Source organism: Acetobacterium sp. KB-1 (assembly GCF_003260995.1).
In the GTDB taxonomy this organism is placed as follows: Bacteria; Bacillota; Clostridia; order Eubacteriales; family Eubacteriaceae; genus Acetobacterium; species Acetobacterium carbinolicum.
This window is the reverse complement of the sequence record NZ_CP030040.1, coordinates 519043-576713: the sequence shown is the minus strand read 5'-3', so window position 1 is coordinate 576713 and position 57671 is coordinate 519043. Positions and strand designations below refer to the sequence as shown.

Here is a 57671-nt window from a genome sequence, read left to right as displayed (position 1 = left end):
AATTGCAATCCGAATGTGATTAGTAAAAGGATTAGCCGCCTTGACGCGTTCCAACTCGGCATTGACATAATCAGAGACAAGTTTGATATGCTCTTCGTTTCCCTTTGCCTTTAAATTAAATTCAGTATCTAATATGCGTAATTCCATTATTGTTTGTTCAGGCATTTTTTCCTCCTGCGAAATAAATTTCTAAGTGGTAAATTGTGTTCCACTCTATTATATGTAATAAACTTAAAAAACACAAATGATTTATCAATTAATAATTTTCGATCACTTGCATCAGTTTTGTGTTTTCGATGATCTGAAAGTTGATGTGCTTCTGAGTGATGTATTCAAATCCATCTCTTGATTGATCATAAACAACCGGGATGGAGTAAATCGGCTTCTTGTATTTGTTAGCGTAACTCAGCGTATGGATGGTTCCGCTACCCGGCGAAAAGTTAGAGACAATCACAAACTGACTGGTGCCACTTTGCAGGCGATCTCGTTCGACAAATTTATAAGGCTGAACCGTTTCATGGTGATTGTATTCTGAGATCAGGCAACCGCCATGATCACAAATCCTTTCTGCCAATTCTTTATTCGAACCCGGATAAAGCCGAACCAAACCTGAAGGCAAAAATGCCACTGTCTTTCCCCCGGCGGCCAGACAACCACGATGTCCATAACAATCTGATCCGGCGGCCAGGCCACTAATCACGACAAAATTATTTTCGGCAAGAATCTTACCGGCCTGAAAAGCAAAATCCGCTCCCAGTTGAGACGGCGTGCGACTACCGATAACCGCGGCCCGTTTGGGTTGATTTAAGATTTCAAGATCTCCGATATAATACAGTAAGATCGGATGATCATTAAAATCAAGACACACTGGAAAACCATCATCTAAATAGGATTTGCATTGAATCCCCAGCTCTTCGCATTCATCGACGAGCCGTTTGGCATCCGCAATGGCTTGCTCAATCTCAACTCGTCCGATTTGACTTGTAATAATATGAAAAGTTTGACCGATTTCCACCACCTCTCGGAATGAAAGAACCTGGGGCGAGGTAATAATTTCTAGCAGCAGCTTAATTTTCTGGCGTCCGACCCCTTTTAATTGTAAAAGGCCAATAATAATCTCATATATATGATTCATACCCGTAATTGCATTAATTATTCGCGAAGCTGAGCGTCAAATGATCGTTTGAGTTCGCAAATGATTTGATCGATCACCGGATTGATATCATTGTCGTTTAGCGTCCGTTCGCGATGTCTGAAGTTTAACGCATAGGCCAAACTCTTATAACCATCTGGTATTTGAGCCCCCGTATAGACATCAAATAATTCGATACTTTCGAAAATATCACCACTATTTTTGCGGATAATTGTTTCAACTGCAGTAGCCGGAATATCTGATTTCAATAAAATAGCCAAGTCCCTGTTTGATGCCGGAAATTTTGGTAAATCGATAAATTTATTAACCAGCGAAGAACAATTGTAAAGTGCCTCAAAAGACAACTGGCATACATAACACCGCTTTGGCAGTTCATAATTCTTGACGACAACAGGATGAATCTCACCGATTTCTCCTAATTTTACGCCATCTACGAAAACTTCAGCTTTTCGTCCGGGATGGAAGAAATCTGATCCGCCGGCAATAAATTCCGGATATTTGATTCCGCACTGCTTAAGTAATAGCTCGACAACTCCTTTTAAGTCAAAATAATCCTCATTACCATAGCTACTCATTACTAGTTTCTGTTCTTCTATGGGCAACTCCCCGGGATTAAAATTTTTGCGATAGGTATTTGCCAATTCAAAAAAACGACCAAACGGATTTTTTCGATTATAGTTTAGTGAAATCACTTCCAATTGATGTCCGATGAGGGTATGGCGCATAATACTGTTTTCTTCTCCCAATGGATTAATCAGCGGGATGAGGTTGTCTTCGAGCTGTGAATTCAGCCCTTGAAGGCGTTTTTCACTGGTGAAAGAGGATGTTAGTGTTTCATAATACCCCTGACCGACCAGGATGTTTTTAAGGGCGTCTTCAAATTTTTGAACTGGTGTTTTACCCCCTACCATGGTTTCGCCTCCCATAATGGTACCGGGGATCATATCGTAGCCAAAAATCCGGACCACTTCTTCAGCCAGATCTTCTTTAAGTTCAATATCCATCCGATAACTAGGAACCTCAACTGCCAGAATATGATCGTCGATTGATTCGACCTTAAAGAATAAACGGGCCAGTATTTTTGAAATTTCATCCTTTGAGAGCGAAATACCGACAAAGGCATTGAACCAATTAACATCCAGGATGACTTTTTTTAAGGATACAACACTCGGATAAACATCAATCAGCCCTTCAATGACTTCACAAGCGCCGATTTCTAAGAGTAAATGAGTTGCTCGCAGGGCGGCAATACCTGCTAATTCAGGATCAACGCCTTTTTCAAAACGTGACGATGCCTCGGTTCTAAGACCCAGTTGCTTGGCTGTTAAACGCACACTGCTTTTGTTAAAGTTGGCAGACTCCAGAACAATAAGGCTGGTTTTTTCAGTTATTTCTGAATTTTCTCCGCCCATTACACCGGCAATCGCCACCGGTTCCTTACCGTTTGTGATCATCAACATGGTTTTATCAATGGCCCGCTCTTGATCATCAAGAGTAATCATTTTTTTATCAGTCGTAGTTTTAATCACAATTTCCTTGGACTGGAGACTATGATAATCAAAGGCATGAAGTGGTTGGCCCAGTTCGAGCATTACGTAATTGGTGACGTCAACAATATTGTTAATTGGACGAACTCCGCTGTTTAGAAGCTTAATCTGCATCCACAGCGGTGATGCTTCAATTTTTTTTACCTTTAGCATCTTGGCTACATAACGAGGACAAGCCAGATCTTCAATCTTTACCGACAAATAATTAGCAATTTGATTTGAGCTTTCGATAGCAGAGTAAGTAGTAAAACCGGCCATCGGCAGATCCAGGGTTGCTGACGCCTCCCGGGCGATGCCGATGATGGACTGGCAGTCCGAGCGGTTAGCCGTCAATTCGACATCAATGATCACATCATCCAGCCACAGCAGTTCCCTGGCGTCCATTCCCAGGGGGGTATTTTCTGGGAGAATTAGAATCCCTTCCATGATTTCTTTGGAAAATAAATCGGTGTTCATACCGAGTTCTTCAATGGAGCAAAACATCCCGTGTGAAAGCAGTCCTCGAAAATCATTGGTACCGATTTTGGTGCCATTGGCAATCACAGCGCCATCAACAGCAATCGGAACGATCGCGCCTTCAAAGACGTTTTTAGCGGCCGTAATAATCACCCGTTCGTCAGTTCCCATATCCACCGTACAGACAATTAGCTTATCGGCATTGGGATGAGGTTCAATTTTGGTGATTTTTCCAGTAAAAATATTAATTACATTTTCAGCAACAACCGTTAATGTTTCGACTTTTGTACCCGACATGGTCAGAGCCTCGCCAAAATCATAAGGGGGTATTTTTATATCAACAAATTCTTTTAACCAATTCAGTGAAACGAGCATGTTATAGTTCCTCCTATTTAAATTGCGCTAAAAAACGCAAGTCATTTTCAAATAATAAACGCAGATCGTTAATGCCATATTTGATCATCGTTATTCGATCCAGTCCCATCCCAAAGGCAAAGCCACTGTACTGCTCGGGATCAATGCCACAGAACCGCAAAACGTTGGGGTGAACCATGCCGCAGCCAAGAATCTCAATCCAACCGGTGTTGCTACAAACCTTGCAGCCGACACCACCGCATTTAAAGCAGGTGACATCCATCTCCGCGCTTGGTTCGGTGAAATAAAACTGGTGGGGCCGGAATTTTGTCTTGGTCTGTTCGCCAAAGAGTTTTTTAGCAAATAAATCCAGGGTTCCTTTGAGATCGCTCATGGTAATCCCTTTGTCGATGACCAAACCTTCCATTTGATGGAAAACTGGCGAATGGGTGGCATCTATTTCGTCGCTACGATAAACTCGGCCTGGTGAGATAACCCGCAACGGTGGCTTCTGCTGCTGCATAACCCGTACCTGTACTGGTGAGGTCTGGGTTCGCAGGACAATCTCGTCCTCATAATAAAAAGTATCCTGCAAGTCTCTAGCGGAGTGATCCTGAGGAACATTGAGGTAGTCAAAATTATATTTAGCCCATTCAATTTCCGGACCTTCGGCAATGGAAAATCCCATCCCCAGAAAGATTTCCTTGAGTTCATTAACGGTTGTGGTAAGCGGGTGAAGATTTCCGACTTGATGCTTTTTTCCCGGCAGGGACACATCGATGCTTTCTTCTTTGATCTGAGCTTCGATTTCCTTTTGTTCAAGCGACTGCTTCTGGGCTGAAATATTATTCTCAATTTCTTCCCGTATTTCATTGGCCAATTTTCCAATTATTGGACGCTCTTCGTTGGAAAGCTTACCCATTCCCTTAAGGGCGATGGTCAGTGCCCCTTTTTTGCCCAAGTACTTTATTCTCACATTATCCAACGTTTTTAATTCTTCAACAGCATTAAGATCAGCCAAACAGCGATCTCTTAGTTGTTTGAGTTCTAACTCCATTTTATTCTCCCTTTTTTATCTTATTAAGTGTTCTTTTTTAATCATTTAACTAAAAAAATCGTCCTTCTAAAAAGGACGAAATTATTCCGCGGTACCACCTTAAATTAATACTCTATGTATTCACTCAAAATTTTAACGCAATTAACGTTAGAAGCTAAAGGTCATCAAAAGATGACGTTCACGTCTAAAACTCCAGAGGGAACTTCAATAAATTTAAACACAAAATCTCTCAGCCTGGGATTTATTCTCTGTAAAATTCAATATTTATTTACTCGCTCTATCATTGTTGATAATTTATTTAGTTTTTGTTTAATGCTGTTCTGAAAATAATCTATTTAAAATCTCTGATCAGGTCATACATGATGATCCCTGCTGCGGTTGCAACATTAAGCGACTCGGCCTGTCCCCAAATAGGAATTTTAAGTAAAACGTCACAGCACTCACTCATCTTATCCGACATCCCCCTGGACTCATTTCCCATAATAATAGCAAACGATTCGGTAAGGGGTTCGCGCTCCCATATGGAACTACCAGTTAAAGAGGTACCAATGATGGTGACTAGCTGCTCTTTTAAGTGTTTTACATAAACTGGCAACGATTCAACTTGATAAATCGGCAGGTGAAAGATTGAACCCATGGAACCCCGAAGTACTTTCTCGTTATAAATATCTGCTGTTTTATTCGATGTTACAACACAGTCAAAGCCAGCCGCATCAGCAGTTCTGATAATGCTACCAACATTGTAGGGATCCTGAACATCTTCTAATAAAATAGATCGTTTAAAGATGCCTGGCTGGACACTCATTTTTGGTAACGTACAGATTATCCCTTCCGGTTTTTGCAAGTTGGAAACGGATGTTAGAATTGAAGCCGCAACAATTGCGATGGGCACACCATTATCGACCAGCTCTATCATACTTTCGTTGAACAAGGCATCATTTGTTTTTAGCCATTCACTTGTCATAAATACTTGTTTAAATTGCAATCTTTTTTTGACGGCTTCTTGAAACAATTTGGTTCCCTCAATTACAAAGGCCCCTTCCGCATCTCTAAAAGATTTACTGCTGAGTTTCCGTAAATATTTAATTTGCTCATTATTTTTTGAAGTGATTTCTAAAAACATTGCTAATGATCTTTTCGGGATAGTTTATTGATCTCATTAATGGATCGATTTTCACCCATAACAATCAGTTTGTCGCCAGGATGAATAAGATCACTTGCCAAGGGCGAAGCATTTAATACATCGAGAGTACGAATGGCAATCACATTTAATCCGTGTTTTTCTCTCAAGTTCAGTTGCTCCAATGTTTTTCCTTCCCAGACATGGAGCGACTCCACTTCAACAATGGAATGATTAGTATCCAGCTCTAAAATGTCGATAAAATCGCCAGAAAAAAGATTGTGCGCAACCCGTTCACCCATATCACGTTCAGGGGAAAATACTTTTTTAACCCCTAATTTAAGCAGTACTTTTTCATGCTGAGCATTATTTGCTTTCCCATAAATCTCGCTGATCCCCAACTCCTGAGCATTGACAATGCCCATGATGCTGCTGTTAATATCAGAAGTGATGGATACAACAACAGCATCTACATTTTTCAAACCAATCGACTTCAGCGCATTGATATCGGTCACGTCGGCCTGTACCGCATAGGTTACCAAATTCGCGATGTTTTGAATCTTTTCTTCGTCTTTATCAACAACAACAACATTACAGCCCAACTCACTAAGAGTGATGGCAAGTGCTTCACCAAAACGCCCTAAACCAAGGACTGCAAACTGCTTTTCTTTCAATTAATACTCCTCCTCTAGCCAATCATAATATTGCCTTCAGGCAATTTAAAATTACCCACGTTTTCCCGGGCTCGTTTTTCACTTCGTGATATAGCATAGGCTACCGTCAGAGGACCTAGCCGACCAACAAACATGGTAATACTGATGGCTATTTTCCCAGCAATAGATAAATGTGGGGTCAATCCCGTCGTTAACCCAACCATACCAAATGCAGAAAGCACTTCAAAAACGATTGTTTCAAAAGAAGCTTCGGGTTCAGTACATAATAACACAAAAATCATCAGGATGACAATAGCGAAAGCAATGACAATTACTGAAATTGCCCGGCGAATAGCTGGACCTAAAATGCTTCGTTTAAAAATAGAAACATCTTTTTTACCATGCAGCACTGAGGCAACAGTCATAATAATAATGGCAAATGTGGATGTTTTAACGCCCCCACCAGTAGATCCTGGTGATGCACCGATAAACATAAAGAGCATGGTTAAAAAAAGTGAGGGCGGCGTCAACGCTGCTGTATTGATAGTATTATATCCAGCAGTTCGCGGTGTTATGGACTGAAAAAAAGCAGCCAAAAATTTTTCTGGAAGGGATAAGCTTCCCATGGTTTGAGGGTTATTATATTCAAATATAAAAAAGAAGACAAACCCAACAATCAGTAAAACACCTGTAACGGTTAATACCAGTTTAGCATGCATACTCATCTTTTCAAACTTGCGCACATTAATCAAATCACTGGTAACAGCAAAACCTAATCCACCTAAGATAACAAGACCACCAATAACAAAATTAATAATAAAATTCCCCGCATATTTTGTTAAACTCGAATAGTTCCCAAACAGATCGAAACCGGCATTGCAAAAAGCTGAAATGGCATGAAAAAAACTATATGCAGTCCCCTGTAAAAATCCGTATTCAGGAATAAAAACAAGTGCCAGCAATAAAGCCCCGATTCCTTCAATCAGAAGCGATGAAAAGAATATATATTTGGTAAATTTAACGATTCCAGAGATCGAATCCATATTCACCGAAGACTGAATCAAGAGTCGATCTTTGATGGTAATGCGTTTCCCGGCCAGAACAAAAAACATGGTGGTCAGTGACATGAAACCTAAACCACCAATCTGGATCAGAAAAATAATAACGAATTTTCCGAAGACTGACCAAAAGGTTCCCGTATCCACAACCACAAGGCCTGTCACACAGACAGCTGAGGTGGCGGTAAACAACGCGTCGATTAAACCAGCGCTCTCTCCTGATACACTGGCGATGGGCAGAGTAAGAAGAATTGTACCTAAAAAGATAACCAGAGCAAATCCATAAATCAACATTTCCGCAGGGGAGCGCTGTCCAACAAACTTATTAAAATTCCAACGTATCTTTTCTGCCATGATCTTGTCTCCACCTAAAATATTTGATAACCATACTTATTTTAACACTCTGTTTTGAAAAAGCAACAATAATATATAATAAAAAAACTTCCCAAGCATGGATAATCCGTTGAGAAGTTTTTCGTACGATTAGTTCATGTTTTTCTTTGATACGTCAACTAAATCATTGAATGCACTAATATCATTCATTGCCAAATCTGCTAAGATTTTACGGTCAATTTCAACACCAGCCTGTTTTAAACCAAACATAAATTTACTATAGCTTAAACCATGCATTCTTGCCCCAGCATTGATTCGAGTGATCCACAATCTTCTGAAATTTCGTTTCTTTTCTTTTCGGCCAACATATGAAGATCTGAGTGCTCGCATAACGGCTTCATTTGCTGATCTATATAACTTACTTTTAGCACCATAATAGCCTTTAGCAAGTTTAAGTACTTTTTTATGTTTCTTTTTGGCATTAACGCCTTTTTTAATTCGCATTATCTATTTCCTCCTATCTTCAAATATTATCTTTTTACCATTTTGATCATTTTCATTACTACTTTAGCATCTCCAGGAGCCAAACCAGTCGCTTTTCTGAGGTTTCTTTTTCGCTTACTGCTTTTTTTGTTAAGAATATGGCGTTTTCCTGCTTTTGTCCGTTTAATAAAACCTGATTTTTTTATTTTAAAACGCTTTGCAGCACCACGGTGTGTTTTCATTTTTGGCATAACTATTTCCTCCTCCCTGTACAAGGTGTCTTTTATAAAAAACTAGATCTGAGGAACTTAATCAAAAATAGATCGGTTCCAGTAGCAGATAGTCAATTAACGTGTTGATTTATTTATCTTTTTTCGGTGCTAAATACATGACCATATTTCTTCCTTCAATTTTCGGGTTTTTTTCTACCACGGCGAGATCAGAAACACGTTCTGCAAAATCAAGAAGTACCGTTTTTCCCTGTTCAGTATAAGCCATTTCGCGGCCTCTGAAACGAATAGCCACTTTGACTCGGCTACCTTGTTCCAAGAATTTGATGCAATTTTTAATTTTAACATTAATATCATGCTCTTCAACTCGAACCGACATACGTATTTCTTTAATAACCACAGCTTTTTGATTTTTCTTAGCTTCTTTTAATCGCTGAATTTCTTCATATCGATACTTTCCGTAGTCAAGAATCTTACAAACCGGCGGTTTAGCGTTTGGTGAAACTTTCACTAGATCTAAGTTTTTTTCATCGGCTAGTTTCTGAGCGTCTTTAGTCATCATGACTCCCAACATTTCACCTGCTTCGTCAATTACACGGATTTCGCGATCTCGGATCTCGTTATTAATTTCGTGTTGAACATCTTTACTAATAGTAATATACCTCCATATATAAAAATTGCAGGTAGAGTTACTCCACCTGCAAAAAAATACTAACGAAACTTAAACTAAGTTCATTCATATTTACCTATTCCCCTGAGAAATGAGGTGAGAAGTGGAATCCTCTACTTTGTTACTTTGATATTATATGCTTATTCACTCTTAATGTCAACTGTTTTTTTATGAAAGCAAAGTCCGATCATTGGCAAATTCTTCGCCGCTAACTTGACCAAAACGTTTGAGCAAATCTTCAACCGTCAACTTCTGTTTCTCTTCACCTTTGATGTCTAAAATCACCCGGCCTTCATGCATCATAATCAGTCGATTACCATGCTCAATGGCATGGCGCATGTTATGCGTGACCATCAGCGTAGTCAGATTTCCTTCTTTAACAAAGCGATCACTTAGCTGCAAAACCTTATCCGCAGTTTTGGGATCCAAAGCTGCTGTGTGTTCATCCAGTAAAAGTAATTTCGGTTTTTTTAGTGTGGCCATCAATAGGGTTAAAGCCTGCCTCTGCCCGCCAGAAAGCAGACCAACCTTGGCATGAAGTCGATTTTCCAGCCCCAAGTCCAGATGGCTGAGATACTCTTTATAAATCTCTCGTTCCTTATTGCTGATTCCCCAGCTCAATGACCGGGTTTTACCACGACGATAAGCCAGAGCGAGGTTTTCTTCGATCCCCATATTACCGGCTGTGCCCATCATCGGATCTTGAAATACCCGACCAATTACACTAGACCGTCTATGTTCCGGAAGCTTGGTGACATCTAATCCGTCGATAAGAATGGAACCCTTATCAACACCAAAGACGCCCGCCACACAATTTAGGAATGTCGATTTACCAGCGCCGTTACCGCCAATTACAGTAACAAAGTCTCCTTCTGTCAGCGATAAACTAAAATTGCTTAATGCGATCTTTTCATTGACTGTTCCGGCATTAAATTTTTTCTCAATATCCTTGATTACTAGCATTTTATAAATCGCCTCCATTCATCGATTTTTTAAGGGGACGAAGATAGGATTTAAAGACTGGCAGTGACAAGGCAATCGCCACTGTAATCGCTGTGAATAATTTCAAATCGTTGGCTGGCATACCCATTTTCAATACTAGGGCAATGATAATACGATAGGTAATAGCCCCTAGCGCCAACGAAATCAAACAATTGAAAAAATTTCGGGTACCAAAAATTACTTCACCAATAATAACGGAGGCTAAACCAATGACAATTGAACCAATTCCCATTTGGATATCAGCAAAACTTTGACTCTGAGCAATTAATGACCCGGAAAGCGCAACCAAACCATTGCTGATGACCAAGCCTAGAATAATCATATTATTAGTATTGATACCTTGAGCTCTAGCCATTTGAGGGTTGTCACCAGTGGCCCGGATGGCACAACCGATTTCGGTTCCAAAAAACCAGTATAAGAGACCAACTATCGCCATCACACTGATAAAACCAAAGAGCATGACCACATTTGTTGGGCTTAATCCCAGGTTCTCAAGTGGTGTAAAAACCGTATCAATCCGTAAAAGTGATAAGTTAGCCTTTCCCATGATTCGCAGGTTTACTGAATAAAGTGCAATCATGGTTAAAATACCTGCCAGCAACGCAGGAATTTTTAGTTTTGTATGAAGAATTCCAGTTACCAGTCCTGCCAGCATACCGCCTACGAAAGCTAAACACGTGGCGATAAAGGGATTCATCCCATTAAAAATTGAGAAAGCTGCGATGGCAGCTCCCATTGCAATACTTCCTTCTACTGTTAAATCTGCGATATCGAGTATTCGGTAGGTGATATAAACGCCGATTGTCATGATGGCCCATAAAAGACCAAGCGATATTGCACCTAATATAATCTCAAACATTATTTTGCCTCACTTCTTATCTATTGATTATGTGCATTAATAACTTTAGCAAGCAGTCATGATTTCCATGACTGCTTGCTAAATTGTTTCTTTTGTTTTTTATTTTGCTGTAATGACGTATTGAGAAAGATCCGAAGGAATGGTTAAACCAATTTCCTCAGCAACTGCGCCATTAATTGCATACTCAAATTTAGTCGCTGCTTCGATGGGCATAGTAGCCGGTTCTGCTTCACCTTTAAGAATTTTTACCGCCATTAAGCCTGTCTGATAACCCAGATCAGAATAGCTGATTCCCAAGGTAGCCAATCCACCCGATTCAACCATGCCGGATTCACCACAGATTACCGGTGTTTTTGACTGGGAGGTGATGCTTTGAACCTGAGGCATCGCTGATGCAAATACATTATCAGTAGGAATGTAGATGGCATCACACTGGCTGACAATAGACTGGGTTGCCTGCTGGACGTCATTAGAATTGGTGACTGTTACTTCTACATAGTTTAAACCCAGTTTTTCAATGGCTTCTTTTGCCATTTTCGCCTGGATGATAGAATTGTCTTCACCTGAAGTATAAAGAACGCCTACCGTTTTTGCTGTTGGTACTAATTTAACCAAAAGGTCGATTTGTTCTTTAATTGGATTCATATCTGTTGTACCACTGACATTTCCACCAGGTTCTTCATTTGTTTTAACGAGACGAGCAGCTTCATAATCAGTAATAGCGGTTCCCAAAATTGGAATTTCAGTTGTTTTGCCAGCAATGGCCTGTGCAGCCGGGGTCGCAATCGCCAGTACCAGGTCTACCTTGTTGCTGACAAAACGGTCGCTGATGGTCGATAAATTACTTTGATCCCCCTGGGAGTTTTGGATATCAAGCGTAATATTATCGCCATCCGTATAGCCATTGTCCGCAAGAGCAGTGACAAAGCCTTCCCGGGCAGCATCTAAGGCAACATGATCAACATACTGTACGATCCCGATTGTAGCGTTCTTACTCTCTTCCTTTGTTCCAGATGTCCCAGAACTTGAGCAGCCAGCGCCTAAAACAATCACCGCAGCAATCAGAACCGCAGTCATTAATTTTTTTCCGTGTTTTTTCATTTCTTTTCCTCCATTTTTCATTCTTTATTCAATCAAACCTTTTCAGGCTGAATTGTTCGTATTCGTTTGTGTATTTACGCAAAAAAATTCGTCTCTGTATAACAGGGACGAACTAAAATTCGCGGTACCACCTTGCCTTTGATGCTTACACATCACGCTCTGCAAGCAACCTTAGTCACTTAACCAGGATAACGGTCGGTATCCGGCCCAGCCTACCGGGCAAACCCATTCGGTGAGCAGCTCACAGGATGTATTCATAATGGTGTCCCGCTTCCTTGCACCAACCGAAAGCTCTCTGAAAAGATCATCCTATTATTACTGTTTCCTGATCATCACTTTATTGTTTTTTATTATATTGATACGAGTCAAATTTGTCAACCATTATCGCAAATTTGACTCGTATTTATTCCTGATTCAGTCTAAGGTCAACGATTTTGTTTTAATTTTTTGAATTAGCTTTACCTTGAAATCTTCCATACTGATGAGTCCAGCATCACCAGTATCCCGAATTCTAAGTGCCAAATCGCCGCCTTCGGTTTCTTTATCTCCCACTACCAGCATATAGGGAACTTTTTGCATTTGTGCTTCCCGGATCCGGTAGCCCAATTTTTCATCCCGGGTATCCACCGATGCGCGAACACCAATGGCGGTGAGTTCTTCAGCAATACCTTTGGCAAAATTATGATGGGCATCAGCAACGGGGATAATCATGACCTGAACCGGCGCCAACCAAACCGGGAATTTTCCGGCAAAGTGCTCAATCAGGATCCCCAAAAATCGTTCGATACTCCCTAAAATCGTACGATGAATAATAACCGGACGATGTTTTTCGCCATCCGAACCAATATAGTTCAGATCAAAACGTTCCGGCATTTGGAAATCTAATTGAATCGTTCCACATTGCCATGTTCGTCCTAGGCTATCTTCCAGGTGGAAATCAATTTTAGGTCCATAAAATGCTCCATCGCCAGGATTGAGACGATAATTGATTTCTTTTTTCTCAAGGGCTTTTCTTAATGCTTCGGTTGCTATTTCCCAAACTTCATCAGATCCAATCGAATTTTCTGGTTGTGTCGATAATTCAACTTTATAACTAAAACCGAATATCTTATAAACATCATCAGCCAGATCGATTACCTTGATGACTTCTTCTTGAATTTGCTCGGGAGTCATGAAAATATGCGCATCATCCTGAGTAAAAGCACGGACACGCATCAGTCCATGAAGCGCACCATGCAGTTCATGGCGGTGAACTAGACCCAGTTCTCCCATTTTTAACGGTAAATCACGATAGGAGTGACCCTTTGTTTTATAAACCAGCATGCCGCCGGGGCAGTTCATTGGTTTAATGGCATATTCACTCTCATCAATCTCAGTAAAATACATATTTTCTTTATATTTATCCCAATGTCCCGAACGTTTCCATAGATCGTTATTAAGTATAATGGGTGTTTTAATTTCATGGTAGCCTCGACGTTGGTGTTCTTCGCGCCAAAAGTTTTCCAGCTCGTTTCGAATGATCATGCCCTTCGGATGGAAGAAAGGAAATCCGGGACCTTCTTCATGCAATGAAAAAAGATCAAGTTCTTTTCCTAATTTACGATGATCCCGTTTTTTGGCTTCTTCGAGTCGAGTCAGGTACTCATCCAACTGACTTTTTTTAGGGAAGGTAATGCCGTAGATCCGCTGTAGCATTTTATTTTTCTCATCACCCCGCCAGTAGGCACCGGCCAGACTTAAAAGCTTAATGGCTTTAATTCCGCTGAGGTTTTGAATATGGGGACCGGCACAAAGATCCGAGAACTCACCCTGGGAATAAAAGCTGATGATGGCGTCTTCCGGCAGATTTTCGATCAGTTCAGCCTTATAAATCTCGCCTTCAGCATTAACCTTTGCCAAAGCGTCGTTGCGGTTCAGTTCGTAACGACTAATCACCAGCCCTTCCTTAACAATTTTAGCCATTTCTTTTTCAATTTTTTCCATGATTTCCGGGGTGATAATCACATCGACATCAATATCATAGTAAAAACCATTATCAATGGCCGGGCCAATGGCCAGTTTTGCCTGTGGATACAATCGTTTGACCGCCTGAGCCAGCAGATGGGAACCGGTATGCCAGAAAGCATGCTTGCCGCCTTCATCTTCAAATTTTAACAGATTGAGGGTGGCATCTTCGTTAATCGGTTGACGAACATCGACAACCTTGCCACCCAGTTCCCCTGCCATTGTATTTTTAGCTAAACCGGGACTGATATCATTGGCAACTTCAAGGACAGTGATTCCGGGTTCATAAGTCTTTATGGATCCGTCTTTTAACGTAATAGTAATCATGGTTTTCTCCTTTATTTCTGAATTTAATTGTAACCCAGCATTATTTTCCAGCGACTCGCTTATAAAAACAAAAAAAGTCCCTTTGTCAAACAAAGGGACGTATTAACGCGGTTCCACCCAATTTGATTCACATGCGTGAATCCACTTAAGTTCTGAATAACGGTCAGCTCCGAAAAACCCTACTATTAAAAAATGAAAGATGCTACACTGCACAACTATCGATCCGATTTCAGGTTTTGACTCCAAGGTGGTTTTCAATTATCACTAGTATAGGCAATTACAGCCAGGTTGCCTATTCTCTGAATCTAATGGGTAACTTACTCGTCCTTATCAGCGCCTTTTTTATTTTTATTGAGTATTAGTATAACCTTTATCTAAAAAAGAATCAATACTTTTAAAAAAAATTAATTTAGTAAATTAAACATCAAAAATTAGCAAATAATGCTAAATCCCGTTTCAAAGAATACTAATAATCCTTGTTCATTATTGATTGTTGTTGATTCGGAAAAATGATCAATCAACGTTCTCGAAAAATACTGAAACTTGACCTGGTTATAGATTTTTTTTGGTGTAAAATTAGCAAAGACATTCAGGAAAGTCGCGATATTCTGAGGATCTTTTAAAAATTCGAAGATCCATTCCTTATCAGGACAAGTATCAAGCATATCGCCTGGCAGTCTGAGATTCCCCTGGGAGAGAAAGTCAAACTTAATCCATTCACTAACTTGATCATTCTTTTTTTGTTCTTTGAAAAACTCCTTTAAAATACTAAAGAGTTGTTCTTTTGATTTTCCTACTTCATAATATCCCTGTTCGTCCCAATAGCAAGAAAAGGCTTCAAAAAAGTCAAAAGGGGTGTCGTAAATCTTGGCTTGAAAAATAAATGCCAAACTATGTTTGAATGCGCCGCTATTGAAATAACGATCCACTAACACTTCAATTTGACGCAATTGATACAGTTCCTCAGCACTAAGATACTTATTAGAAATAATTTCATATGGCGGAAAGCTGGCATACTGGTAATCATGGATCTCAGACTCTTTGCGAATGCGGGTACCTTTCAGACACTTCAGAAAGCCTAATTGCAGCATACCGGGATTAAGGGCAATGACCTGATTAAAGGATGACTTAAACACCTCATAGGTTTCATGGGGTAGGCCAGCAATCAGATCCAGATGAATATGAATATTATCTTGTTCCAAGAGTTTTTTTACATGATTTTCTGTTCGTTCGACACTGATTTTTCGGCCAATAGCCGAAAGCGTAGCGGGTGCTGTGCTTTGAACACCGATTTCGAATTGAATCAGTCCCGGCGGTGCCATCGCTAGCAGAGCAATCATTCCATCATCGATGAGATCTCCGGTCATTTCAAAGTGAAAATTAGTGTCGCCGCCTTGTTTAATAAGATAGGAAAATATTTCTTTAGCTCGGCTCAAATCGCAGTTAAATGTCCGGTCTACCAGTTTAACCTGTTTGACACCAGCCTGAATAAAGAAATCCAACTCCTTAAAAACCCTATCCAAACTCAAGATGTTTAGTTTCTGTGTAGTTGAAGAAAGGCAATATGAACAGGAAAACGGGCAGCCTCGCATGGTTTCATAATAAATAATCTTATGATTGAGACTGTTTAGATTCTCATTTAAATAAGGAAAAGTCAATTGGTTTAATGGAACCGCTTTCGAATCGGGACTATCAACAATTTCTCCCGATCGTTTTCGATAGCAGAGCCCGGGAATTTTACTAAAGCGTTCCTGGTCGCGATCTTTGAGCAACGCGTTTAGTATACCTTCCCCTTCCCCCTTTACAATAATGTCGCAGAAAGGATAGTTCTTCATCAGCGTCATGGCATCAAAACTAACCTCCGGACCGCCTAGAATAATTTGCACCTGGGGCCTGGCTTTTTTAACTATTTCGGCTAACTTTAGAACAATTTCTATATTCCAGATATAACAAGAAAAACCAATACGTTTAGCATCGTGATCGAGCAGTAGCTTGATAATACGATGAATTGGATCATTAATTGACATCTCCAGAATTTCAACATTAAAATCCGGCAGTTGCGCCTTTAATGAACGAACGGCCAGATTAGTGTGGATATATTTCGCATTGACAGCGACTAAAACAAGATCTTTCACAGTAACCTCCAGGTTATCGGGTGGTTTATATCTAAATGCTAACTGCTAGGATAAATAATCTAGACATTAAATCGAAAAAAGGTAACATCGCCATCTTTCATGACATAGTCTTTTCCTTCAACCCGGGTGACGCCGCTTTCCTTGGCTTTTACTTCCGTACCGGCTTCAATTAATTGTTCAAAACTCGTTATCTCAGCCCGAATAAACCCACGTTCAATATCAGTGTGGATCTTACCGGCGGCCTGAGGCGCTTTGGTACCTTCGGTGACAGTCCAGGCTCTTATCTCCTGGGGTCCGGCGGTCAAAAAAGTAATCAGCCCTAATAACTTATAGCCTGAACGAATAACCTGGTCAAGTCCCGATTCTTCCAAACCCATATCAGATAAAAATTCTGCTTTTTCAGCATCATCAAACTGAGCGATTTCTTCTTCAATTTTTGCCGAAATTTTAATAATATCCTTGTGACTACCGGAGTGATTTTCCCGAACAGTCACTTTTAAACGGGTTACCATCTCATTATCTTCATGAAGATCATTCTCTGAAACATTGGCGATATAAAGTACCGGTTTAATCGAAATCAATTGAATCGTTTGAATGAATTCCCATTCATCGACTGTAAAATCATCGTCATGCGGCATTTTTCCACCTTCAAGAATTTCCCGCAATCGCATCGCTACTTCGATGTTAGCTTTTTCCTGAGGATTTGTTTTAGCCAGCTTTTTATTTTTTTCGATCCGTCGATCCAGCATTTCGATATCTGCAAAAATAAGTTCCAGATTGATGGTCTCCAGATCGTCGATGGGATCGATTTTTCCTTCCACATGAACCACATTTTCATCTTCAAAACAACGGACAACATGGACAATGGCATCAACCTCACGGATATGCGAAAGAAACTTGTTTCCAAGACCTTCGCCTTTGCTGGCACCGCGCACCAGACCGGCAATGTCGACAAATTCGATGGTAGTAGGGATTACCTTTTTTGAATTGTACATTTTTTCTAAAACAGCTAAACGTGGATCTGGCACTGTCACAACCCCGATATTAGGATCAATGGTGCAAAATGGATAATTGGCAGACTCTGCCCCGGCCTTAGTTAACGCATTGAATATGGTGCTTTTCCCGACGTTGGGTAAGCCAACGATTCCTATTTTCATAGTTACCTCTTTCTAATTTTCTTAGTACTGAAATTAATTGTTTTATTATGAAATTCACTCTGCTATCCATGATAGAATTAATCCCGACATTTAAAAAGGTGGATTTTCCAGCCCCGAAGGATCAAGAAGTGCCACCATTTCGATTGGTTCAGTAATTCGGTTGATACCCAAAGTTTATATCAATTGTTGACTTTTTATCTCCAGTAAAATTCACTTAGATAAAAAGTATCAATCAAGTTGATTGCATGAGACGCAGATTATCGATTAACAGGGCTGCTTTTCCAAAGTTTTTCCAAGTTATAAAACTCTCGTTCTTCGGCATGAAAAATATGGATGATCACATCATAATAATCCAGTAAAATCCAGCGACCTTCCCGTTGGCCCTCGATGTTTTTGGGGAATATTTCCAATTGTTTAGCTTCATACTCTATATTATCAGCAATAGCTTTGACCTGACGTTCAGAACTCCCGCTGGCAATAACAAAATAATTGGCAATGGATGTCATTTCGGTTACATTAATGACCTCAATATCCACCCCGTTTTTGTCCTCAATCCAGCTTTTTATTTTTTGTGCAAATTCTTCTGGAATAATAAAAATCACTCACTTTCTTTTTTAATTTTCTTTAAGTTTATGGTTTTGATAATTAAATCGTTTCGCGCATCGATGGTTCGCTTATGGAGTAGTGCACCTGTTCGCGCCACATGACAGATACAATTAGTTAGTGCCATAATAGTGGCCCCGTCCAAATCAGTATCTGCCATTTGTCGAATGGTCTCAACGCCTGGAAAAGTACGGTCTTTTTCAATATAATCGGCCAGATAAATAATCTTATCCAGTGTGCTCATATTCTTGCAACCAGTAGTGTGACAATCTATGGCATTTTGAATTGCGGTATCGTTGATACCGTAACGCTCTTTAGCAAGGACCGCACCCACTGGGCCATGAAGTAGCTGGGGATCATTTCGACTCACACGATCGATTTTAATCTGATGCCGTTTGGCGCAGTCAAGCTGCTGTTCATCTGTCAGATTCTTAGCACAGTCATGCAGCAACGCTGCCAACCTGGCCTGGTCTTGATCACAGCCAAAGTTATGAGCCAGTTTCTCAGCCGCCTCAACCACGTTTTGTGTGTGTGTGAAGCGTTTAGGAGTTAGAATTCTTTTTAAATCTTCTTCGATATCAGTCCAATTCATTGCTATCCTCAATAGACACATTCGGCAAGTAAAGGTGATACTCATGAATATAGGCTTCCACCGCGTCAGGAAGTAAATAACGAATGGAGTATCCATTTTTAATTCGTGCCCGGATATCAGAAGAGGCAATGTCCATTTCGGTGGCATACAGCTTGAAAATAGACGCCCCGTAAATCTCCTGTAGCTCTTTGATCCGCATATCCAGCCGATCGTGACTATAACCCGGACGGAATGTCGTGATAAACTTCACCGACTTTAATAATTCCGGGGCACCCTTCCATAAGGTGATTTCAAACATTAAATCGGCACCGGCAATAAAATAAAAATCACAGTCCGGATAAATTTCTTTAATGGTATTGATGGTATCAATCGTATAGGTGATACCACTCTGATCAATTTCATGGGTCAAAATTTCAAAACTGTCATTGCCTGCGATTGCCAGTTCGACCATTTTAAGTCGGTGCTTTCTGGCAATTTCGTCTTGAGATAACTTAAATGGGTTATTCCCGGTAGGAATAAACAACACCTTATCCAATTCATATTGATCTCGAGCCGACTCTGCCAGTAGTAGATGCCCCGTATGGATGGGATTAAAACTTCCTCCCAGAAGACCGATTTTTTTCTTCATCTCAAACCTTTGCTTACTATGAATTAGTGAATTTTCGCGACGGACTAAGTGCCTTTTTCTTGACACGTTTAATGGGTTTCTGATTTTTTGTAGGCACCTCGATTTTTGTTTTTAATAAATTCTTCTTATAAAGGATAAATTTACTACCGATGGTGCACACAATATCGGATTTTGTGGCTGCAGCTAATTCCCGGGCCACATTATTGACATCTTCCAGAGAATTATTTTGAACCTTTCCCTTGATCAGTTCCCGGGCAATAATGGCGTCCCTGGTCTGCACGATGACTTGTGGTGTGATGCCATCTTTACCGATGAAAATGATATCGGGAATATCCATCGCAAGTTTTCTTAAATAACTTCTTTGTTTACTTGTTAACATTTTTTCTCTACTTTCTACGACGCTATTATAACATATAATAATGCGGGAAATCTATTTAAAATACTCAAATTCGATCTCTTCGAGTTGAACCACATCTTCATCCTGAATGCCCATTCTTTCCAATTCTTCAAAGACGCCTTTATCTTTTAGAACCCGCTGGAAGAAACCTATGGAATCCAAATCTTCAAAGTTAACCGACGTAATCAGTCGCTCCACGAATGCACCTTTAACTACAAATAAATGATCGAATTTTTCAACGGTGAATTGTTTTTCTTTAAAGTCCGGGGTGAAAATGATTTCAGTTTCCGGTTCAAAGTCAAAAATCGGCTCTACTTCGCCAATTTCATCGAGCAACTTTATGGTTCGGCTTAACAGTTCATTGAGTCCCTGACCAGTTACTGCGGAAATGACAAAGACTTCATAGCCCATTTGTTCCAATTCAGCCTTTAAATTATCCGTTTCTTCAGGTTCTAAAAGAAGATCAACCTTGTTCAAGGCCACGATCTGAACGCGTTTTGCCAATTTTTCGTTGTATTTTTCCAATTCAAAGTTGATCTTTTTAAAATCATCCAAAGGCTCCCGGCCTTCACTGCCAGAGGCGTCCAGAAGATGAATCAGCAGTTTGGTTCGTTCCACGTGTCTAAGGAACTGATCCCCCAGTCCGGTACCCTCATGAGCACCTTCGATCAAACCGGGAATGTCAGCGATCACAAAAGGATCAAAATTTCGCCATTCAACCACTCCAAGATTGGGAACGATGGTGGTAAAATGGTAATTGGCTATCTTGGGCTTAGCTTTAGTGATCACCGATAAAAGGGTTGATTTACCGACATTTGGAAAACCAATCAGACCTACATCAGCAAGCAGCTTGAGTTCAAGAATAACGGTGCGTTCCTGACCCTTGACACCACCCTGGGCAAAACGAGGTGCCTGTCTGGTGGCGGTGGCAAAGTTCATGTTTCCCCGACCACCCCGGCCGCCTTCGGCGACCCGGTATTTTTGTCCATGTTCTGAAAGATCGCAGATGATTCGTCCGGTATCTTTATCTTTAATAATGGTTCCCACTGGTACTTTGATAATCAGATCTTCTCCGGTTTTACCGGTAGACCGACAACCGGTTCCGTTTTCGCCATTTTCTGCTTTGTGTTTTCTTTTATATTTAAATTCCATCAGGGTCCGAAAACCATTATCAGCCATAAATAAAATATTGCCGCCATGCCCTCCGTTACCACCGTCTGGACCACCATTGGGAACATATTTTTCGCGGCGAAAACTCATGCCGCCATGTCCGCCGTTGCCGGCCTTTAGAATAATCTCTGCTTTATCTACAAACATTGCTACCTCGCTTTTTTTATGGTATCTACCCAAACAACAAAAAATAAAACCTCTTATCTTGTAAAAACGAGCATAAGAGGTTTTATGGATGTATTATTTTGTCACTGGAAAACTAGATGGCTTCCCGAGGATAAATACTTACTTGTTTTTTATCTCTGCCTTTTCTTTCAAAACGTACGATGCCATCTTCTAATGCGAATAATGTATCATCTCCGCCTTTTCCAACGTTAGTACCAGGGTGAATTTTTGTTCCTCTTTGACGAACAAGAATATTCCCTGCTAGCACGAATTGACCGTCTCCTCTTTTGACTCCAAGACGTTTGGCTTCACTGTCACGACCATTTCTTGAACTACCAACCCCTTTTTTATGGGCGAATAGTTGAAGGTTCATTTTTAACATGTTGTTCACCTCCTATTTATTGTTCTTCAAACTGGATATAATCTCCATAAGCTTCCTTAATCCCCCGGATTCCCAGGAGATAGGTCGAAATGAGTGTATCTGTTTTCATCTTCATTGATTCATCTGTGATTTCGGGAATGATAAAGCGGACATAGCCTTCTTCTACCACTTCGCCGAGATCTTTCCGACCAAGAATTTCGGTAAGTCCGTTTAAGATGCTGATGGTTAATACCGATACAGCAGCACAAACGAGATCTTCGCCATGATCAGCAAAACCGGCATGACCAGATACGATTATTTCTTGTGCTATTTTTTTCTTACCTTGAATCTTTACTGAAATCATAAACGCCTACGCTTGGATGCCAGTAATTTTAACTTTCATGAATGGTTGTCGATGACCTTGTTTTTTACGATAATCTTTTTTAGATTTATACTTGTAAATAATAACCTTAGGTCCTTTTGCAACTTCTAAAATTTCAGCTTTAACAACAGCATTTTCAATCATTGGGGTACCAATGATCATTTCACCATCTTTGTTGACTGCTAAAACTTCAGTAAAAGTAATTTCTTTTACATCTTCTTCAGTTAATTTGATTTTCTCAATATGAATAACATCATTTTCTTGAACGCGGTATTGTTTACCACCTGTTTTAATAATTGCATACATGATTCTACACCTCCTCATACCAGACTCGCCACAAAAGGTGCTTTCGACTTAAAACCTTGTGTGTGCGGCTACATAACTTTATAAATAATAACATGGCAAGCTCCAAAAGTCAAACAAAATAATTAGAATACAAGCTGTTTTGCATAATTGATCAATCCACTCAACTATTTTTATTTATTTGGAGGTTTTTCAGTAAAATTGGGTATAATTGATACAAAACAACTAGAGGAGGAAAATAAAATTGCAAAAAAGCATGTCTAAAATAAAGATTGTTGCTGTTTTTTTATTAATCGCATTGGCGATCGGATTCACTATTTATAATTTTTATCCAAAGATCAATCAGACCGTGCAAAAGGATAAAATCATTGCTGTTGCTAAAGAAAATCACACTGAAATCGCCGACCGGATTGATTTTAACGCCTTACTTGCACTCAATCCTGATACGATCGGTTGGGTTCAAATCGAAGGAACCCCTTTGGAGTACCCGGTCGTTCAGACCGATAACAATGATTACTATCTATCCCATAATTACTTGCAGGAAGAGTCCTTTGAAGGTGCAGTTTTCCGGGATTACCTGTGTAATACTACCACTACCCGGAATCACGTTCTCTATGGTCATTATATGTCTGATGAATCGATGTTTGGCAGTTTGTGGAACTATCAGGATCAAGCCTACTTAAAGCTCCATCCGGTGATACAGTTTGATCAACCTGGTCATCCCGGTGATTGGGAAATCTTCTCGATTTATATTACTAAAGCTGACTACGACTATCGACAGCCAGAATTTATAACCGATGGTGAGTTCATAGACTACATGAATCGACTAAAGGCGAGATCCCTGTATGATACCGGAGTGACTCTTGATCCCGATGATGAAGTATTAACTCTTTCCACCTGCATTTATACCTTCGATGATGCCCGATTTGCAGTTCATGCCCGTAAGGTAAAATAATAAAAGTGTCCGCTAATTACAACATCGATTGTAATGTTTTGACAGCGGACACTTTATAATAATCAACTATTTAAAACCTACGGTAGCTTATTTTCCAGCTTTTCTTAATTCACGCTCTGGCTTGATTATTTTTTCTTCATAATCAAAACACTCTTTGGCGATGACGCTACTTAAAACAAGCAGTGAGATTAGATTCGGAATAGCCATCAAGCCATTCATCGTATCTGAAAAGTCCCAAACTATTTGCAATGCTGTGGTTGCGCCTACAAAAGCTACTAAACTAAATAATAAGCGATAAGCTTTTACCGCTATCGGAGCCTTTATTAAATACTCCAGTGATTTTTCGCCATAATATTCCCAACCTAAAATTGTTGAAAAAGCAAACAGCATTATACCAATGGTGACAATATATCCTCCGATAGGTCCTAGAGCAGATTCAAATGAAGCAATGGTCAATGCCGCTCCACTGAGTAGTTCGCCTGCTTCAGTCATGGTTCCCAGTGCCCCTGAAGAGGCGATGACCAATCCAGTAACCGTACAAACTACCAGGGTATCAAAGAATGTCCCGGTCATATTGATATAACCTTGCCGAGACGGATGATCCGTTTTTGCTGCGGCGGCTGCAATTGGAGCAGAACCTAATCCGGCTTCATTTGAGAATACGCCTCGGGCGACTCCCCAACGCATCGCGCTGAGCATGCTGGCGATTACGGTTCCGCCTACACCACCAGCCATAGCCATAGGTGAAAAGGCCATGGTAAAGATCTGAGCAATACCTGCAGGAATATTTCCAAAATTAATAATAATAACTAGTATACCTGCAACAAAATAGAAAACCGCCATAAATGGTACGATTACGCCACAAACCCGACCAATACTTTTAATCCCACCTAATAGAACAATAATTGCCAGAATGGTGATCACTGCACCTGTAATCCAGGTTGGAATGCCAAAGGTTCCCAAAACTGCACTTGAAATGGAGTTTGCCTGGGTCATGTTACCGATACCAAAAGAAGCAATTACTGCGAAAACTGAGAACAACACCGCCAGAATCGATCCGATCGTCTTATTCTTAAAGCCGTTTTTCATCGCATACATTGGTCCGCCAGCCATTTCACCTTCACTATTCGTTTCGCGGTACTTAACCGCCAATACACTTTCACCATATTTAGTTGAAAGACCAAATAATGCACTGATCCACATCCAAACCAAGGCGCCGGGTCCACCAAGGACCATTGCAGTTGCTACACCAACAATATTACCTGTTCCAATGGTTGCCGCCAAAGCTGTCATTAAAGACTGGAAGGGTGAAATATCACCACTCGATTCTTTTTTTGTCGGGTCCTGCTTGGCAAAAACCGATTTTAGCGCATAACCGAGATTCCGCCATGGCAAAAACTTTAACCGAATTGTTAAAAATATCCCGGTTCCCATGAGTAATGCCAGCATTACAGGTCCCCAAACAAAATTGTTGACTGCTGCAATAATTTCCGAAAAATTCATCTTAACCCCCTTAAAAATATAATGGGATTATTTTATCACTATTTTTTTTACTTCACAAGACTAAATTAACATAAACGAGTTAATGACAAGTATTTACTATCAACTGATCGGATCTGGTACAATAGGTAAATTTTCTCATTTTTCGTAAATATTTTAACCAAACCGTGAATTGTCAGATCATGCTTCAACAGCTTTATTAAGTCTTCTTATATTTTTGAGCTGATCATAGGCGCAAATATTTCATAGGTTTTAGGCCCAAACCAAAGTTTCATTTCAATTAACAAGGATTCCATTGAGTCGCTACAGTGAATTAGGTTGTAGCAGCACCGACCTTCCCGATCGGCGTTTTCAAAGGAATCAGTTCCCAGATCGCCGCGGATCGTTCCTGGTACAGCTTTGGTCGGATCAGTAGCACCGGTTAATTCCCGAGAATTGGCAATCGCATTTTCGCCGTCCTGACTGAGAATAATCGGAACCATTGGTTTACCCACAAACGCTGCGATGGCCATTTTTTTAAAGGATTCGCCAAGTTTTTCAACGACATGGGCATAATGTGTTAAGATTGATTTTTCATCAGCGCTCTTAAATCCGATCATCTCAATCAGGAATCCCTTCTCAATAAATCGTTGAATAATCGGTTCCACTAATTCTGCTTCCAACGCGTCTGGTTTCATAATAATCAAAGCGTATGTTTTCATCAGTAATCCTCACTTTCCATATTTACTATTTATTATACTGATCTTTTACAGGTATTGGGTAAGCTAAACAATTGTTCTGACATAAAAAAGTCAAACAAATACAAAAAACGCTGAAGCCGATCCCGCATCACGATGCAGAACCGGCTTCAGCTTTCAATTTCTGATGTCATTCCTTTTGGACTCACCCCTTTCTATTTAGCAAAAACCTTCTCTTTCACTTTTCAAAGTAACAAACACTTAACTTGAAAACTTCTTCCATTTACCTTGGAAACCAGAAAATTAGAATTATTTGGAGATTGTTAATCTAACCTTTTTTAAGGTTGCTTTCCAGTTTTTTCTTATTTTTTTACGCTGATTGTGATCTCCTATTTTGAGGATTACTTATCTTTGATCTATTATTTGTATTTATGGCCACATCAATTTCGTACCATCATTAAAACTTGATATAAATACGTGATGCTTTTTTCCATAATGTAAATACCGATCTCCAATCAATCACACAATAATTGTCTGCAATCTACTCAGATAAAATTCGAGAACTGTTGCAGATGCGGAGGTAACAATCGATAAAATTTAACTAAGCGATCGGTATCGTGTTAGAATTTTTTTCTAACAGATTGCCGGCTTCCTTTAATCTTATCTGCAGTTAAGGTTTATTTACTTTTCAATGACCGTCTCAGTCAATCTGGAAAAGGATTGAGTTGATCTTTGATTTAGCTAAATTATAGCACGTTTTTTTTAAATGTAAAGTCTTTTTTTGTAAACGTTTTATTCCTTTTGTAAACCTTAAGCATCAGCTTTAATTATGAGTTCTTCACGATGAACCTCGATCGTGGGATCAATTAGAAAGACCGTGCTATTTTGATTATTTACACTCTCTAGAACATGTTCTGGCTTAACACTTTGTTGCTCGATATAAATCAAGGTCATCTTGACATTCACCTTGTCTTTTTCAGAATCAGCAAAAACTGCGATCGATTCGATAAATGGTCGTATATCTTTATCAACAAACTTCCCTTTTTTATTTCTTTTTTGCATAAAAATCTGAGACCGTTCAAGATAAGAACGGATGGATTCAGACAATTCTCTTAAATCAGTTTCAGGCACGACTTTGATGCGAATCCGATAGATGCTTTTACAAAGCGATGCCGACAGGGATCTGACCCCTTCGTCGCAGATTTTTGCAGTGATGATTTCCAGGCCATTGGGCAAAACCTGGTTCATGCGGCTGATAAATGTTTCTACATCAATGTTCTTTGATACCATCACTTCACCAAACTCACCATCACTTGTCAAGCCCACGGACATAGCCAGTGCGAATGACATTTTAGGATGAGGATTGAATCCCTGGGAGTATTCAACAGGAATATTGGCCCGACGAAAAGCCCGTTGAAACAGGCGCTGCTGATCTAAATGGGATAAAAAACGCAGGGGTGTAGTTCGCTTAAATTGATATTGAATTTTAACCATTGCATTTCCATCCTTTCTTGAACTCCATAATTCCACAATTCGAGCAGCTTTCGGGGCAGAAGGGCGTCGTTAACGCAGCTTCCGCTTTTTGTGCCTCGGCTTTTAAAAATTTCTTAGTGACCCCTGTATCAATAAAATCCCATGGTAGGATTTCGTCAAAGTCTCGATTTCGCAAGGCATAGAAATTCGGATCAATTCCTGCTTCAGCAAAGGCTTCGGTCCACTTTTCCAGATCAAAGTATTCTCCCCAGCCATCAAACCGGCAGCCTTTTTGATGGGCTTTTTCCAGCACCAGACCCAATCGACGGTCACCCCGGGCAAAAACAGCTTCCAGAAAGCTAACCCCACTATCGTGCCAGCTGTAGGAAATCTTTCGTTCTTTAATGCTGGCTTTTAAATGACGCTGCTTGTTCATAAATTCTTCCGGGGTATTCTGTCCCATCCACTGGAAAGGCGTGAATGGTTTCGGTACAAAAGAAGAAGCGCTGAGAACAACCTTCACACTTTTATTCCGGGACTCACGATCAATTTTATAGTACTCATTCACGACTTTTTGTCCCAGATCGGCAATGCCTTTGATATCGGCAAGGGTTTCTCCCGGCAAACCAATCATAAAGTAGAGTTTGACATGTCCCCACCCCTTCTCAAAGGCAGTTCTAACCGTATCCATCAGGTTTTCTTCGGTCACGCCCTTATTGATAACGTCGCGCATCCGCTGCGTACCAGCTTCCGGTGCCAGAGTCAATCCGGCTTTCCTGACTTTTTGAATCTCTTCCAGCATCTCAATGCTTAAGGAATCAATGCGTAGAGATGGCAGGGTAATACTAACCTTACCAACTTCAGCATCACAGACCAGGTTTTTAATCAAGGTTTCAATTTCACTGTAATCACCCGTGCTAAGAGATGACAACGAAGCTTCATCGTAGCCAGTAGATGCGATTAGAGCTTTAATTTTTGATTGGATCGTTGGTACGGTTTTCTCACGGGTGGGACGATAGATCATCCCAGCCTGGCAAAAGCGGCAACCCCGTCCACAACCTCTGAAAATTTCGTAACTGATGCGATCATGAACGGTTTCCGTATAGGAAACCACAATTTTATCCGGGAAGTAAGCTTGATCCAGGTCTTCGATAAATTGTTTGCGGATCGTCGCTGGCACTTCTTCTGCAATGGGGGTGAAGGCAGTAATCACCCCAGACATTTCATCATAGCTGACCGCATAAAAAGCCGGGACATAAACCCCTTCAATCGCCGCTGCCATTTTTAAAAAGTCCTGACGGTTGCCGCCGACTTTTTTCCACTCACGGTGAGCAGCCATAATTCTTAAGATCACCTCTTCTCCCTCACCGATGACAAAAATGTCAATAAAGTCTGACAGCGGTTCGGGATTATAGGCACAGGGACCTCCCGCGATCACAAAGGGTTCATCTTCTTTTCGCTGGGTGCTTCTCATGGTGATCTTCCCCAATTCAAGCATATTTAAAATATTACTGAAGCTCATTTCATATTGAAGGGTAAATCCCACAAAATCGTATTCGTTTAAAGGCATCATCGATTCCAACCCATATAAGGGCAGATCATGTAGCCGCAATTGTTCTTCCATATCCACCCAGGGTGCAAATACCCGTTCACACCAGATGTCCTTTTCTTCGTTAAGTAATCCATAAAGAATTTTCATGCCTAAATGGGACATTCCCACCTCATAGGTATCTGGGAAGGCAAAAGCAAAGCGAATCATCTCTTGATCTGGGGTCTTATGGACAGAATTCACCTCATTGCCAAGATAAGTGATCGGTTTTGTTACCAAGGGTAAAATATTTTTTTCAATATAATTATTCATTCATTTCCTCATATTTATAATTTTTAAACGTTAGTCTAATTTTAGCACACCTAATCTTACATGATTCTTACTGGCTTGTATAGTCCCCGCATCAGAATAAATATTCATTGCCTCAATTTAATTCTGAACATCATTCAGAAAAGTGCATTTGATAAACAATACCAATTGTGATAGACTACACAATGTTTGTAATTTTATATCGAACTTTTGCGGAATTAAATGGGCCTTGTGTTCAATGAATAACGCAAAAAACGAATTCTTATTCGTGAAAGGAGAAACGAATTGTTAGAAACAGTAGATGTGGGCATTTTATCCATCATTCCTCCAATCATTGCCATTGTCCTGGCGTTGATTACTAAAGAAGTCATCTCTGCTCTGCTTATCGGAATCTTATCTGGAACTCTGATCTATGTTGTCAGTAGTGGTGGGGGTCTTGTTGAAATGGGAACGGTTGCCTTTGGTTTAATGGCCGAAACCGTGGGTGATCCAGGTAAATTCAACATTATCCTATTTTTGGGGCTGCTGGGCGCCCTGGTTTATGTGGTGACCATCGCCGGAGGATCAAGAGCCTATGGCAATTGGGCTACAACTAAGCTTAAATCGAGACGCAGTGCCCAGCTGGCCACCAGTGCCTTAGGGGTCATTATATTTGTCGATGATTACTTTAATTGTCTAACTGTAGGTACCGTAATGAAGCCGGTCACCGATAAATATCAGATTCCTCGGGCCAAACTCGCTTATATCATCGATTCCACTGCGGCTCCAATTTGTATCATTGCTCCGATTTCTAGTTGGGCAGCGGCGGTCGGATCGACTCTTTATGAAACTGGGGCCTTTCAGAATGAACTGAGCGCTTTTATGTCGACGATTCCTTATAATCTCTATGCTCTTTTAAGTATTTTGATGGTCATCATTCTTTCGATAACCAACCTGGATTTCGGACCGATGGCCCGAGTTGAAAAGCAGGCGCTTGAAACCGGAGACCTGGGAGCTCTGGATACTGAGCTGGAAGAAAAAGTTCTAATGGATGGTAAGGGTACGATCTGGGACCTGATTATTCCGATTGGCGCCCTGATAATCTTTTCAGTTCTATCGATGCTTCAGAACGGTGGCTACTGGTCCGGCGAAGGTTTAACATTGTCCGCCGCCTTTGGCAATTGTGATGCTTCTGCCGCACTGGTAATGGGCGCTTTTTGGGCGCTAGTGGTGACCTTCTTACTCTTTATTCCCCGCAAACTTATCGATTTTAAAACCTTTATGGGTGGTATCGGTGAAGGGATTAAAACCATGGTACCCGCCTATATCATTCTGACTTTGGCCTGGACTATCGGTGCTCTGTGTCAGGATCTGCTGGGAACCGGCCTCTTTATTGGGGAACTGGTCAAAGCAAGCAATATCCCGGTGGGGTTGATCCCGGCCATGATTTTTCTGGTGTCAGCATTGCTGTCCTTTTCCATTGGCACCGCCTGGGGCACCTTCGGTATCTTTATACCTATCGTGGTTATGATTTCTCAATATACCTCACCGGAATTGATGGTCGTAACCTTGTCGGCAACTCTTGCCGGCTCAGTATTTGGCGACCATTGTTCGCCCATTTCGGATACCACCATTTTATCTTCAACGGGGGCTGGTTGTGACCATATTCAGCACGTATCAACTCAGATGCTTTATGCTATCGTGGTGGCCGCTTGCAGCTTTGTTGGTTATCTGGTTGCCGGTTTAACTTACGGAAATCTTATATTAACCTGGATAACTTCGATTGGCCTTCTGATTGTGTCGCTAATAGTATTCCATCGTATTTCCAAATCCAGAATCAATCGACTGAATTATTCTACCCCAGATTAATCCTGGTAACTTCAAATGTCCGTCATTCTACAAATAAGCATGGCGGGCATTTTTTTATTCAGAATTTTTTCCAGATTAGGACGCCTTTTCGTTGCTGCAAGGATTCCGTAATCATATCCTTTTCAGCGATTTTCTCCAGGTATTGATGGATCCGGCTGATTTGCTCCGGGCTTTCCAACACTGACAGTTCTCGCGTATAAATCTCCTTGGCTTTTTCTAAAGAAAAGAACCGTTTATGAATGCCAGTTTCGTAAGTCAGTTCCGGAAAAATGCCCTTCGTCCATAAAATGTTAAAAATATAGTTCAGCTTATTAAACTGACGAAGATAGTTTTGATCGGCTAACGTGTATAGTTTTTCTTTCAGGTTGCTGTGTCGTTCCACAAATGCGGACAAATAGCAATAGCCTCGGGAGCAATCCATCAGTTTATAAAGATGAGCCGGCCCATGAATGGCCGGGGACATACTCGCTACAACCAGATCAAAGGGTTTCATGCATTGAAAGCTATCCCAATCCGAATGAACAAATTCCGTGTTTTTCAGGCCTGCAGCGGTGGCATTTTCGTTGGCAAAGTGTAGCATATTTTCAGAGAAATCCAGACCAACTACTTTTTTTGTCTTTTTCGCTAGTTCAACCGCCAAATGTCCTGATCCACAGCCAATATCCAATACCGTTGATTCACTATTGATAATACCCTTATCAATCAATGTCTGAACCTTCTTTTTTCGATTTAACTGAGCCTCCTCGGTCGATAACGAAAGGTTGTATTCTTCTGCCCGAATGTCCCACAATTCCACCGATGGCTCTTTTTTCTGGTTATCGGATAACCAGAGTTCCTCAAAGTATTCTAACTTTAAATGCATCCTGTATCACTCTCCTTTATTTATCCAGACACGCCCAAAATCTTCCTTTAACACCTGAAAATCCTGATAGGGCTTTTCAATGCAGAGCAAACGTTTGATGACACGTTGTTGTTCTTTGTCTAAATTTAACTGGGAAATGGAAAAGCCACTAGCTCCGACGCTCATTTCGTCACAGTTTGATGCCAACCGCAGAAAAACATCACCGATTCCCCAGAAATCAGGATTAAAGCGGCGGCGAAATTTGGGATCACAACTGGCCGAGCCAAAATCAATGAGTGACAGCAGATCACCAGTCCATAAAAGATTATCGGTTTTGATGTCCCGATGAGTGATATGCAGCCCCGACAGATAATCCATCACAGCAATTAATTGCTCCATGATCGCTGTAATTTCTTTTTTGTTAAAAATGTAATCCCACTCTAATAGGTCTTCGAGTGACTGTCCTGGCATTTTTTCCATCACCAGTCCATAGAAACCATCCCGATCAAGAAGTTGATTCAATTTGGGAATAGCCGGATGGTCAATTTTTTTCAGAAATTTGCTTTCTCGGGCCAGTTTTTCTTTACGGCGCTTGACATCATTGGGATTAAAGATTTTTAAAACATAGTGCTTTGTATCTCGGGACATCAGATAGCAGCTACCAAACCGTCCCTGCCCCAGAGTCTTTATCAGCACAAAACCATCAAGAGCAAGCGTTCTCCTGAGCGTTTCGAGACGGTTACCACTCAATCTCGTCAACCGATAAGGGTTTCTCATTGAGATAACTTTTCTGAACCTGACCATTTTTCATAATAATGACCTTGTCGGCCATGGGAGTAATGGCCTGATTGTGGGTGATCAGAATTACTGTCATATTTTCTTTGCGGCTGGTTTCCTGGAGTAGTTTTAAAATATTTTTCCCCGTATTATAATCCAAAGCTCCGGTGGGTTCGTCACAAAGCAGAAGCTTCGGTCGCTTAGCCAACGCTCTGGCAATAGCCACTCGCTGCTGCTCGCCTCCGGAAAGCTGTGATGGAAAGTTTCCCAGCCGTTCTTCCAATCCAACACTCTTTAATACGGTTTCTGCGTCCATCGGATCATGACAGATTTGGGTCGCCAACTCGACATTTTCAACGGCAGTCAGATTTTGAATAAGATTATAAAACTGAAAAACAAAACCAGTGTCATAACGTCGATATTCCGCCAGCTCCCGGCGATTCAAGGTTGCCACATCTTTTTCACCGACAATGACCTGGCCCTCATCGCAGTTATCCATCCCACCCAAAATATTAAGGACAGTCGTTTTTCCGGCCCCACTGGGGCCTACTACCACCGCAAATTCGCCTTCGTCAATAAAAAAATCGATCCCATTGGCGGCATTGATGGTCACTTCCCCCATATGATAGCGCTTATGGACATCTTTAAATTCAATAAAATGTTTCATCTTTTCCAGTCCTTCTTTTATTAGTGCCGGAGGCTCTCCCCCAGCAATTTTTTTTCATACTAACAGTATATCGAATAGAACCCATAAAAGCCATATTACCTCGAAAAAAAAGAAAGGTTTCCCTTTCTTTCGGTTATTTTTTGGCTGGTTCCCATTTGCATCGCACCGGGGATACAATGGCTTCTTCTTTTTTTAGCAGTTTAAAGGCTTTGTCAACTTCTTTTCGATCGACTTTCAAGGCTTTTTCAACTTCTCCCGCTGTCATCGGTGATCCATGCTGCTCCATAAAAGCTAAAATTTTATCCTTCAGTTCCATAAAATAGCCCTCCAAATTTACTCATCTTTATTTACTTATCTTTTGACAAATTATAGCAAAACTTTCTTAATTCGGTTTTAATTGCCCCCCAAAATTTATTGAATCATCTTAATTTTCGACAATTGCAATAATTGCAGCCTGGTTCAGTTTTTTACTTTGAATCCCTAAAATATGATTCAACACCAAAGCGATGGCTGCGAAACCAATAATGACGATAAATGTTGAACTGTAACTACCGCCTGAGCTTTGCAGTAGATAGCTAGATATCATTGGTCCAATAATTGCTGCTGGTACCAATAAAAAGTTGGACAAGCTAAAATTCAAGGGATAATTTTTTGAACCAAAGCTTGAATTAATAACAACCGAGGATAAAGCGGGCACACCACCATAGGTGACTCCCACCGATAAAAGACCGATGAAGATGAAGATGACGTTATTCATTGTTGCTCCAAACAATAAAAAAACACCAGCAACCAGTAAGAGAATGGTATTGGTTGCCATAGCTTTCCCTCTGCCAACTTTATCAAACAAGCTGCCTATGACAACCCGGCCGCCGCCATTAAAAACAGAAACCAGCAAACCCAATTGGGCCGGCGCCCCAAAGGCCATCGCGATAGTTGCCGCACTGCCAATAATTAGCAATCCTGATGCGGTAATCATGATTCCCCAGAAAAAGTATGTCCAGAAAACGCCGGTCTTTAACATTTCCCCAGCCGAATACTCTTTCTTCTGACTTGCTTCACCCTGAGCAGTGGCCGCTTTTTTCGCAGCCATTTCAGGTTTCTTAATAAAGAACGATCCTAAAGCCATGACTATCGCTCCCATGATCGCCAGATAGAAGAAAGTTTCCAATACGCCAACACTCCCGACTAACGAGCTGATCAGAGTACCGAGAATCAGCCCCCCCAGACCAAAACCCATTAATAAAATTCCTGAAGCTAAACCGGCTTTCTCAGAAAACCAGGGCACTACAGCACTGATAATTGAATTGTATCCCATACCGACGCCGGTTCCGCAAAGCACACCATAAAAAACATACAAAAGGATTAAACTTTGACCCGGTTGGGTCGGATCAATTTTCGAAACACCAAAAAAACCAATAAATAGCATCGCCGCTACCATTAACACAATGGTTTGGCTTTTAATGAATCGGGTTAATTGACCACTAACAAAACCGCCAATACAAAAAAAGATAATTGAAATGGTGAAATTAAGTGATAAGTCCGTAACTGTCCAACTTTCAAAGACCTTGTTCAGTGGTGCTCTAAAAATTGACCAGGCATACAGTAATCCCAGAAACATTAGCATAATGGTCGCTACCGCCAGATAAATCCAGCGTTTTAAATTCTCATTTTTCATCATTTTCCTCTTCTTCCTAAAATTTCCTTGCTTTATTGTATCAGCTAGCTAAAGTAAACACAATAATAAAAACCAGTAATCGCTATAACGATTACTGGTTTTTATCATTCTACTGGACAGCTTGTTTTAAAAAGATTAAAATATACAAATAGCTACTAACCAGAAGTTTCAACAGGAGGAAACCATGAATTTATCATTTTTTATTGGACCGATACTGGGAGGCATTATCGGACTGATTACCAACGGCATCGCCATACGGATGCTTTTTCGCCCATTAGAAGCCATCAAGGTTTTCGGGCTGACCTTACCCTTTACCCCGGGTTTAATTCCCAAAGAAAAACCTAGAATCGCCAAATCATTGGGGAATGTGGTTGCCAACAACCTACTAAATGAGAACGTGATAAAAAACGGCTTATTGTCCAAAGAAGTGGATGATAAGATTGCTAATGCCGTCAATGGACTGATCGCTAAAAAAAGCACCAGCGAAGAAACCCTACGGGAGCTGTTTTACTCGTTTTCCGGCGATCAGCGTGGTGAGCAAATTATCACTGAGGTCAGCACGAAAATTGTCGATTTTTCTTACGAGCGAATGGTAAAAATGGAGTTGGGACCGCTATTATCTGAAATAGCAGTCACTGAAATTGTCAGCAATCTACAGGGCTCAATGTTTGCCATGTTGATCAATGGAAACTTGATCAGTTCTGCCAAGGTCAAAATGTCTGAAATTATTGAACGAATGGTGGTCGAAAAAGGAGAGGGCATCCTGGGTAATATCATTGAAAAAGAAGGTAATAATCTTTTAGGCAAGCGACTATGTGATCTTTATAACGAATATGAAGACCGCATTCCGGAATTTGTCACCTGGATTATATCGAGCTATCATCAGCTAATTGAAAAAAACATTGGCAGTCTAATTAATGCCCTAAACTTATCAAAACTGGTCGAAGATCAGATAAACGGCTATGATGTCCTGACTTTTGAAAAAATGATCCTGGAAATCATGCACAAAGAACTAAGCGCAATTGTCTGGTTGGGTGGATTATTGGGCTGCATTATGGGACTGGTGATGTCCTTTGTTTAGGGCCTCAGAACAAATATTTAAAAAGGAGTTAAAATGACTAAAAAAGCAGCAATTAATTGGGATCAATTGGGATTTGACTATATAAAAACAGATTATCGATATCTGTCTTTCTGGAAAGATGATCAATGGGATGGCGGAACTCTGACCGAGGACAATGTCCTGCACCTGGGCGAAGCTGCCCCCTGTTTGCACTACGGGCAGCAATGCTTTGAAGGACTGAAAGCCTATCGGACGAAAAACGGGGACATCCAGTTATTCAGGATTGACCAGAATGCCCGGCGACTACAGGATTCCTGCGATCGGCTATTAATGCCAACAATTTCTGAAGAAACGTTTATCAAAGCATGTGTGGATGTAGTCAAGGCCAATGAAGCCTATATTCCGCCTTACGGCACCGGCGGTTCGCTATATATCCGTCCGATGATGATTGGGGTAGGCAACAGCGTGGCGGTCAAACCGGCCAATGAATATATCTTCACAGTTTTTTGTATGCCGGTGGGTGCTTATTTCAAGGGTGGCCTAACGCCGGTTAATTTTATGGTCTCCGACTATGATCGGGCTGCCAGTAACGGCACCGGCCAACAAAAGGTTGGTGGCAACTATGCGGCCTCGATGCTGGCTCACCAAATTGCCGTTGAAAAAGGCTATGCGGATTGCATTTATCTGGATCCCACTACCCACACCAAAATTGAAGAAGTCGGAGCCGCCAATTTCTTTGGCATCACCAAAGACAACCGTTTTGTCACCCCCGCTTCCCCCTCCATCTTACCCAGCATCACCAAATATTCCCTGCTTTATCTGGCTGAACATGTTTTGGGAATGGCAGTCTCGGAAGAAGATGTTTTTATTGATGAGCTTGATCAGTTTACCGAAGCTGGCGCCTGTGGTACCGCAGCCGTGATAACCCCCATCGGCGGTATTTTTCATCACAACCGGCTACACATTTTTTACAGCGAATCCGAAGTGGGCCCAGTAACCAAAAAACTCTACGATACCCTCACCGCCATCCAACTCGGCGATCTGGCCGGTCCGGAAGGCTGGATTACCAAGCTATAACTGTCTTGTCATTAATTATTTCCAAAAGAAAAACGATGGATTTATTCCCCATCGTTTTTGCTTTATTTTTGCTGAACAGGCCGTTTCTTCTTTTTCTTTTTGCGGATCGAATACCCGAAGCTGCCAACCTTCTCTCCCAGCCCAAAGTATTCGCCATGAACGTAGGCTAATAGATTGGCTTGATCCAAATGAAGTTTACCGTTGGCGTCAATTAGAGTGTCAGCCACATGAACTGCTAGAATCTCGGCCATAAACAGATCATGAGTACCCAGTGGGATAATTTCTTTGACCCGACATTCCATACTCAAGGGACTGGCTACCAGCATCGGACACTTCACCATATCACCGGGAACTGACGCCAGCGCCAGCAATTCGAATTTATTCATCTCCCGGCCAGAGCGCACCCCACAGAAATCGACTGCTTTCACCAGCTCCACTGTGGACAGATTGATAGTGAACTCCCGGGTTTTTGTGATAATCTCGTAGGATAAACGGCTGGGCCGTAGTGAAATATAAGTCATTGGCGGTTTGGTATTGAGAATCCCAGTCCATCCCACGGTTAAGATATTTGCTAACGCGTCCTCGCCACAAGTTACCAGGACTGGAGGAACCGGTGCCAGCAACACGGATCCTGGCCATTTTGTTTTACTCATTGCGTTTTCTCCTTTGTTTGCGATAAAACCATTATATCAGTTATGCGATGATAATTACAGAAAATCGTCACCAACTTGGCCATCACTACCGTTAAAAAAATTCAATTAGATGATTTAAACACAATTTTTCTTGCAATTTTTGAGATAAGCCGATAGTATTATAGTTAGAATAGACAGTGGACAGGAGAACTATGAAAACAGAATTATTATTTCTAATTAAGCGCCTATGTGATCTTGAAGAAGAATTCATGGAGCTGACTGAAGAAGAAAAAGAAATTGTCGTAACCACCGCCGAAAGTATGACCGGGAGTCTGGTCTTTTTATTGGAAGCGCTTGAAGATTACTCCATGAGCGGTTTTTATGACGAAGATTGAAGCCAATTGAAAAAAACAAATAAGGAGGTAGTTCGATGAAAGTAGCCGCTTTTGTATCCAGCATGGTTGCCCTTTTACTGGGAGCCGCAGCCCTGACCTTAAGCATTATTGCCGTTTCAAAAACTGCCCGTTAGTGGCAAAAGAGCAACGCTTCTCAGTGTTGCTCTTTTTTTATCATTCTATTTCGATACTTTTAGTCTTTATTTTTTTATCTTTTTGCAATTAATTTCTGTATGAATGACTGGAGACTTTTTTGTTGCAATGAGAATGCCGCACACAATCAGACTCATCCCCAGCAAATGACTGAGCTGTATTTTTTCATTAAGCAGGATAGCGGCCAAGATAATACTACTGACCGGAACTACACTGGTGAAGATGGCCGCGTTACTGGCCGTTACCTTTTCAATCCCTTGAAACCACAGGACATAAGAAATAAATGAAACAAAGACACCATAATAACAAATACACAAAATAGTTTGTAGCGACATTTTTGCAAATGGAAAGTCCCAGGCATCATGAATCGCAAAGGGTAATAAGCAGATAAATGCCATCGCCGCCACAAGTGTCGTCCGGTACACCGGGGACATTCGGATGCACTTTATTTTACTGAGCACCGAAAATAATCCTTCGCCAATCACTGCGATCAAAATCAGAAAATTCCCCAATACCGAACTGTCAAGAGCCCCTTCTTTAAAATACGTGTAAAGATTGATGCATAACAAACCGACAATGACCAAAGCCAGCCCGATCGCGTTGTTTTTTGAGATGGTCTCTTTTAGTAAAAAGAATGCCAGAATCACAACAATGGCTGGTCCCGAGCTTGAAATCAAGCCGCTGTTGGCGGCGGATGTCAGCTGCAATCCCCAGAAAATGAAGACCCGGTAGAGGACAATCCCAGCCAGAGCCTGACCCAACAGAACGCCAACAGTTTTTATATCCAACTGATGGTGCTCTTTTTTGATAACAAAGGTGACGATCAACAAAAAAATCAAACCAATCAGGATCCCCAATTCAGTGGCCAAGAATACCGGAACACTTGTCACCATCATTTTACTTACCACAACCGCGCTGCCGGCGATAAACATCGCCAATGTTAAATCCATATAGGCTCTAAGTTTTTTCCGCATAATAACCCTCTTTTCTAATCGATATACTTATGATAAAATCTTACCTGATAGATGTGGTTTGTAAAGAACCACTTAAACGTTTTTTTTGCAAACCACTTTAGGAGGAGCACGATGTGGATTAATATCGACAAAAATAGTAACACGCCCTTGATACGGCAGCTCTATAATCAGATCAAACACCTGATTTTAGACGGCCAGCTTGCCGCAGATGAGAAGCTGCCATCAACCAGAAAACTGGCCATGAATCTGGGGATATCCCGAAGTACCGTTCTGGATGCCTACAATCAATTGATTGCCGAGGGCTACTTACAAGGAAATCATGGCTCCGGTACGGTGGTCTCCGGCGGTATTGATATTTTTTTTATCCCTCTTAAAAAGCCTGATAAAAAACATGATTTATCCGTTACACTAAAAAAAGAACCAGAAACCATGGTCATTGATTTCCAGTCCGGCGTTATTGATTCGTCACTGTTCCCATTGCGACAGTGGAAGAAAGCCTACCAGCGCAGCTTTGATCAGATATCCGAAACGGCTTTTTATTATCATCCCTGTGCTGGTGTGCTTAAATTGCGCCGGACGATTGCCGATTATTTGCTGCGAACCCGAGGACTCCATTGTCAACCGGACAACATTGTGATTGTTTCTGGTGCAACACAGGGCCTTGCGCTGATATCAGCTTTATTTCATGATCAGCAGCAATCTGTACTGATTGAAGACCCTACCCATCCCGGATTGCGAAAAATTATTGAGCGCTCAAAACTAAGTCTAATTGGAATTCCGGTCGATGACCGTGGCATGGTGACAGATTTAATCACCCCTTTTTTATCCCCAGCTTTTATCTATACGACCCCCTCCCATCAATACCCTCTCGGTGGCATCCTCCCGATCCAACGCCGTCAGAAACTTATCCAGTATGCCATTGCACATGATGCTTATCTGCTTGAAGATGACTATGACAGCGAGTTCCGCTTTGAAGGACAACCGGTGTCATCACTCTATGAGCTAAATCCTGACCGGGTTATCTATCTTGGGACCTTGAGTAAAATCCTCACCCCGGCCATTCGTCTGGGTTATCTTATTCTCCCGGATAAACTCATTGAACCCTATCTGGAACTAAAAAAATATTCAGATGTCCATAGTGAAGCCTTTACCCAATACGCTTTGTCCGAGTTTATTGAAAATGGCGAGCTGGAAAAGCATATCTGGAAGATGAAAAAAATCTATACAAAAAAAAGACAGCACCTGATTGCTGAACTATCCCGCTGCTATCCTAATGATTTCGAAATAAAAGGTCATGCCGCTGGTCTTCACATGGTCGTTCATTTTAACGGTGTTGTTTTTGATGACACGCTGATCAATCACATCAATTCTCAGCAAGTCCGGGTCTATCCGATTGCAAACTATGTTTTTGGAAATAAGGCGGCCTACACCAGCGATATCCTTCTCGGTTATGCGCATTTAAGCTTTGCCGAAATCTCCATGGGCATCACCCGGCTCTGTTGTGCACTTTTGAATCTCGAACACAAAAAAGACACTCCCATGAGTGTCGAATCAAATAAAAAATAACCCAGTACCGGAAATTGTTACATCATGTTGTGACCAAGGGGTCAGACCCTACGCATCGGGGCGGACAACAGATTAACAATTAATCGGTACGGTAATTTAACCTTAACAAATTCATTGGAAACTGGTTATTTTTCCACCGCATCGATGGCAGATTCCGCATCGTCAACAGTTCCTTCTGGACTGGTTGGAGACAGCGTCATGAAAAAACCGTCGGTCTGATCCATAAAGGCCTTGGCGCTGTCGAAGCTGACATCCAGCAGATGCCCGCCTTTGCTGCGGTCATCAGAAATAAAATGAAAATGATAGCCTTTCACATTTAAGTCGCCGATGTCTTCCGGGCACCACAAGCCCACCAGGGTTCCGGAAATCTTTTGATAGTCAAAGATGGATTGATTTTTCACAGCCTCGGAAAGAACCGAATAAGGTTTTTGCTGACTGGGAACCGAACGGGCTTTAACGGTGTTGAAGGTGCCATCAATCCGGAACACATAAAAGGACGCCGGATCGGTCATCAGTTTGTCCAGTTCCTGTTCGAGGGCGTCCAGACTGGCGGTTTTTTCTAATGATTTAGTCACATCCTCATTAAAATAAGTGACGGCGGCAAAGGGGGTCGTATCGGTATCCGGGACTTCCACCACTTCGCCGCTGGCTTTGACCTTGTAGATTGTGTTCTCAATCATCACCAGCTCGCCGTCTAAGGCATCAAAGGTACCAATTCCGACATCTCCATGCTGCTTCAATTCGCCAAAGCTCATAAAACCATCGTAATTCCCGGCCAGCAGGGAATTAATGGTTGATGCCTGGAAGAGGGTTTCCTCTTTTGAAGCGACAGCGTCACTACTAGTGCTAGTGGTTGTCCCGGCACAGCCCCCCAGCGTAACCACGCAGAGTACCGATAAAACAATTGCGGTAAATTTTATTTTCATATTAGCTCCTTCATTTATTTAATTTCTGCCACGGGCTTCGCCGCCGGTTTGTTGGCGCGACAACAAAGTTTTTGCTCGATGTTTATTTAGCTTGCTCAATCCAACCCTCTTTGAGGGAACCCAGCAGACAATAGTCAAACAAGCTTGCCCCGATTTTTGCGATGATCTGGGCATTTTTCAGGTTTTCTCCTTCAGCTTTGTTGATAAAAAGAATCCGGGTAGCATTTTTATCCAGGGTATTGTTTAGTTTATTGTGAATAAAATTCTCAAGCGTCTGCTGTAAAACGTCTTCATCAAAAATAATTTGATCATTTCCAAACAATTCTGATCGATGAAAGGTCGCTTCGTCAATTTTTTTAAATAGAATCTCGGCTCCCATGACGTGAATCAGCTTGGTAGTAATTTTCGGAATTGATGGCTCGTAGTCGTTATAGAATTTATAAGGCTTTCGTTTTGACCCGTCTCCTTCGTTAATGATAACTAACGGCACGATCGCCTCTTTTAAAGTGATCAGCTCTGTTTCGGAAAAGCCTGAAATTTTCTGTCCATTCACCCTTTCTTTGCCAATAATCCATTCCCGTTTAGGGTCTTTCGCGATTGCTTCAATCACCTCCGCCAGTTTTTCGCGGATCAGACACTGTTGCTCGGGCACATCGGCAATACAAATTTTTGCGGTTGTCGTCATCACATGGTGTACCTCTCTGGCAGCTAGTTCTTTGCTGATTTCAAACATCAGCGAGGTTTTCCCGCCACCTCCAGTAATTGTAATCACATCATTCTCGGTAATGTTTAAATTGCCGATAAGTTCCATCACTATTCTCCATTCCATTATGTATCGATATTTAAAAAGACCACAAGTTTTGTAATCAATTTCCCGGTATCGTTTCAGATAGTTAAATTTTACACTGCAATTTTCTTAGGCGCAATGATAATTATCAGTTATTACTCCATCTTAATAGTTATGAACTCAAAAATAATCGGGGCTTCCGGATCTGCATTGACACCTGTTTTAAGCAATGATAAAATCAATCAGCGATTGTGATCAAGGCTTTTTTGTCTTATAAAAGCACGATCCACCACAAAGGAGGCATAATGATTACATTTATTATCGGACTATTTATTCTAATTCTGGGCGGTTTTTTCTACGGCAAGCTAATAGATCGGGTATTTGCCCCAGATGATCGGGCAACCCCAGCCATTAGTCAGGCCGATGGCGTCGATTTTGTCGTTATGCCCAAATGGAAAAACCAGTTAATCGAGTTGCTGAATATTGCCGGTACCGGGCCGGTACTGGGACCAATTCAGGGAATTCTATTTGGTCCGCTGGCGTTTATTACCATCCCAATCGGCTGCGTGCTAGCCGGCGCGGCTCATGATTATCTTAACGGAATGATCTCGATCCGAAACGGTGGTGCTCAAATGCCCCGGATGATTGGCCAGTATCTGGGTACCAAGATTAAGCGCTTTTATACCCTGGTGTTATGGTTACTGCTTTTTCTAGTCGGCGACGTTTTTATCTATACTCCTGGCGATCTGATTACCAAAGATATCCTAAAGCAAGATGCCAGCCCCCAGAGCTTAACCGTCTGGATCGTTTATGGTGGTATCTTCGTGTATTATATAATTGCTGCTTTTTTCCCGATCGATAAGATAATCGGCCGGGTCTATCCGATTTTTGGTGCCTTTTTAATTCTCTCAGCAATTGGAATTTTTATCGGGGTTTTAAAAAATGGTGGGGTTAATCTCGTAAACCTGTCCTGGGAAACATTACCCCAGCACCCCCTCGGTCAGAAATTTGTTCCGGTCTTCTTTATCACGGTCGCCTGCGGGATCCTTTCCGGTTTCCATGGTACGCAATCGACCCTTATTTCGCGGACGATGAGCAAAGAAAAAGAGGGTCGCGGGACCTTTTACAATATGATGATTGTGGAAGGATTTATCGCCATGTGCTGGGCAGCCGGAGCGATGATTCTCTTTAATCAGGGTGTCGATTTAACTACCGGAGCGACCGCCATGGTCAGCCTGATCTCGCAACAATTTTTGGGACCGATCGGTGCCTATTTTGCTATCCTTGGGGTCATTGTATTGCCAATTACTTCCGGGGATACCGCTTTTCGTTCATTGCGGCTGATGATGGCAGAAACCTTCAACATCGATCAGACCAACCTTAAAAAACGCTTACTAACCACCCAGATCATCTTTATCCCTGCAATCGTCATTCTCGTGTTTGCCAAAACCGCTCCCAATGGTTTTAACCTGCTCTGGCAGTATTTTGGTTTTACCAATCAGTTTGTGGCCATTTTCGCATTGGCGATGGCAGCAGTCTATTTGATGAGCAAGCAAAAATTTGTCTGGATTGCCCTGATCCCGGGAATGTTTTACACCTTTATCGTGATCAGTTATATTTGTCATGCCCCCATCGGTCTGGGTCTTGAACCCCGACTTGGCCCTATTATTGGCATTGACCCCAACAGTTATATCCTTTCCTATGCAATTGGTGCCGCTGCTGCCATCTTCTATATGGTGTTTGTCTTAAAACAGGGCCGGCGGGATCCTAACACTCCTCAACTTTAATAGCTGATTAAATTTTTAAAAACCCTATTTCGACAAAATCCCATCATCATCGATTTTGATAGTGATGGGATTTTTTATTTATTTGCTGAATAATCCAATTCCTGAAGTTTGACATACCAGATAACCTAGCTACATCACTTCAACCCGATTACGACCGTTTTCCTTAGCCTGATATAAGGCCGTATCAGCCTGGGAAACAATCGTTTCCGGAGAACTGTCCGTTTTAAACGCCGAAACTCCGAGACTGATCGTTACCTGACCAGCCGTTGTAAAGGGATACTTCTCAACCGCTTTACGCAAATGCTCAGCCAACACCACGGCCTCAGTGACATGCGTATCCGGCAGAATGATTAGAAACTCTTCACCACCCCAACGCCCCACTACATCCCGGTTGCGGACATTTTCATTTAGGACTGCTACCAATTCAATCAGGACCCGGTCCCCGACCTGATGACCATAGGTATCATTGACCAGCTTGAAATGATCAACATCCAAGATGATAATGGCAAACGGCGATAAGCTGGTTTTTGACCATTCAAATTGTTGTTCCAGGGTTTCATCCAGTTTTAAGCGATTAAAACTTTGTGTCAGCTTATCAGTGATGGACAGTCGCCGGATTTCTTTTTCCATCAGCTTCCTTTCACTAATATCCCGACTTACCCCTAACATACCAATAAATCGACCATCTTCATTGTAGATACCAGATACCGTAGCCTCAGTCCAAACCGTTGAACCATCTTTACAAGGTTGTTCCAGCTCTCCCCGAAACACTTGAAAAGGCAGGTTCTTCTCAACAGACTCAACCGCTCTCGCCAGACCCTCATGCATCTGAATCAGAGATCCCGGGCACAGGACTTCTTCTTGAGACTGGGTCATGACCTCTTCAACCGTGTACCCTCGGAGCTTTTCCACTGATGGGCTAATATAAGTGAAACGCCCTTCCAGATCCATGGTCCAGATAACATCCGCGGCATTGTCAGCCAGCAGTCGATGGCGTTCTTCACTCTGCTGCAGTTTTGCTTCTATTGCTTTGAGCTCAGTAATATCACGGATCACGCTGAGGGTATGGGGAATACTATCAATGAAAATTTTTTTTGATGATATCAGGCCAATATGTTCTTCATTGTCTTTTCCATAAAAAGAGAACTCCAGATTTTCAACAAAACCATCCGTTTCAAGTTTCTTTATGAAGGATTCACGTTGACTATGATCACTATAAAGATCACAGATATTAAATGAACCGACTGTTAAATCTTCATCGGTAAATTTAGTGGCTTCCATAAAGGCGTGGTTATATGCCATCAAAGTGCCATCGTCGATTTTTGTAATTATGGTTGCATCCGGGATCGCCTGAAATACCATTTCAAAATGGGAGCGCGCTTCTTCCAATTCACGGATAGAAGACTCCAGTTTTTCTGCCATTCTGTTGAAGGCATCCGAAAAGTCGCCTAGAAAATGAACCCGCTGAGAAAAATCCCCCGAGGCAATCGTTTTTGTTATCCAGGTCAGGTTCCGTAGGGAGGCCTGCAGATTTTTAATTGCCCCCCACTACATATCCCTTACCTTTTATATCATGTGACAGATTCCCGTTTCCCAATTCTGCCGATGCGGCTCTGATTGTTTTAATGGTTTGATCAACCTCTAAGAAGGTATCATCACTACAGATATTTTCAGGAGGAACCGCTTCGACCCGAAGGTCATTAAGCGCGGCTTTAAAGTACTCTAAAATTGAGCTTGCGTCTTTACTGATCATATCTGTTTTGTTAGCTCCCTTCTGTTAAGGCTGTCAGGTTATTGGATTTTTTAAATGTCAAACAATTATTGTCGAGCAGCCATAAATTCGGGTTTATTTCCCCACTATTGATTGACTGCTCTGGCACTAAAACGGCAGGTTCGATCCCCGGTACACCAGCAATCAATCTCTTTGACAATGAAGGGTTTGCCAGAATAATTTTCCAGCAGGGCCGAAATAAAACCTTCATCATAGGTGCAAATTTCATAACCTTGCTCAGGCAATCCGGAACAATCCAGATCTTCGGAAACTGTCAAAATTAATTCACCTTTTTCCATATCCGCTTGTTCGACTCGGAGAATGCCCATGCCGAGCTCTCTCAGAACCGCTTTTAATTGATTGACAAAATTATTGAGATCATCGGTTTTCGTAATCATATGCTGATAGAATGCGCTTCCTGCCAGCTGTCCGGCTTCATAAAATATTTTATCAGTTTCTTCTTTGCCAACATGTTTTTCGATGATATCTCTGAATGTGAATTGCATCAGTCGATATACCTCAATCCGGGTGGTGTTGCCCAAGTTCGGACGTCCTTTTTCAATATCACCCAGCAGATCCCAAGAAAACGCGTATTTTCTTTCCATTGATAATTCCCTCTCACTCCTGGTACTTGTTTGCATAATTTATTTTTTCGCCAAAGATATGTAATTTTATTGTTTTATTTTACCACGTCGACCCGGGGGATTGTCAAGCTGGTTTAATTGGCATAACCGCGATATTATCAACGAAGTATTTTTTATCTTAAAGATAATATAGACCGTAATATTTCTGAAAACGATTCTTACAAAAGTTGACTTGACAATTAAAAATTCTTTAGATAAAATAGATAGCATGCTAAGTATTGGAGAAATGATGAGACGAGAAACCTTTAATTTTGGACGATCAGTGAAACAATTGAGCAACATTATGGAAATGCGATTCAATCAATCTTTGAAGCAATGGGATCTGACCTCATCCCAGTTTTCCGTAGTTATGTACCTGCTGCACAATCAGGATCAGGAAATTAACCAGAAGATGATCGAAGAAGCCTTCCTTCTTAAAGGACCCACGGTTACTGGCATTGTTAAGCGACTGGTTGAAAAAGATTTCATCCTGAGACGACTAGATCCCCAGGATCGACGAATTAATTATCTGGAGCTGACCAAAAAAGGACAAGCTTTGGAGCCACTGGTGTGTAAAGAAATCACCCGCCTGGAAACCGATACCCTCAGGGGGATTTCCGCCGAGCATTTAGACCTGCTGGAAGAGCTCCTGATTCAGGTCCTAAAAAACATCACCACCCCCACTGCTGATCAGGACTAAAGTCAAATTAACGACCTGACACACAAGCACTAAAATTTACGGTGATCTAGATCACTGTGATTCAACGAAAGGAATTATTTTATGAAGAACGATTTATTTGAAAAGTACCCTATTCCTAAAGCGGTATTAACACTAGCCATACCCACCATGCTGAGTATGCTGGTGACTATTATCTACAACATGGCTGACACTTTTTTTGTAGGACAAACCGGAGATGCCAATCAAGTTGCAGCTGTCTCTCTGACCATGCCAATTTTTTTCTTGCTGATGGCCTTTGGTAATATTTTTGGCATCGGTGGTGGATCCTATATCTCCCGACTTTTGGGAGAACGTAAAATTAGTGATATTAAACACACTTCTGCCTTTAGTTTTTACGGTTCAATTACCCTGGGTTTAATTGGAATGGCAGCTTTCCTTTTGTTTATGGATCCCGTTCTTAGAATTGCTGGCGCGAGCGATAACACCATTGGCTTTGCCAAAGGATATCTGACAATTATCGCCTATGGAGCAGTTGCCATCTGTCTGCAGAATTCTCTGGCCCAGATTGTCCGTTCGGTCGGCGCGGCCAAAGAGTCAATGATTGGGATGATGATCGGGACCGTCATTAATATCATTCTGGATCCGATTATGATTTTATCTCTGAATATGGGCGTTGTCGGGGCTGCCTGGGCGACAATAATTGGAAATGCCTGCGCGGTTATTTATTTTATTTATTATATCTTTAAACATAGTGATGTATTGTCTATAGCTCCTGGTGATTTCCGAATGGAAGGTGCCATCGCCAAAAACACCTTTGCCATTGGACTTCCAGCCTCGATCAATAATATTCTGATGAGTTTTTCGATGATGATTCTGAATAATTTTGCATCATCTTATGGAGATATTGTCATTGCCGCTTTTGGCGTTTCCAGCCGGGTCTTTTCGATCGTGGTCATGTTGGCGCTGGGTCTTGCCATGGGTATACAACCCTTTATCGGCTATAATTATGCTCAACAAAATTACAAACGAATGAACGATGCGATTAAATTTGCTGCGGTTATTGGGATGATCATGGGAGCTGTGGTCATGGTCGTCACGATGATTTTCAATACTGAAATAGTTTCTTTTTTCATCAATGATCCGGCCGTTGTTGAAATCGGAGCTTATATCCTGGTGATCCAAATGCTGGTCAGTCCCTTTCTTGGCCTCCAGTTTATTGTCACCACGGTATATCAGTCGCTGGGTAAAGCCATACCTTCCCTAATTCTGACAGTTAGCCGACAGGGATTGGCGTTTATCCCGATTCTAATTATCGGATCGGCTCTATTTCAACTCCAGGGCGTCATCTGGGCCCAACCTCTGGCAGACGTCTTTTCGATTATCCTGGCGGTTTCCATGTACATCGTCACCTACCGAAAACTACAAGCCAGTAAAAAAGAACCCGTCACCCTGGCTATGGAAGACGGACTGGTCTGAAAATAACACAAAAGCATCCTTATAACACGGGATGCTTTTTTTATTATTTTTAACCATTTTTTTAGCAAAAAATGAGTGGATTAACATCACTAATTGGGGTATAACAGCTGTATAAAATATATAAGGGGGTTATACCCATGATTATTCTTGTATTGAATTGTGGAAGTTCTTCGGTGAAATTTCAGATTTGTCGAATGCCAGAATATCAGGTTCTGGTTAAAGGGTCCATCAGCAAGATCGGCTACTCTGATGCAGCATTCAAATTACAAATCAAAGATCATGTCCAAATCCTGGAAACATTACCTATTTACGATCACAAAAGCGGTATCAATCTAATTCTAAGCACCTTAACAATCAGGGAAAAGTCATTAGGATTTGTTCTCACTGATCTCGCTGCCATCGGTCATCGGATAGTTCAGGGCGGTGAACAATGCAACGATTCCCTTCTCATTACGCCAGCCATCATTGATTATATCGAAAGCATTAAAGAACTGGCGCCGCTACACAACCCCCATCACCTGGCTGGTATTGATGCCTGTGCCAAACTGCTGCCCGACATTCCCCAAATCGCAGCTTTTGATAATGGTTTTCACATGACCCTGCCCCGCCATGCCTATTTGTACGCCCTACCTCTGGAGCTCACTGAAAAACATAAAATTCGGCGCTATGGGTTTCATGGGATCGCTTTTCGGAGCATGGTTGCCCAGGCGCAAAAATTTCTGCCAAATGGTTATGAAGCCTATCGAATTGTCAACATGATGCTAGGCAGCGGAACCACCGCCAATGCGGTTTACTATGGAAAATCAATCGATGTGAGTACTGGCTTCACACCGCAGGAAGGCTTGATCCAATCTACCCGAGCAGGCGATATGGATGCTGCCGCATTACTTTATTTGATGAAGAAGGAGAATCTGACCTTGAGTGATGCCGACACCCTGATTAACAAAAAGAGCGGCTGGCTGGGCTTATCCGGGATGGGAAATGATATGCGCGAAATATATGAGGCCTCTTTAAATGGAAACCAGCGGGCCATCGATACCATTGCCACTGTCTGTCACCGCTTCCGAAAATATATTGGGGCGTATGCGGCTGAAATGGGCGGTCTCGATCTGCTGCTCTTTTCTGGTGGCGTCGGGGAAAATGCCTGGTATATCCGGGAAGCCGTCTGCACTGGGCTTGAATTTATGGGGATCGCGTTGGACCCACAAAAAAATCGGGATCTATCGGGTGAAGGGGTGATTAGTACGACAGATACTGCCGTTCAGATCCTGGTAGTCAGTGCCAACGAAGAACAGATTATTGCCGAGGACACCTTTGACATCCTCGGCCATAGTGATTAATTGACTAAATAACTGGCGAGTATGAACCTTTATCGGATACTCATGGTTTTTTTGTCTCACTGGCTCGCAGCCGATGTTCGGTGTGAACCATCCCGATATTGGTGGTCATGACGTTACCAGTAGTGGCCGGGTAGTCCATAAAGATGGCAATGGTCACGGCCAGGGCCAATCCTTCCAGTGGAATCCCCAGTAGATTGAACACAATCGTAAAGAGAAAGGCGCCCATACCCGGAGATGGCGGAACTGCTACTGAAAGAATCATGCACAAAATCACCACCGGAATCATATCTGGTAATGAAAAAGCGATGCCATAAATATTCCCTACAAATAAAGAAGTAAGCAACAGCATTGGAATGGCATCCTGCTTATTAAACAGGACTCCCACCGGAATGGAAAAATGCACCACGTAATCCCGGATTTTTTGTTTATTCAGCGCTGTAGAGGTATGGCTTACAAATGTGGCACTAGAACTTGCGGTCGATAAGGCAATCAGCAAAAATGGCGCAGTCGATTTCAAATAAGCCAGAGGACTGGTTTTTTCATAAAAAGCCAGGCTCAATAGCATGGCCAAATCGATAAACAGGTAGGTACCGAGAATCAGAGCAATCAGCCGAAAAGCCCCCAGCAAAGCAGCGCCTTCTCCAGAGATCATCATGTTCAGGATGCTGATAAAGACCACTCCGGGCATCAGTGCGCAGACTGCATCCAAAATGGTTGAGAAAATCAGATTGGCTTCAGTAATAATCCGGGTGATGGAGGGAAACCGTCCTTTTAAGGTCAGCATGACAATACCGCTAATAATGGCCAGAAAGATAATCTGCAGAGTATTACCGTCGAGAAAGGGCGAAATGATATTGGCGGGAATAATTCCAAAGACCATCGTCCCAATCTGATTCCACAGCTCATTCTGACCACCCTGAGCAGTGGACCCTGTCCCGCCCAGCAAAAATATCTGAGCCATAACCAGAGAAACTGCTGAAGCCAGTAGAATAACTGCCATCGACCAGGTTAGCAATAGCCGGAAAATGCGTTTCATTTGGGCCAGATTATCCATATTAAAGATGCTACCGATAGCTGAGAAGAACAACACCGGAATGACAATGGCGTTAAGAAAACCAAAAAAGGTACTGCTGATTGGAGTCAGAATGTCGCTACCGATCTGTTTGCCCAGATCCGGTGTTACCGCTTGAAGAATAAGCCCCGTAAAAATAGCACTTACCAGGGCAATCGCGGTGGTTAACGCCGGGTTTAGCGGTTTTTGCTTAAGTGTATAGGAGACGTTATTGCAGCCTTTTTCATACGAGTAGGTCACTGCTGACAGGCCGATTAAAATATTTTGTCCGATACGGTTGTATTCAGCTTCCTCATCTACTGATGTTTCTGGTAAGGTCAGCGGGTTTTCCGGATCTCCCCAGTAGTTTAGTGCCAGGGTGATGGTTCTGAATCGTTTCTGAATTGACAATTCAAAACGGGCATTGTCCTGAGCCTTCTCCGCCCAATAAACAATGGCTTCTTCTACAAAGAGCTGGGCTTTCATATTGTCAGTTTTAGGACATTTGTATTTTTGAAGCATTTCCGAAACAAAGGCATTCGCTTGATTAAGGCTCGACAGACGCAGTGGTAATATCTTTTTTATTTCCATGGTTCCCCCTTGTGTTATGTATCTTATGACTGCAGTCTTTAAGAACCATGCCGCTGACTTTTTAAAGCTTTGGATAAAAACCCGCAATTTCGGAAATAGCCAGGGGCTGTCATACAAATAACACAGGATAGACTCTACCCTGTGTTATTTGTATGACAGAAAATTCCTATCTTCAGCAAATGGTAAACATGTTAGTCTAAGATTGCTACTATTATACCACCTGACTCATTCTTCCGTCATCATAATTTAATTGCCAACCCACTCCAAATTTATCGACCAGGGATCCGTATACCTTGCTCCAGAAGGTTTCCTGGAGTTCCATCTCCACCGTACCCCCAACTTTTAATTTATAGTAAAGAATTTTGATCTCATCCAGATCATCACTAAAGATAACCAGGGTCATCTTATCGCCTTGAACATCTTGAGGTTTGGGGGGGATATCCGAAAGTAATACACGTGTTTCATCCGTCTCCAAATCAGCCCGGATCACCACTTTTTCAGATTGATCCAGATCTGCCGCTTCCTGTTTGTTAAGCATTTCACCAAATACGATGATTTCCGGATTATCAGTGCCAAAAACATCCGCATAGAATTCCACAGCCTCCTGACAATTTCCATTAAAACTAATATAGGGTTGTATCTGCATCACTACACTCCTTTTTCTGTTTTGGTGCAAACTGAACGTTTGAGGTTCGCGCCATTATTTTCTGTTTCAATCAATTTTACAGAACCATGACACTCTGTTACATTGTATAGCCCGTATTTTGCATTTTAAACGGTTTCGGGTAATTTTTTTACAACTTTCTGCAAAATAAAATTGACCAGTAGTAAATCTGCTGGTATTATTATAAGGGCGCAAATGCAATTTTACACTTTATGGTTGAAACAACTTTTATTCTGATTCTGCATCTTGTACTACAAAAGGAGGATTTATTGTGAGTATATTATTTTTAATTATCGGACTGATACTATTAGTTAAAGGCGCCGATTATTTTGTGGAAGGTTCATCCTCCATTGCTAAGCGGTTTAATATCCCCAGTATGGTTATCGGTTTGACTTTGGTGGCCTTTGGTACGAGTTCACCGGAACTCGCTGTCAGTGTTTCTGGTTCTCTTAATCAGACCAATGGAATCGTCTTCGGGAACGTTGTGGGTTCCAATATTGTTAACATCCTTTTTATTCTGGGAATCTCAGCTTTTATCAACCCCATTAGCATCAAGTCAAAAACAATCTTCAAAGAGATGCCCTTTGCAATCCTAACCACCATCGCATTAATGCTGATGGTAATGGATGGCTTGATCAATGGCGCCCCGATCAGTGTGATTTCCCATTCTGAAGGATGGATATTACTGTTATTTTTTGCAATTTATCTTTATTCGATGGTAGAAATTTCTGTTTTGGGCAAGGAAGAATCCGAAGAAGAAATTATTGTACTTCCAGTTCCTAAAAGTGTAATATTCACCATTGGGGGGCTGGTTGCCATTGTTTTTGGAGCGGAACTGGTGGTGGGAGCCGCTAGCGAAATTGCCGCTATCCTGGGTTTATCAGAAACCCTAATTGGTTTAACCGTTGTGGCTATTGGCACCTCACTACCGGAACTGATCACCTCAGTAGTGGCTGCCAAAAAAGGTGAAAATGATATTGCTGTGGGCAATATTGTCGGTTCCGGCATTTTTAATGTGCTTTTTGTCATGGGCATTTCCGGGGTAATTTATCCCATCGATATTGATGTTGCCTACTACACCGATCTCTGGATCTTGCTGGCGGCGATGCTGATTGTGGTGCCGATGATGTACACCTCAAAGAAAATCAGCCGTTTTGAAGGCGTCGTGATGATGCTGGGTTATGTTGGATATACGGCCTTTATCATTATGCGGGCTATTGCCTAGCTATAAACGCCAAAAGCACATGCTTAACGTGTGTGCTTTTGGTGCCAATTTAGAGTCGATCTTCATATTTGTGAATCAGCTGATCCATGGCGGCCACCGTCGTTTCTTTAGGCAATACATAGGGGCTGTCAGGCAGGCTTCTGAAAAAATCATCAAAAGCCGCAACAATATTCTCTTCCTTCAATTTAATGGTTTTAAACACCTGCTGACCAGCTTTTTCATAGTGAAGGATAAGATGCACTAAAGTAGCTTGATTGACAAACTCAACCGCCGAATTAAAAGCAATCTTATCTTCATTAAATGCATATGTTTTCCGAGCATCTACGTGAATATCATCGCGGACCCGTTTTATCAACATTAATCGTTCTGCCGGAGTAAAAGGTTCACAAACCTCCTCGGGAAAGTACATGTTGCCATTCTCCATAAATGCTGCCAGATTTTTTAGCGAGAATATGTTGATCATAGCTCGGTTTTCCTGTTTAAAATAGTCATAAAAACGATTCGTGGCTGTCACTAGCTGTTCATAAAAAGGAAAATCCTTTCGAACCTTATCTGCTACCAACTCATGGGTGGCATAATAAGCAAAACAGGGCAAGGGCTCTACCACCTGACGAATCCGATAAGAGCTGTCCAGTGAGTAAATAGCAAATAAGTCCCGGCTTTCTTCAATAAAAGGCTCAGTTTGCTGAAGGATTGTCACAAAGCCGGTCTGATAAAGTTTGAAAAGCTCCGGATCACGATATCGAATAGCCCGACTGAAATCCCGTGAAACGGTAATCACATCTACTGAGGTCAGGATAAAATAAGGAAAGAGAACATTGATTTCCTGGGTATCCCCGACAGAATGATGATAGTAATTCGAACGATACGTGACATTGTCTAACAGGGTCAGCCCGATCAACGTTTTAAGGGCACCAAGTCCTGGATCTGCAGCAGTTTCTTCACCGGTTTCCGGAAAACTCTGCACATCCTGCAAGGTCAAATGTTTCTGGCTTCCCATCATCTGCTGAAATATATGCTGGTAAACCGCTTCAAAATGGCTGGGAATGGCCAGTTTTAAATGCGGACATTCCCTGCAAAACAGTTCCTGATCGACACTGCTTTCAATCAATGCCAGAACCGGTCCGGTTCCTGATATAATTTGAATTTTTTCCCTTTCATCAGTGGCAGCTTCACACCTAATTTTTATTTCTTTTGAAAAGGAAATCTGGTAGGTGGTTAACTCATAAATAATTGCGATTAGTTCGACTATGTTTTGACGGTTATAATAAGTCCGTTCCCCCACCTGAATAATTTCCAGCAAGGCTTGTAGTTCTTCAACCTCAGCACTTGAAAGGCGTAATACCTTTGAAAGATTGTCAAAAACTTTTTTAGTGGGTAGCCGCTCCCCGGTTTTAATCTGTTGGAGAGTGGTACGGTTTATTTTTCCCATTTCTGCCAGGAATTGAATTGTTTCTCCACTCGCTTCAATCAGTTCCGTTATTTTTTTGCTAAATTGCGTCATGCTCAGCTCCCGTTCGGATTGATTTTAAAACTTTACTAAAGTTCTTACTTCTTTATTATAGCTAAGTCTCCACTAAAAACAAGATGTGGCATTTCGTGTGCCAACATATTTTTTTCTTGCTCGATCAGGGCTTCTGATTACATAAAAAAAGATAGTCTCCTCAGTTTAACTGATGAACTATCCAAATTTGATATTACCTATTTTTAGCCGATGCTAAGCGATATTACCAATGACGTTATTTGCCCATTTGATCGACTCCCGGTAGTCGTGGTAAATAAAGTAATCTTCGATTTTTAGAGCCCGAGCTATGGTTTCAACCAGAGACCAATCACCTTTTTCATAGGCCAGTATTAATTGATGAATTGGAAAAAGGATCCCCTGTTTCTTTACCAGTGCATCAAAAATGGACTCTGGGAGTGTGATCTCTGCCAGAACCATATCCATGGGCTGATCCAAAATGGCGTCCAATACACTGAACAGCCCCATCAAAGCCGCATCATGCTCCTGCTCAATCATCCCAGCTCTTTTAGCCAGAGACTCAGCAAAACGTGTGCGAATCAGCGATAGTTTGATGAGTTCAGTAGGTTTATCCTTACTTACTTCATGGATCATTAAGATACTGATCCAACGTTCGAATTCTCTTAGACCGATATAACTCAAGGCAAATTTAATGCTACAAATTGATTCACTACCAGCCCGGAAACTGGCTAACCTGAGCAATCGATAGGTCAGGGTTACATCCTGTTCAATAAGATCCGCCAACCGATCAAAAGAGGGTTCATCGGCATTGATTTCGGTCATCAGTTGAAGGTATTGAATCTGCGATGGGGTAGCCTGGAAGGAGCGCCCAGCTATCCGGGGTTTACTGAAGAAATAGCCTTGAAACAAGGAAAAACCCATCTCTTTGGCTTTAATGAATTCATCCTGGGTTTCCACTTTTTCGGCTAATAATGTTTTTCCCTGGGCCAGGCCAGCTGGAACATCATTGGCAATGGTATCCAGAGGTGTTACCATAATATCGTACTTAATAATATCCGCCAAAGGGGTCAGGGGGTAGCTTTGATAAGTTTGGGCAAAATCATCAAGGGCGATGCTATAACCCATGTTTTTAATGTCTACCAAACGCTCAATCAGATTTACACTGACTTCGATATTTTCCAGCATTTCTACAATCATCCGATCCGGCTTGATCAGTTCGACAGCCTCTGAATGAATGAAGATCTCATCAAAATTGATAAAAGCGATTTTGTCTTCAATGAGATTTTCAAGGCCTGATTCAAATAAACCGGTGATGACCATGGCGGTTGCACCTTGAGAAGATACCCCACCAAATTGAGTGGATTGGCTGTTAAGCCGAAATAAAAGCTCATATCCGAATACTTCAAGTTGAGCATTAAAAATCGGTTGTCTGGCAATAAACATATTCTCCCCCTTTTAAAGCGGAGGTTCCGCTTCACAGCTAAAATAGGCATATTTAAGTGAGTAGTATTTAGTTTATCATAACACAAGCGGTGCGGATTAACAAGCAAATCGAATCGTACTAATTGAAATAACTGAATCCATCGATTAAAATCGAGCACTGATAGAGCCTTGATTACCGGGTTTATTTTCCAGGCTTTCCGTAAGCAAATTTGCCTTTAAAAATCAATCGGCCATTACGATCATAAGAACGCCCTTCCCCATGCCAGACCCCATTGACAAACTCCCCCTCATATTTGAGCTGTCCATTATCGTAATACTCTTTGCAATGTCCGTTAGGCACCGAGGGATCTTTACTATTAACTTGATTGCTAGAGAGCCGGGCAAAGTTGCCTTCGCATTTGAGTTTACCATTGGCGTCAAAAATGCGCCCCTGACCGGAGGCATAACCATTGGCAAAATTTCCGATATACTTGAGTTTGCCGTTTTCTTCATACAGTTTACCCTGACCGGAGGCCAGACCGTTGACAAAATTGCCTTCATATTTCAGAATACCGTTTTCGTAATATTCCTTGCCTGATCCCACCTGGATGGTATTTACAAAAAAACCAACGGAGGCCAGCCGATTGTTGATAAAACGCTGGCCGGTAAAGCGATTCCCCTGATAATAACCGATAATGTAACCATCTTTACAGGGGATTCTTATCTGAGGCTGCTGGCCATTCGCCTGGCTATTGTTTTGGGATGTTAGATAGAGCCAGAAGCCGACACCGACGATGACCACCAGAACAAGAAAAACAATGCCACCCATACCTACCTCACTTTGTACTTATTGATAGTTATATTATAAACCCATTCGTGGTGGCACCACAAGTCTTTCTATTAAATTAGAAATGCCGAGTTTAATCACAGATCGCCTTCAATTCGTAGTTCCGAATCAGTTTATCCATTTCAGCAAGGGTTTTTTCAGTAGGAAGAACGTAATCACTGTCTGGTAAATTGGTAAAAAAATCTTTAAATGCTGCAACGATGCAAGGTTGCCGAAGCTCAATCGTCTTATAGACAACCCGGCCATCAATTTTATAATGCAAAATCAAACGCAGACAGCTGGCGCTTTCATAGATAAATTCCGGTGCTGAATTTAGAAACAGTTTATCGTCATCGATGGCAAAAAGAAGCCGTCGATTATTTAAGAGATCATCGCGAACCTGTTTTAATGTAGTGAGTCGTTCAATCGGTGTTAAGGGATGATAGATCTCCTCAGGAAAAACAAGACTTCCATCTTCCATAAACCGCCGTAAATTTTTCAGTGAAAAAATATTGAGCATTCCCCGGCTTACTTGCCTGAAATAATTATAATAACGATCTACCGCCTCAAGTAAATCTTCATAATATGGAAA

General features: G+C 41.6%; 57 protein-coding genes and 4 other annotated features (2 of these 61 only partly in view). Of the genes, 11 read left to right on the top strand and 46 right to left on the bottom strand.

All coding sequences use genetic code 11. The features are described from left to right. The 24 genes from zapA to rplU all read right to left on the bottom strand — a co-directional run. Positions 1-165 carry the start of a cell division protein ZapA gene (gene zapA, locus DOZ58_RS02705; RefSeq protein ID WP_242988582.1) on the bottom strand. It extends 396 nt beyond the left edge of the window, so only the first 165 of its 561 coding nucleotides appear in the window; its start codon is at positions 163-165; its stop codon lies off the left edge, out of view. Positions 166-256: 91 nt separating this feature from the next. Continuing rightward, positions 257-1135, bottom strand: coding sequence for a DNA-processing protein DprA (locus tag DOZ58_RS02700; protein ID WP_111886895.1), 879 nt, complete (start codon positions 1133-1135; stop codon positions 257-259). Between the two features lie 17 nt (positions 1136-1152). After that, positions 1153-3531 carry a phenylalanine--tRNA ligase subunit beta gene (pheT, locus tag DOZ58_RS02695; RefSeq protein ID WP_111886894.1) on the bottom strand — a complete coding sequence of 793 codons (2379 nt, stop codon included), beginning with the start codon at positions 3529-3531 and terminating at the stop codon, positions 1153-1155. Between the two features lie 13 nt (positions 3532-3544). Beyond that, positions 3545-4567, bottom strand: a complete 1023-nt coding sequence (pheS, locus tag DOZ58_RS02690; RefSeq protein ID WP_111886893.1) for a phenylalanine--tRNA ligase subunit alpha — start codon at positions 4565-4567, stop codon at positions 3545-3547. A gap of 68 nt (positions 4568-4635) precedes the next feature. Further along, positions 4636-4860: a binding site (T-box leader), on the bottom strand. Positions 4861-4898: 38 nt separating this feature from the next. Continuing rightward, positions 4899-5690 (bottom strand): RNA methyltransferase, encoded by a 792-nt coding sequence (locus DOZ58_RS02685; RefSeq protein ID WP_111886892.1) that lies wholly within the window; start codon positions 5688-5690, stop codon positions 4899-4901. A 2-nt stretch (positions 5691-5692) separates the two neighbouring features. After that, complete coding sequence (locus tag DOZ58_RS02680; protein ID WP_111886891.1) at positions 5693-6361, bottom strand: TrkA family potassium uptake protein; 669 nt, start codon at positions 6359-6361, stop codon at positions 5693-5695. A gap of 14 nt (positions 6362-6375) precedes the next feature. Beyond that, entirely contained in the window at positions 6376-7752 is a 1377-nt protein-coding gene (locus DOZ58_RS02675; protein ID WP_111886890.1) for a TrkH family potassium uptake protein, read from the bottom strand. A 129-nt stretch (positions 7753-7881) separates the two neighbouring features. Then, positions 7882-8238 (bottom strand): 50S ribosomal protein L20, encoded by a 357-nt coding sequence (rplT, locus tag DOZ58_RS02670; RefSeq protein WP_111886889.1) that lies wholly within the window; start codon positions 8236-8238, stop codon positions 7882-7884. Between the two features lie 23 nt (positions 8239-8261). Next, a complete protein-coding gene (rpmI, locus tag DOZ58_RS02665; protein ID WP_026393216.1) occupies positions 8262-8465 on the bottom strand; it encodes a 50S ribosomal protein L35 in 204 nt (67 codons plus the stop codon). Between the two features lie 109 nt (positions 8466-8574). Then, positions 8575-9102, bottom strand: coding sequence for a translation initiation factor IF-3 (infC, locus tag DOZ58_RS02660; RefSeq protein WP_111886888.1), 528 nt, complete (start codon positions 9100-9102; stop codon positions 8575-8577). 7 nt (positions 9103-9109) lie between these two features. Continuing rightward, positions 9110-9239 (bottom strand) — a sequence feature (ribosomal protein L20 leader region). Positions 9240-9282: 43 nt separating this feature from the next. Then, a complete protein-coding gene (locus tag DOZ58_RS02655) occupies positions 9283-10077 on the bottom strand; it encodes an ABC transporter ATP-binding protein (RefSeq protein WP_111886887.1) in 795 nt (264 codons plus the stop codon). Between the two features lies 1 nt (position 10078). Continuing rightward, positions 10079-10975 carry an ABC transporter permease gene (locus DOZ58_RS02650; RefSeq protein WP_111886886.1) on the bottom strand — a complete coding sequence of 299 codons (897 nt, stop codon included), beginning with the start codon at positions 10973-10975 and terminating at the stop codon, positions 10079-10081. Between the two features lie 99 nt (positions 10976-11074). Beyond that, positions 11075-12076 (bottom strand): ABC transporter substrate-binding protein, encoded by a 1002-nt coding sequence (locus DOZ58_RS02645; RefSeq protein ID WP_111886885.1) that lies wholly within the window; start codon positions 12074-12076, stop codon positions 11075-11077. A gap of 100 nt (positions 12077-12176) precedes the next feature. Continuing rightward, positions 12177-12418 (bottom strand) — a binding site (T-box leader). Between the two features lie 72 nt (positions 12419-12490). After that, positions 12491-14407 carry a threonine--tRNA ligase gene (gene thrS / locus DOZ58_RS02640; RefSeq protein ID WP_111886884.1) on the bottom strand — a complete coding sequence of 639 codons (1917 nt, stop codon included), beginning with the start codon at positions 14405-14407 and terminating at the stop codon, positions 12491-12493. Positions 14408-14497: 90 nt separating this feature from the next. Continuing rightward, positions 14498-14750, bottom strand: a binding site (T-box leader). An 88-nt stretch (positions 14751-14838) separates the two neighbouring features. After that, positions 14839-16542, bottom strand: coding sequence for a B12-binding domain-containing radical SAM protein (locus tag DOZ58_RS02635; RefSeq protein ID WP_111886883.1), 1704 nt, complete (start codon positions 16540-16542; stop codon positions 14839-14841). 59 nt (positions 16543-16601) lie between these two features. Next, positions 16602-17699: a redox-regulated ATPase YchF gene (ychF, locus tag DOZ58_RS02630; RefSeq protein ID WP_111886882.1), complete on the bottom strand. Its 1098-nt coding sequence runs from the start codon at positions 17697-17699 to the stop codon at positions 16602-16604. A gap of 257 nt (positions 17700-17956) precedes the next feature. Next, entirely contained in the window at positions 17957-18301 is a 345-nt protein-coding gene (rsfS, locus tag DOZ58_RS02625) for a ribosome silencing factor (protein WP_111886881.1), read from the bottom strand. Further along, positions 18298-18894, bottom strand: coding sequence for a bis(5'-nucleosyl)-tetraphosphatase (symmetrical) YqeK (yqeK, locus tag DOZ58_RS02620; protein WP_111886880.1), 597 nt, complete (start codon positions 18892-18894; stop codon positions 18298-18300). The genes rsfS and yqeK overlap by 4 nt, the downstream gene beginning before the upstream one ends. Then, positions 18881-19522, bottom strand: coding sequence for a nicotinate-nucleotide adenylyltransferase (gene nadD, locus DOZ58_RS02615; RefSeq protein ID WP_111886879.1), 642 nt, complete (start codon positions 19520-19522; stop codon positions 18881-18883). Before nadD ends, yqeK begins: the two co-directional genes overlap by 14 nt. Positions 19523-19538: 16 nt before the next feature. After that, positions 19539-19901, bottom strand: coding sequence for a YhbY family RNA-binding protein (locus tag DOZ58_RS02610; RefSeq protein ID WP_111886878.1), 363 nt, complete (start codon positions 19899-19901; stop codon positions 19539-19541). 51 nt (positions 19902-19952) lie between these two features. After that, positions 19953-21236 carry a GTPase ObgE gene (obgE, locus tag DOZ58_RS02605; protein WP_111886877.1) on the bottom strand — a complete coding sequence of 428 codons (1284 nt, stop codon included), beginning with the start codon at positions 21234-21236 and terminating at the stop codon, positions 19953-19955. Positions 21237-21348: 112 nt separating this feature from the next. Continuing rightward, a complete protein-coding gene (rpmA, locus tag DOZ58_RS02600; protein ID WP_014356380.1) occupies positions 21349-21636 on the bottom strand; it encodes a 50S ribosomal protein L27 in 288 nt (95 codons plus the stop codon). A gap of 16 nt (positions 21637-21652) precedes the next feature. Further along, complete coding sequence (locus tag DOZ58_RS02595) at positions 21653-21979, bottom strand: ribosomal-processing cysteine protease Prp (RefSeq protein ID WP_111886876.1); 327 nt, start codon at positions 21977-21979, stop codon at positions 21653-21655. Between the two features lie 6 nt (positions 21980-21985). After that, the gene (gene rplU, locus DOZ58_RS02590; protein WP_111886875.1) at positions 21986-22303 is read right to left on the bottom strand and encodes a 50S ribosomal protein L21; all 318 of its coding nucleotides are present in this window, start codon (positions 22301-22303) and stop codon (positions 21986-21988) included. Between the two features lie 241 nt (positions 22304-22544). On the opposite strand from rplU, the gene srtB reads away from it, so the two are divergent. Further along, on the top strand, positions 22545-23255 hold the full coding sequence (srtB, locus tag DOZ58_RS02585; RefSeq protein WP_111886874.1) for a class B sortase: 711 nt from the start codon (positions 22545-22547) through the stop codon (positions 23253-23255). Between the two features lie 87 nt (positions 23256-23342). Here the strand turns inward: srtB and DOZ58_RS02580 are convergent, their stop codons facing one another. The 4 genes from DOZ58_RS02580 to DOZ58_RS02565 form a co-directional block, all read right to left on the bottom strand. Beyond that, the gene (locus DOZ58_RS02580; RefSeq protein ID WP_204355460.1) at positions 23343-24758 is read right to left on the bottom strand and encodes a sodium:alanine symporter family protein; all 1416 of its coding nucleotides are present in this window, start codon (positions 24756-24758) and stop codon (positions 23343-23345) included. Positions 24759-24964: 206 nt separating this feature from the next. Continuing rightward, the gene (locus DOZ58_RS02575) at positions 24965-25456 is read right to left on the bottom strand and encodes a nucleoside-diphosphate kinase (RefSeq protein WP_111886873.1); all 492 of its coding nucleotides are present in this window, start codon (positions 25454-25456) and stop codon (positions 24965-24967) included. 786 nt (positions 25457-26242) lie between these two features. After that, entirely contained in the window at positions 26243-26926 is a 684-nt protein-coding gene (locus tag DOZ58_RS02570) for a TIGR03936 family radical SAM-associated protein (protein ID WP_111886872.1), read from the bottom strand. Further along, on the bottom strand, positions 26919-28766 hold the full coding sequence (locus DOZ58_RS02565; RefSeq protein WP_111886871.1) for a TIGR03960 family B12-binding radical SAM protein: 1848 nt from the start codon (positions 28764-28766) through the stop codon (positions 26919-26921). The genes DOZ58_RS02570 and DOZ58_RS02565 overlap by 8 nt, the downstream gene beginning before the upstream one ends. 282 nt (positions 28767-29048) lie before the next feature. On the opposite strand from DOZ58_RS02565, the gene DOZ58_RS02560 reads away from it, so the two are divergent. Next, on the top strand, positions 29049-30611 hold the full coding sequence (locus DOZ58_RS02560) for a Na+/H+ antiporter NhaC family protein (RefSeq protein ID WP_111886870.1): 1563 nt from the start codon (positions 29049-29051) through the stop codon (positions 30609-30611). Between the two features lie 58 nt (positions 30612-30669). On the opposite strand, the gene DOZ58_RS02555 is transcribed toward DOZ58_RS02560, so the two are convergent. The 5 genes from DOZ58_RS02555 to DOZ58_RS02535 form a co-directional block, all read right to left on the bottom strand. Continuing rightward, positions 30670-31473: a cyclopropane-fatty-acyl-phospholipid synthase family protein gene (locus tag DOZ58_RS02555; RefSeq protein WP_111886869.1), complete on the bottom strand. Its 804-nt coding sequence runs from the start codon at positions 31471-31473 to the stop codon at positions 30670-30672. A 6-nt stretch (positions 31474-31479) separates the two neighbouring features. Then, complete coding sequence (locus DOZ58_RS02550; protein WP_204355459.1) at positions 31480-32229, bottom strand: protein kinase family protein; 750 nt, start codon at positions 32227-32229, stop codon at positions 31480-31482. Then, positions 32192-32896: an ABC transporter ATP-binding protein gene (locus DOZ58_RS02545; protein WP_111886867.1), complete on the bottom strand. Its 705-nt coding sequence runs from the start codon at positions 32894-32896 to the stop codon at positions 32192-32194. The genes DOZ58_RS02550 and DOZ58_RS02545 overlap by 38 nt, the downstream gene beginning before the upstream one ends. 133 nt (positions 32897-33029) lie before the next feature. Beyond that, the gene (locus tag DOZ58_RS02540; protein ID WP_111886866.1) at positions 33030-33212 is read right to left on the bottom strand and encodes a transcriptional regulator; all 183 of its coding nucleotides are present in this window, start codon (positions 33210-33212) and stop codon (positions 33030-33032) included. A gap of 108 nt (positions 33213-33320) precedes the next feature. Then, positions 33321-34574 carry an MFS transporter gene (locus DOZ58_RS02535; protein ID WP_242988581.1) on the bottom strand — a complete coding sequence of 418 codons (1254 nt, stop codon included), beginning with the start codon at positions 34572-34574 and terminating at the stop codon, positions 33321-33323. Between the two features lie 181 nt (positions 34575-34755). Here DOZ58_RS02535 and DOZ58_RS02530 point away from each other — a divergent pair, with 181 nt between their 5' ends. Next, entirely contained in the window at positions 34756-35652 is an 897-nt protein-coding gene (locus tag DOZ58_RS02530) for a DUF445 domain-containing protein (RefSeq protein ID WP_111886864.1), read from the top strand. A gap of 33 nt (positions 35653-35685) precedes the next feature. Then, the gene (locus tag DOZ58_RS02525) at positions 35686-36708 is read left to right on the top strand and encodes a branched-chain amino acid aminotransferase (protein ID WP_111886863.1); all 1023 of its coding nucleotides are present in this window, start codon (positions 35686-35688) and stop codon (positions 36706-36708) included. A gap of 62 nt (positions 36709-36770) precedes the next feature. Here DOZ58_RS02525 and DOZ58_RS02520 read toward each other — a convergent pair whose 3' ends face one another. Then, entirely contained in the window at positions 36771-37361 is a 591-nt protein-coding gene (locus DOZ58_RS02520) for a flavin reductase family protein (protein ID WP_111886862.1), read from the bottom strand. Between the two features lie 191 nt (positions 37362-37552). Between DOZ58_RS02520 and DOZ58_RS02515 the strand changes: the two genes are divergently transcribed. Then, the gene (locus DOZ58_RS02515) at positions 37553-37735 is read left to right on the top strand and encodes a hypothetical protein (RefSeq protein ID WP_026393241.1); all 183 of its coding nucleotides are present in this window, start codon (positions 37553-37555) and stop codon (positions 37733-37735) included. A gap of 200 nt (positions 37736-37935) precedes the next feature. Here DOZ58_RS02515 and DOZ58_RS02510 read toward each other — a convergent pair whose 3' ends face one another. Further along, on the bottom strand, positions 37936-38862 hold the full coding sequence (locus tag DOZ58_RS02510) for a DMT family transporter (protein WP_111886861.1): 927 nt from the start codon (positions 38860-38862) through the stop codon (positions 37936-37938). 111 nt (positions 38863-38973) lie between these two features. Here DOZ58_RS02510 and DOZ58_RS02505 point away from each other — a divergent pair, with 111 nt between their 5' ends. Then, positions 38974-40428, top strand: coding sequence for a PLP-dependent aminotransferase family protein (locus DOZ58_RS02505; protein ID WP_111886860.1), 1455 nt, complete (start codon positions 38974-38976; stop codon positions 40426-40428). Positions 40429-40553: 125 nt separating this feature from the next. On the opposite strand, the gene budA is transcribed toward DOZ58_RS02505, so the two are convergent. Both budA and yqeC read right to left on the bottom strand, forming a co-directional pair. Further along, positions 40554-41354, bottom strand: coding sequence for an acetolactate decarboxylase (gene budA / locus DOZ58_RS02500; RefSeq protein ID WP_111886859.1), 801 nt, complete (start codon positions 41352-41354; stop codon positions 40554-40556). A gap of 82 nt (positions 41355-41436) precedes the next feature. Next, positions 41437-42165, bottom strand: a complete 729-nt coding sequence (gene yqeC, locus DOZ58_RS02495) for a selenium cofactor biosynthesis protein YqeC (RefSeq protein ID WP_162624389.1) — start codon at positions 42163-42165, stop codon at positions 41437-41439. A 281-nt stretch (positions 42166-42446) separates the two neighbouring features. On the opposite strand from yqeC, the gene DOZ58_RS02490 reads away from it, so the two are divergent. Next, the gene (locus DOZ58_RS02490) at positions 42447-43928 is read left to right on the top strand and encodes a carbon starvation protein A (protein ID WP_111886857.1); all 1482 of its coding nucleotides are present in this window, start codon (positions 42447-42449) and stop codon (positions 43926-43928) included. A gap of 129 nt (positions 43929-44057) precedes the next feature. On the opposite strand, the gene DOZ58_RS02485 is transcribed toward DOZ58_RS02490, so the two are convergent. The 3 genes from DOZ58_RS02485 to DOZ58_RS02475 form a co-directional block, all read right to left on the bottom strand. Continuing rightward, entirely contained in the window at positions 44058-45350 is a 1293-nt protein-coding gene (locus DOZ58_RS02485) for a diguanylate cyclase (protein ID WP_111886856.1), read from the bottom strand. 112 nt (positions 45351-45462) lie between these two features. Continuing rightward, entirely contained in the window at positions 45463-45681 is a 219-nt protein-coding gene (locus DOZ58_RS02480; protein WP_111886855.1) for a hypothetical protein, read from the bottom strand. Positions 45682-45785: 104 nt separating this feature from the next. Next, positions 45786-46304, bottom strand: a complete 519-nt coding sequence (locus DOZ58_RS02475) for a V4R domain-containing protein (RefSeq protein WP_111886854.1) — start codon at positions 46302-46304, stop codon at positions 45786-45788. Positions 46305-46569: 265 nt separating this feature from the next. On the opposite strand from DOZ58_RS02475, the gene DOZ58_RS02470 reads away from it, so the two are divergent. From DOZ58_RS02470 to DOZ58_RS02460, 3 genes are all read left to right on the top strand, one after another. Continuing rightward, the gene (locus DOZ58_RS02470; protein ID WP_162624388.1) at positions 46570-47022 is read left to right on the top strand and encodes a MarR family winged helix-turn-helix transcriptional regulator; all 453 of its coding nucleotides are present in this window, start codon (positions 46570-46572) and stop codon (positions 47020-47022) included. Between the two features lie 81 nt (positions 47023-47103). After that, positions 47104-48477, top strand: coding sequence for an MATE family efflux transporter (locus DOZ58_RS02465; RefSeq protein WP_111886852.1), 1374 nt, complete (start codon positions 47104-47106; stop codon positions 48475-48477). Positions 48478-48614: 137 nt separating this feature from the next. Further along, on the top strand, positions 48615-49817 hold the full coding sequence (locus tag DOZ58_RS02460) for an acetate/propionate family kinase (RefSeq protein ID WP_111886851.1): 1203 nt from the start codon (positions 48615-48617) through the stop codon (positions 49815-49817). A gap of 40 nt (positions 49818-49857) precedes the next feature. Here the strand turns inward: DOZ58_RS02460 and DOZ58_RS02455 are convergent, their stop codons facing one another. Continuing rightward, complete coding sequence (locus DOZ58_RS02455; protein WP_111886850.1) at positions 49858-51459, bottom strand: dicarboxylate/amino acid:cation symporter; 1602 nt, start codon at positions 51457-51459, stop codon at positions 49858-49860. A 211-nt stretch (positions 51460-51670) separates the two neighbouring features. Then, positions 51671-52105 (bottom strand): VOC family protein, encoded by a 435-nt coding sequence (locus DOZ58_RS02450; RefSeq protein ID WP_111886849.1) that lies wholly within the window; start codon positions 52103-52105, stop codon positions 51671-51673. A gap of 289 nt (positions 52106-52394) precedes the next feature. Here DOZ58_RS02450 and DOZ58_RS02445 point away from each other — a divergent pair, with 289 nt between their 5' ends. Further along, positions 52395-53348, top strand: a complete 954-nt coding sequence (locus DOZ58_RS02445) for a calcium/sodium antiporter (protein WP_111886848.1) — start codon at positions 52395-52397, stop codon at positions 53346-53348. Between the two features lie 49 nt (positions 53349-53397). Here DOZ58_RS02445 and DOZ58_RS02440 read toward each other — a convergent pair whose 3' ends face one another. The 4 genes from DOZ58_RS02440 to DOZ58_RS02425 form a co-directional block, all read right to left on the bottom strand. After that, the gene (locus tag DOZ58_RS02440) at positions 53398-54852 is read right to left on the bottom strand and encodes a helix-turn-helix domain-containing protein (protein ID WP_111886847.1); all 1455 of its coding nucleotides are present in this window, start codon (positions 54850-54852) and stop codon (positions 53398-53400) included. A gap of 213 nt (positions 54853-55065) precedes the next feature. Beyond that, positions 55066-56274 (bottom strand): EAL and HDOD domain-containing protein, encoded by a 1209-nt coding sequence (locus DOZ58_RS02435; RefSeq protein WP_111886846.1) that lies wholly within the window; start codon positions 56272-56274, stop codon positions 55066-55068. Between the two features lie 181 nt (positions 56275-56455). Next, a complete protein-coding gene (locus tag DOZ58_RS02430; protein ID WP_111886845.1) occupies positions 56456-57082 on the bottom strand; it encodes a toxin-antitoxin system YwqK family antitoxin in 627 nt (208 codons plus the stop codon). A gap of 91 nt (positions 57083-57173) precedes the next feature. Beyond that, positions 57174-57671: the 3' end of a helix-turn-helix domain-containing protein gene (locus tag DOZ58_RS02425; protein ID WP_111886844.1), read on the bottom strand. 984 nt of this gene lie beyond the right edge of the window; the window shows 498 of its 1482 coding nt (coding positions 985-1482); its start codon lies beyond the right edge, outside the window; the stop codon is at positions 57174-57176.

What these genes read in the sequence shown, in the direction of transcription:
- DOZ58_RS02700 (WP_111886895.1), bottom strand. Translation starts at nt 1,135, where the DNA reads ATGAATCATATATATGAGATTATTATTGGCCTTTTACAATTAAAAGGG.
- pheT (WP_111886894.1), bottom strand. Translation starts at nt 3,531, where the DNA reads ATGCTCGTTTCACTGAATTGGTTAAAAGAATTTGTTGATATAAAAATA.
- pheS (WP_111886893.1), bottom strand. Translation starts at nt 4,567, where the DNA reads ATGGAGTTAGAACTCAAACAACTAAGAGATCGCTGTTTGGCTGATCTT.
- DOZ58_RS02685 (WP_111886892.1), bottom strand. Translation starts at nt 5,690, where the DNA reads ATGTTTTTAGAAATCACTTCAAAAAATAATGAGCAAATTAAATATTTA.
- DOZ58_RS02675 (WP_111886890.1), bottom strand. Translation starts at nt 7,752, where the DNA reads ATGGCAGAAAAGATACGTTGGAATTTTAATAAGTTTGTTGGACAGCGC.
- rpmI (WP_026393216.1), bottom strand. Translation starts at nt 8,465, where the DNA reads ATGCCAAAAATGAAAACACACCGTGGTGCTGCAAAGCGTTTTAAAATA.
- DOZ58_RS02655 (WP_111886887.1), bottom strand. Translation starts at nt 10,077, where the DNA reads ATGCTAGTAATCAAGGATATTGAGAAAAAATTTAATGCCGGAACAGTC.
- DOZ58_RS02650 (WP_111886886.1), bottom strand. Translation starts at nt 10,975, where the DNA reads ATGTTTGAGATTATATTAGGTGCAATATCGCTTGGTCTTTTATGGGCC.
- DOZ58_RS02645 (WP_111886885.1), bottom strand. Translation starts at nt 12,076, where the DNA reads ATGAAAAAACACGGAAAAAAATTAATGACTGCGGTTCTGATTGCTGCG.
- thrS (WP_111886884.1), bottom strand. Translation starts at nt 14,407, where the DNA reads ATGATTACTATTACGTTAAAAGACGGATCCATAAAGACTTATGAACCC.
- ychF (WP_111886882.1), bottom strand. Translation starts at nt 17,699, where the DNA reads ATGAAAATAGGAATCGTTGGCTTACCCAACGTCGGGAAAAGCACCATA.
- yqeK (WP_111886880.1), bottom strand. Translation starts at nt 18,894, where the DNA reads ATGAATTGGACTGATATCGAAGAAGATTTAAAAAGAATTCTAACTCCT.
- nadD (WP_111886879.1), bottom strand. Translation starts at nt 19,522, where the DNA reads ATGAAGAAAAAAATCGGTCTTCTGGGAGGAAGTTTTAATCCCATCCAT.
- DOZ58_RS02610 (WP_111886878.1), bottom strand. Translation starts at nt 19,901, where the DNA reads ATGTTAACAAGTAAACAAAGAAGTTATTTAAGAAAACTTGCGATGGAT.
- obgE (WP_111886877.1), bottom strand. Translation starts at nt 21,236, where the DNA reads ATGTTTGTAGATAAAGCAGAGATTATTCTAAAGGCCGGCAACGGCGGA.
- rpmA (WP_014356380.1), bottom strand. Translation starts at nt 21,636, where the DNA reads ATGTTAAAAATGAACCTTCAACTATTCGCCCATAAAAAAGGGGTTGGT.
- DOZ58_RS02595 (WP_111886876.1), bottom strand. Translation starts at nt 21,979, where the DNA reads ATGATTTCAGTAAAGATTCAAGGTAAGAAAAAAATAGCACAAGAAATA.
- rplU (WP_111886875.1), bottom strand. Translation starts at nt 22,303, where the DNA reads ATGTATGCAATTATTAAAACAGGTGGTAAACAATACCGCGTTCAAGAA.
- DOZ58_RS02580 (WP_204355460.1), bottom strand. Translation starts at nt 24,758, where the DNA reads ATGAATTTTTCGGAAATTATTGCAGCAGTCAACAATTTTGTTTGGGGA.
- DOZ58_RS02575 (WP_111886873.1), bottom strand. Translation starts at nt 25,456, where the DNA reads ATGAAAACATACGCTTTGATTATTATGAAACCAGACGCGTTGGAAGCA.
- DOZ58_RS02570 (WP_111886872.1), bottom strand. Translation starts at nt 26,926, where the DNA reads ATGGTTAAAATTCAATATCAATTTAAGCGAACTACACCCCTGCGTTTT.
- DOZ58_RS02565 (WP_111886871.1), bottom strand. Translation starts at nt 28,766, where the DNA reads ATGAATAATTATATTGAAAAAAATATTTTACCCTTGGTAACAAAACCG.
- DOZ58_RS02555 (WP_111886869.1), bottom strand. Translation starts at nt 31,473, where the DNA reads ATGCATTTAAAGTTAGAATACTTTGAGGAACTCTGGTTATCCGATAAC.
- DOZ58_RS02550 (WP_204355459.1), bottom strand. Translation starts at nt 32,229, where the DNA reads ATGAGAAACCCTTATCGGTTGACGAGATTGAGTGGTAACCGTCTCGAA.
- DOZ58_RS02545 (WP_111886867.1), bottom strand. Translation starts at nt 32,896, where the DNA reads ATGAAACATTTTATTGAATTTAAAGATGTCCATAAGCGCTATCATATG.
- DOZ58_RS02540 (WP_111886866.1), bottom strand. Translation starts at nt 33,212, where the DNA reads ATGGAACTGAAGGATAAAATTTTAGCTTTTATGGAGCAGCATGGATCA.
- DOZ58_RS02535 (WP_242988581.1), bottom strand. Translation starts at nt 34,574, where the DNA reads ATGATGAAAAATGAGAATTTAAAACGCTGGATTTATCTGGCGGTAGCG.
- DOZ58_RS02530 (WP_111886864.1), top strand. Translation starts at nt 34,756, where the DNA reads ATGAATTTATCATTTTTTATTGGACCGATACTGGGAGGCATTATCGGA.
- DOZ58_RS02525 (WP_111886863.1), top strand. Translation starts at nt 35,686, where the DNA reads ATGACTAAAAAAGCAGCAATTAATTGGGATCAATTGGGATTTGACTAT.
- DOZ58_RS02520 (WP_111886862.1), bottom strand. Translation starts at nt 37,361, where the DNA reads ATGAGTAAAACAAAATGGCCAGGATCCGTGTTGCTGGCACCGGTTCCT.
- DOZ58_RS02515 (WP_026393241.1), top strand. Translation starts at nt 37,553, where the DNA reads ATGAAAACAGAATTATTATTTCTAATTAAGCGCCTATGTGATCTTGAA.
- DOZ58_RS02510 (WP_111886861.1), bottom strand. Translation starts at nt 38,862, where the DNA reads ATGCGGAAAAAACTTAGAGCCTATATGGATTTAACATTGGCGATGTTT.
- DOZ58_RS02505 (WP_111886860.1), top strand. Translation starts at nt 38,974, where the DNA reads ATGTGGATTAATATCGACAAAAATAGTAACACGCCCTTGATACGGCAG.
- budA (WP_111886859.1), bottom strand. Translation starts at nt 41,354, where the DNA reads ATGAAAATAAAATTTACCGCAATTGTTTTATCGGTACTCTGCGTGGTT.
- yqeC (WP_162624389.1), bottom strand. Translation starts at nt 42,165, where the DNA reads ATGGAACTTATCGGCAATTTAAACATTACCGAGAATGATGTGATTACA.
- DOZ58_RS02490 (WP_111886857.1), top strand. Translation starts at nt 42,447, where the DNA reads ATGATTACATTTATTATCGGACTATTTATTCTAATTCTGGGCGGTTTT.
- DOZ58_RS02485 (WP_111886856.1), bottom strand. Translation starts at nt 45,350, where the DNA reads ATGGCAGAAAAACTGGAGTCTTCTATCCGTGAATTGGAAGAAGCGCGC.
- DOZ58_RS02480 (WP_111886855.1), bottom strand. Translation starts at nt 45,681, where the DNA reads ATGATCAGTAAAGACGCAAGCTCAATTTTAGAGTACTTTAAAGCCGCG.
- DOZ58_RS02475 (WP_111886854.1), bottom strand. Translation starts at nt 46,304, where the DNA reads ATGGAAAGAAAATACGCGTTTTCTTGGGATCTGCTGGGTGATATTGAA.
- DOZ58_RS02470 (WP_162624388.1), top strand. Translation starts at nt 46,570, where the DNA reads ATGATGAGACGAGAAACCTTTAATTTTGGACGATCAGTGAAACAATTG.
- DOZ58_RS02465 (WP_111886852.1), top strand. Translation starts at nt 47,104, where the DNA reads ATGAAGAACGATTTATTTGAAAAGTACCCTATTCCTAAAGCGGTATTA.
- DOZ58_RS02460 (WP_111886851.1), top strand. Translation starts at nt 48,615, where the DNA reads ATGATTATTCTTGTATTGAATTGTGGAAGTTCTTCGGTGAAATTTCAG.
- DOZ58_RS02455 (WP_111886850.1), bottom strand. Translation starts at nt 51,459, where the DNA reads ATGGAAATAAAAAAGATATTACCACTGCGTCTGTCGAGCCTTAATCAA.
- DOZ58_RS02450 (WP_111886849.1), bottom strand. Translation starts at nt 52,105, where the DNA reads ATGCAGATACAACCCTATATTAGTTTTAATGGAAATTGTCAGGAGGCT.
- DOZ58_RS02440 (WP_111886847.1), bottom strand. Translation starts at nt 54,852, where the DNA reads ATGACGCAATTTAGCAAAAAAATAACGGAACTGATTGAAGCGAGTGGA.
- DOZ58_RS02435 (WP_111886846.1), bottom strand. Translation starts at nt 56,274, where the DNA reads ATGTTTATTGCCAGACAACCGATTTTTAATGCTCAACTTGAAGTATTC.
- DOZ58_RS02430 (WP_111886845.1), bottom strand. Translation starts at nt 57,082, where the DNA reads ATGGGTGGCATTGTTTTTCTTGTTCTGGTGGTCATCGTCGGTGTCGGC.